Below are 55,465 nucleotides of genomic sequence, written 5' to 3'. Positions count from 1 at the left end.
TGAAGACGACGAAATCGTTCATGCCCTGGACGCGGCCCTGCTCCTGCGGGCTGTGGGCGCGGGTCAGCATGGCCGTCGCGCCGATATAGCCGAAGTTCCAGCCCACCCCCAGCAGGATCAGCGACAGGTAGAACTGGCCCAGATCCACGCCGGTCAGCGCCACCGCCCCGGCCAGCCCCAGGATGGTCAGCCCCGCCCCCACGATCCGCGGCGCGCCGAAGCGCGCGATCAGGTGCCCGGTGACGAAGCTGGGCGCGAACATGGCCAGTACATGCGCGCTGACGATATTGGCCGCGTCCGAGGTCGCATATCCGCAGCCCACCACCGCCAGAGGCGTCGAGGTCATCACCAAGTTCATCAGCGCATAGGAGACCATGCCGCAGATCATCGCGACCAGGATCGTGGGCTCGCGCAGGATCCAGCCCATCGGCCGTCCGCCATCCCCGTCGGCCGAGACGGCGGGCGGGCGCGGGATGTCCAGGAAGGCGAAGAGGAACGGCCCCGCCAGGTTCAGCCCGATCACCGCCAGATAGGTCGCAAGGAAGGGCACCGCGGTCAGGTCGCTGGTCATGCGCACGATGGCCGGACCGATGATCGCCGCCGCCAGCCCGCCCGCCATCACCCAGGATATCGCCTTGGGCGCGTAATCCGCGGGTGCCACATCCGTCGCCGCGAAACGATAGAACCCCTGCGCGGCCATATAGACCCCGGTCAGCGCCGATCCGGCCATGTACAGCCAGAAGGACCCGATCCACAGCCCCGAGGCCGAGACCGCCGCCCCCAGCCCCCCAGCCAGCACCGCCAGCAGGAACCCCGCCTGCCGGCCCGCGCCTGCATGAACCGGGCCAAGGGCCGCGCCGACAGGGCCGATCCCAGGATGATCATCGACAGGGGCAGCGTCACCAGGCAGGGATGCGGCGACAGCACCTGGCCCGCCAGCGCCCCGATGATGAAGATGATCGACATCTGCGCGCCCAGCACGGCCTGGGCCAGGACCAGGACGGTGACGTTGCGCCGCGCGCGGGCCAGATCGGTCATGCCAGTTCGGTCATGCCAGGGCGGAGGCCTGACGCGCGCGATCCTCGATGGCCTGCCAGTTGCCGGAGGCCATGTCGGCATCCGTGACGATCCAGCTGCCGCCGACGCAGACGACGTTGGGCAGGGACAGATAGCTGCCCGCGTTCTGCGGGGTCACCCCGCCCGTCGGGCAGAAGCTGACGCGGGGCAGGGGGCCCGCCAGCGATTTCAGCGCGAGCGCGCCGCCCACGGCCTCGGCCGGAAAGAATTTCAGCATGTCAAAGCCCGCGTCGGAGGCCCGCATCACCTCGGACGCGGTGACGGCGCCGGGCAGCAGGGGCAGGCCGATCTCCTCGCAGGCGGCAATCAGGCGGTCGGTCAGACCGGGCGAGACGGCGAAGGTCGCCCCCGCATCGCGCGCGCGTTTCGCGTCGTCGGGCGTCAGGACGGTCCCCGCGCCGACATGGCCGCCCTCGACCCGCGACATCGCGCGGATCGCGTCCAGCGCCGCATCGGATCGCAGCGTCACCTCAAGGACCGGCAGCCCGCCCGCGACCAGGCTGCGCGCCAGATCCGCGCCATGGGCCGCGTCCTTGATGACGATGACCGGGATGACCGGGGCCAGCCGGCACAGGGCTTTGGTCTTCTGGGACTGGGCAGCGGGGGTCATGGCACACCTTCGGGCAGGGGATTTCACCCCCGACCTGACCGCAAAGCCCCGCGCGATGCAAGCCCAACCAAACCCCCGGCAGGGCTGATGTTATCGCTATCCCGCCCCGTGTCGCGGCCTTTCCCCTTGCGCGCGGCGGAAACTGGCGCTATGGCGCACGGACTTCACAGGCAGGGGCGGGCCCTTGCGGGAGACATCCGCAAAAGGTCCACCGGTTGGGGCATCCGCCCTGAGATCCCCTGCCAAGGCGCAAACCGGAAAGGAACACGTTATGGCGCTTCCCGAATTCTCGCTGCGTCAGCTCTTGGAAGCTGGCGTTCACTATGGCCACCAGACGCAGCGCTGGAACCCCCGCATGGGCGAGTTCATCTATGGCGACCGCAACGGCATCCACATCCTGGACCTGACCCAGACCGTGCCGATGCTGGACCAGGCGCTGACCGTCATCCGCGACACCGTCGCCAAGGGCGGCCGCGTGCTGTTCGTCGGCACCAAGCGCCAGGCCCAGAAGGCCGTGGCCGAGGCCGCCGAGAAATCCGCGCAGTTCTACATGAACCACCGTTGGCTGGGCGGCACGCTGACCAACTGGAAGACCGTCAGCCAGTCGATCAACCGCCTGAAGGCGATCGACGAGACCATGGCCGGCGGCGCCGAAGGCCTGACCAAGAAGGAGCGTCTGCAGCTGGAGCGCGAGCAGACCAAACTGCAGGCCTCGCTGGGCGGCATCCGCGACATGGGCGGCCTTCCCGACCTGCTGTTCGTCATCGACGTGAACAAGGAAGACCTGGCCATCCTGGAAGCCAAGAAGCTGGGCATCCCGGTCGTGGCCGTGGTCGACACCAACTGCTCGCCCGATGGCGTGGACTACATCATCCCGGGCAACGATGACGCGGCGCGCGCCATCGCGCTCTATTGCGACCTGGCCAGCCGTGCCGCGCTGGACGGCATGTCCGCGCAGATGGGCGCCGCCGGCGTCGACTTGGGCTCGCTGTCGGATGCCCCCGAAGAGCTGCTGGACGAGCCCGCGACCGAGGAAAAGGCCGAGGCCTGATCCCCGCCGCCCAAGGCTTTCACGGAATTGTCGTCAGGCGGGGATAAGCCCCGCCTGACGCGTTGACATCAGAGGAGACGGATATGGCAATCACCGCAGCGATGGTGAAGGAACTGCGCGAGACCACCGGCGCAGGCATGATGGACGCCAAGAAGGCCCTGACCGAAACCGACGGCGACATGGAAGCGGCCATCGACTGGCTGCGCACCAAGGGTCTGGCCAAGGCCGCCAAGAAATCCGGCCGCGTGGCCGCCGAAGGCCTGGTGGCCGTCGCCGTCAAGCCCGGCAAGGGCGTCGCGGTCGAGGTGAACTCGGAAACCGACTTCGTCGGCAAGAACGAGGAATTCCAGGCCATGGTCCGCAAGATCGCGCAGGCCGCGCTGAACGTGGACGATGTCGAGGCGCTGAAGAACGAACAGATCGACGGCAAGCCGGTCTCGGAGATCCTGACCGACGCCATCGCCAAGATCGGCGAGAACATGTCGCTGCGCCGCATGGTCGTCGTGACCGCGCCGACCGTGGTGCATTACGTCCACAACGCGGCCGCCGACGGCATGGGCAAGATCGGCGTGCTGGTCGGCCTGGACGGCGGCAACGAGGAAATCGGCCGCCAGATCGCGATGCATGTCGCCGCGACCTCGCCCGCCTCGCTGGACGAGAACGACCTGGACCAGGCCCTGGTCGAGCGCGAGAAGCAGGTCCTGACCGAGCAGGCCCGCGAATCGGGCAAGCCCGAGGCCGTCATCGAGAAGATGATCGAGGGCCGGATGAAGAAGTTCTTCGAGGAGGTCACGCTGACCGGCCAGAAGTTCGTCATCAACCCCGACCTGACCGTGGCCGAGGCCGCCAAGGAGCAGGGCGCGACGATCAAAGGCTTTGCCCGCGTCGCCGTCGGCGAAGGCATCGAGAAGAAGGAAGAGGATTTCGCAGCCGAGGTCGCCAAGACCCTGTCCGGCGCCTGATCCCAGCCTCTGCCAAAGACGAATGCCGGTCCGAAAGGGCCGGCATTTTTCGTGGCGGGACCCTTTGGGGGCGGTACCTGCCAAGGCAACAAGGCAGGCACCGCCTGTTCCTGACACTTGCGTGTCACCACTCACGGAACGGGGTGATGTGACGCAGGTTGGGGTCCGAGCGAAACGGAGGAAAACCCTACCCTTGCAGCTTGAAGGGCATGCTGGGCATGCGCGACGCAAAGAGTTGATCGGTCACATGCGCCTTCAGCACGGCCTGGGACGTGGTCTCGACCCCCAAGGCCTCGCGCGCCAGGCGCATGTGCTTTTCGACCGTGGCGGGGGTGATGCCCAGGATCATCGCGATCTCGCCCACGGTCTTGCCGGCGGAGCGCCAGCCCAGGACCTCGCGCTGGCGGGGGGTCAGGGTGGCGGGGGGCGGGGTGCGCTGCATCGTGGCGATGCGCATGTGCATCACCCAGGACAGGACCCGCGCCTCGCGCCCCTTGGTGGCCCAGAGCCGGTCATGGGCGCAGGGCCCGGTGCCGCGGCCGGGAAACAGGATCACCGCGCCCACGCTGTGCAGCACCTTGTCGCGCAGGCTGATGATCTGGGCCTGGCCCAGCCCCGCCTGCGTGGCCAGCGCCAGCGAGGGCGAGGCCTGGCCCATCCGCGCCTGCAGGTCGCGCGCGCTGATGTCGCCGTCATTCTGCAGCACCCACGTGACCCAGGGGTCGTTGTCCAGATCATCCAGTTGCTGGGCACGCGCGATCAGGTCGTCCGACAGGGTGGTGAAGACGACGGGATTGTCGCGCAGCAGCCCCCGCGGCACGCTGAGCATGAAGCGCGCCGCGTAAAGGGCATGGTCGAAGCCCATCGCGGCGACGGCATCCAGATAGATCTGGCGGATTTCGGGGACGGTCGCGGCATCCAGAAGGCGTTCGATGAAACCTGACAACATAGAAGTAAGCGCTCAAATACACGTCATAAAGATGTATAGGATGACGGCCCGCGGGATTTGCCAAGGGGGAAAGTGCCGAAACTGCTGTGGAATGGGGGCGGGCATCTGGACCTGGGCTGCCCGGTCATGCCAAGGACGGGGCGTCGGATTCACCGGAAAGCAGGGGTGCCATGGCCTTCATCATCGCCATCGACGGACCGGCCGCATCGGGCAAGGGCACCATCGCCCGCGCCTTGGCCGGACATTTCGGGTTTCATCATCTGGATACCGGGATGCTCTATCGTGCGACGGGGGCCAAGGGGGGCGACCCGGTCGCGGCGGCGCGCGGCCTGACCCCGGCCGATCTGGCGCGCGACGACTTGCGCAGCGCCGAGGCGGGCCAGGCCGCCAGCCGCATCGCCGCGATCCCCGAGGTGCGCGCGGCCTTGGTCGATTTTCAGCGCCGCTTTGCGGAGCAGGCGCCGGGCGCGGTCCTGGACGGGCGCGACATCGGCACGGTCATTTGCCCGGGGGCTGCGGTGAAGCTCTATGTCGTGGCATCCGACGAAGTACGGGCGGCGCGGCGCGCGGCCGAGCTGGGCGCCGATCCGGACGAGATGCTGGCCCAGCTGCGCGAGCGCGACCTGCGCGACAGCCAGCGCGCCGCGGCGCCGCTGCGTCCGGCGGATGATGCGGTGGTTCTGGATACCAGCGCGCTGAGCATCGAGGATGCCGTGGCCCGGGCCATCGCGCTGGTCGAGCGGGCGCGGTAAGGGGGCTGCCGCCCCCTCCGGGCCGTGCCGGCCCGTCACCCCCGCGGGTATTTGGGCAACGGAGAAGGGCTCAGGGGGCGATGATCTCGAACCGGGTCACGTCGACCATGCCGCGATCGGTGATCTTCAGCGCGGGGATCACGGGGAGGGCCAGGAAGGCCAGTTGCAGGAACGGCTCCTCCAGCGGGGTGTCGAGGCTGGCTGCGGCCTGGCGCAGGCGGATCAGGTCGTCGCGGACCTGTTCGAAGGGCGCGAGGCTCATGAGGCCCGCGACGGGAAGGGGCAGTTCGGCCAGGATGCGGCCCTCGCAGGCGACGACGAAGCCGCCCTCGAGCGCAGTGAGGCGGTTCGCGGCCAAGGCCATGTCGTCGTAATCCACGCCCACGACCGCGATGTTGTGATGGTCATGGCAGAAGGTCGAGGCGATCGCCCCGCGCGAAAGCCCGAAGCCGCGCACGAAGCCCGTGGCGATGTTGCCGTTCTTGCCGTGGCGTTCGATCACCGCGATGCGGCCCAGGTCGCGGGTCGGTTCGGGGCGCTTGTCGCCGTCTTGGGGGGCGATCTCGACCGTGAGGTGTTCGGTGATGATCTTGCCGTCGAGGATGCCGATGACCGGTGTCTCGGTGCGGTTGCCGGGGCTGCGGAAGTCCTGCGCGGTGACCTGGGGGGCGCGGACCGAGGCGCGGCCAACCGGGGCAAGGGGGGGGCGTGCCGCGAAGGCTGCGTCATCGACCACGCGCCCGCCGGCCAGGACCAGTTTCGCGTGGCACCCCTGCAGGCTGTCGATGGCCACGATGTCGGCGCGCAGGCCGGGGGCGATCAGCCCGCGATCCTTGAGGCCGAAGGCCTCGGCCGCGGAGAGGGATGCCGCGCGATAGGCCGCCAGCGGTGATGTGCCGAGCGCGATCAGGCGGCGAATCATATAGTCGAGGTGCCCGTGTTCGGCGATGTCCAGCGGGTTGCGGTCATCGGTGCAGAGGCAGAGATAGGGGCTGGTCACGTCGGTCAGGATGGGCGCCAGCGCGTCCAGGTCCTTGCTGACCGAGCCTTCGCGGATCAGCACGCGCATCCCCTTGCGCAGCTTTTCCAGCGCCTCGGCTGCGGTGGTGGCCTCGTGTTCGGTGCGGATGCCGGCGGCGATATAGGCGTCGAGATCGGCGCCGGTCAGTTGCGGGCAGTGGCCGTCGACATGGCCGCCGGCGAAGAGGCGCAGCTTGGCCATGGCGACGGGGTCGCGGTGGATCACGGCGGGATAGTTCATGAACTCGGCCAGGCCGATGGCCGAGGGGTGGTTCATCACCTGGGCCAGGTCCTGGGCCTCGATCCGGGCGCCCGAGGTCTCCATGTCGGTGGAGGGGACGCAGGAGGAGAGCTGGACGCGCAGGTCCATCAGCAGATGCTCCGAGGCCTGCTGGAACCAGCGGATGCCATCGAGGCCGATGACGTTCGCGATCTCGTGCGGGTCGCAGATGGCGGTGGTGATGCCGCGGGGCGTCACGCAGCGGTCGAATTCATGCGGGGTGACGAGGCTGCTTTCGACATGCAGATGCGTGTCGATGAAACCGGGGACCAGGGTCAGGCCGGTCACGTCGATGATGCGCGCACCGTCATGGCTGCCGATGCCCGCGATGCGGTCGCCGCAGATGGCGACGTCGCCCGTGATCATCGTGCCGGTGATCAGGTCGAAGATCTGGCCGCCGCGCAGGACGATGTCTGCGGGTGCGTCGCCGCGGGCGGTGGCGATGCGGCGTTCGAGGTCGTCCATGGGTGCCTCCGGCGGATGGGTGGGGAAGGGGGCTTCCGCCCCCTCTGGGCCGGTGGCCCATTCACCCCCGAGGGTATTTGCGCAACGGAGAGGCCGCTAGGGGGTCCAGCGCAGGAAGTTCGAGATCAGGCGCAGGCCGACGGCCTGGGATTTCTCCGGGTGGAACTGGGTGCCCAGGATGTTGTCGCGCCCGACCACGGCGGTGACCGGGCCACCATAGTCGACATGGGCTAGAAGATGCGCGGGATCATCGACCTGGAATTGCCAGCTGTGGACGAAATAGGCGTGATCGCCGGTCGCGATGCCGTCGAGGACCGGGTGCGGCCGGTCGATCACCAAGTCGTTCCAGCCCATATGCGGGACCTTGAGGCCAGGCGCCGCGATGGCCTGGATCTGGCCGCCGATCCAGTCGAGGCCGGGGGTCTCGCGGTATTCATGGCCTGTGGTGGCCAGCATCTGCATGCCGACGCAGATCCCCAGGAAGGGGACGCCGCGGGTCAGCACGGCCTCGCGCAGGGCCTCGGCCATGCCGTCGACCTGGCCCAGGGCCGTGCGGCAGGCCGGAAAGGCCCCGTCGCCGGGCAGCACGATGCGGTCGGCGCGTGCCGCCACATCGGGGTCCGAGGTGACCACCACCTGGGCATCCGCGTCGCGGCCCATCAGCTGGAAGGCCTTTTCGGCGGAATGGAGGTTGCCGCTGTCATAGTCGATCAGGGCGACGCGCATCACAGCGCCCCCTTGGTCGAGGGCAGGACGCCCGCCATGCGGGGGTCGGGCTCGACCGCCTCGCGCAGGGCGCGGGCGACGGATTTGAAGGCGGCCTCGGCGATGTGGTGGCTGTTCAGCCCGTGGATGCGGTCGACATGCAGCGTGATGCCGCCATGGGTGGACAGGGCTTGGAAGAATTCGCGCACCAGTTCGGTGTCGAAGCTGCCGATCTTTTCGGACGGGAAATCGACGTTCCAGACCAGGAAGGGCCGTGCCGACAGATCCAGCGCGCAGCGGATCAGCGAATCGTCCATCGCCAGAAGGAAGCTGCCATAACGACGGATGCCGGTCTTGTCGCCCAGTGCCGCGACCAGGGCCTGGCCGATGGCGATGCCCGTATCCTCGACCGTGTGGTGATCGTCGATATGCAGATCGCCCGTTGCCCGGATGGTCATGTCGATCAGAGAATGGCGCGACAGCTGGTCCAGCATGTGATCGAAGAACCCGACCCCCGTGCGGTTGTCATAGACCCCCGTGCCGTCGAGGTTCAGCGTGACCTCGATCGCGGTCTCGGCGGTCTTGCGGGTGATCGTGGCCTTGCGCATGGGATGTCCTTTCCGTCGGGCTGCCTTATTGGGGCCGCCTCACAGGGCCGCCTTATAGGGCCGCCCGACCGCGCAGCCAAGCGGATGCGGCGCGGGCGGGGCAGGGAACTTTCGGCGCCCCGGTGGCCTTTCTGACGAATTCGTGAGAGAACAGTCAACCCGGCCGCAGGATGGCCGGGACTGCACCCCGAACCGGACATAATCTGAAAGGGACAGATGTCACAGCCACCCAAGGACCGACCCGCCCGCGATCCCGCCCGCGATCCCGCCCGCGACCGCGCGCGCGAGGAAGACGCGCTGCGTGGACGCATTCCGCCCGGAAAGGCCGCGAAGGCGCCGCCTCCACCCCCGCCGCTGCCCGTCGAGGAGGAGGGGGTCGAGCCGCTGCCGGAGCCGGAGGGCCCGACCGAGATCATCGACACCGAATACACCATCGGTCAGGACAATATCGAGGGCACCGGACGCGTGCCCTATGACATCCACAACCCGGTCTTCGGGATATCGGCCGCTGCGGTGGTGATCTTCACCATCGTCACGCTGATGTTCCCGGGCCAGCTGGAGCCCGCCTTCTCCGGGCTGCGCGACGCGCTGACGGGGAACCTGGACTGGTTCTTCATGCTGGCGGGCAACGTCTTCGTGCTGCTCTGCCTGGGGCTGATCGTCTCGCCCCTGGGCTCGGTGCGCCTGGGCGGGCCGGATGCCACGCCGGACTTCAACCTGACGGGCTGGTTCGCGATGCTTTTTGCCGCGGGCATGGGGATCGGGCTGATGTTCTATGGCGTCAGCGAGCCGCTGGGCCATTTCGAGGCCGCGATGGGCGGCACCGTCACCGAAGGCGGGCTGCGCACCGACTGGGCCCCCCTGGGCGGCGCCGAGGGCAATGCCGAGGAGGCCCGCCGCCTGGGCATGGCCGCCACGATCTTTCACTGGGGCCTGCACCCTTGGGCGATCTATGCGGTGGTCGCGCTGGCGCTGGCGCTGTTCGCCTATAACAAGGGGCTGCCGCTGACCCTGCGCAGCGTCTTCTATCCGATCTTCGGGGAACGGATCTGGGGCTGGCCGGGCCATGTCATCGACATCCTGGCGGTGCTGGCCACGACCTTTGGCCTCGCGACCTCGCTGGGGCTGGGGGCGGAACAGGCGACGGCCGGGCTGGCCTTCCTGTTCGGGCTGGGCGACGGCAATGTCACAAAGGTCGTGCTGATCGTGGCGATCACGCTGGTCGCGGCCGTGTCGGTCGTCGTCGGCGTGGAAAAGGGCGTCAAGCGCCTGTCCGAGCTGAACATGGGGCTGGCCGTCCTGCTGCTGATCTTCGTGATCGTGGTGGGGCCGACCATGGCAATCCTGACCGGCTTCTTTGCCAATCTGGGCGCCTATGCGACCGAGCTGCTGCCGCTGTCCAACCCCTTCGGGCGCGATGACGACAATTTCCGCCAAGGCTGGACGGCGTTCTATTGGGCATGGTGGATCAGCTGGTCGCCCTTCGTGGGCATGTTCATCGCCCGCGTGTCGCGCGGCCGCACCGTGCGCCAGTTCCTGACGGCGGTGCTGATCGTGCCCTCGCTGATCTCGGTCCTGTGGATGACGGCGCTTGGCGGCACGGCCATCGACATCACCCTGGGCGGCTATACCGGCATCCTGGACGCCCCGCTGGAGCTGGAGCTGTTCCAGATGCTGAACCAGCTGCCCTTGGCCGCGATCACCAGCTTTGTGGGGATCGTGCTGGTGGTGGTGTTCTTCATCACCTCCTCGGACAGCGGATCGCTGGTGATCGACACGATCGCGGCGGGCGGCAAGATCAACGCGCCCGTGCCGCAGCGCATCTTCTGGGTGGGGATCGAGGGCGCCGTGGCCATCGCCCTGCTGCTGGGCGGCGGGCTGATCGCGCTGCAGGCGATGGCGGTCTCGACCGGGCTGCCCTTCACCGTGGTGCTGCTGGGGGCCTGCTATGCGCTGGTCAAGGGCCTGATCGCGGAACGGCGCGAACTGGCCTGACCGGCCCTTGGGTGCGGGCGGTTTCGCCGCCCGCGCCCGTCCCTGCGCTTGTCATGGGGGCCCACGGGTGCGAAAACCGTCAAAACCGCCACCGAAGGACCCCGCAGATGAGCGACATCACCGCCAGCGAACGCCGGCTCAGCGCCGCTCTGGACCGTCTGGACCAGCTGCTGGACCGGCCCGCGCCGCAACCGGACCATGCCCCCGGCCTGGACAACCTGCAGGCGCGGCTGGACGCCGCGACCGAACAGGCCGCCCGCCTGTCCGCCGCGAACGAGGATCTGATCGCCGCCAATCGCGACCTGCTGGAGGCCCAGCAGACCGGCGGCATCGGCCCCGACGAGGCCCGCGCCGCGCTGGAGGCTGAACTGTCGGCCCTGCGCGCCGCCCGCGCCGCCGAGATGACCCAGATGAGCGAGATCATGGCCGAGCTGGAGCGTCTGCTGGCCGAGGATCCCCCCGCCATCGATGCCGAACCCGATGCCGCGATGGCGCAGGAATTGCAGGGCGATGCGGGCGGTCTGCCCGATGACGGCGACACCCCCCGGACCGAGGAACGCTGACATGGCCGAAGTCGAGTTCACCATCGGACACAAGGAATACCGCGTCGGCGCTGCCGATGGCGAGGAACGCCTGCTGGAACGGGCCGCCCAGATCCTGGATGCCGAGGCGCGCCAGATCCTGGAACAGGCGGGCCGTGTCCCCGAGCCGCGCCTGCTGCTGCTGGCGGGGCTGATGCTGGCCGACCGCTTCGCCACGCTGGAGGAACGCGCCGACCGGGCCGAACGCCAGGTCACGCGCCTGCAGCAGAACCCGCCCCGGGTCGAGGTGCCGGTGATCCCGCCGGACCTGCGCGAGGCGATGGCCGAGCTGGCCGCCCGCGCCGAATCGCTGGCCGACCGGCTGGAGGAGCAGCGCGGCGCCTAGGCCTCGCCCAGAAAGGCGGCCAAGGTCTCGGCCACGGCCTCGGGGGCGTCGGCATGCAGCCAATGCCCCGCATCTTTCAGCGTGACGATGCGCGCTTGGGGAAAGACGGCGCGCAGCGCGGCCTCGCCATCCGGGCCGACATAATCGGACCGCGCGCCGCGCAGCGCCATGACCGGGCCGTCGAAGGTCCCCTGCGGCAGGTCGTCGGGCCAGCCCACGATTGCGGGCATGGCCGCGCGCAGGGCCCCCAGGTTCAGCCGCCAGACCGGCGGATCGGCCTTCAGGTCCAGGTTCTGCAGCAGGAAGGCGCGCGTCCCCGCATCGGGCACCGCATCGGCCAGCGCGGCATCGGCCTGGCTGCGGCGGGTGATGGCGGTCGTGTCCAGCGCCTCCATCGCGTCGATATAGCGGGTCTGGTCATGGGCATAGGCGATGGGCGCGATATCCATGACGACCAGCCGCCGCACCGCCTGCGGGCGCGTCAGGGCCAGGGCCATCGCGGCCTTGCCGCCCATGGAATGGCCGACCAGGTCCACCCGCCCGCCCAGATCGTCGATCAGCCCGCCCAGGTCATCGGCCAGCGCCCGATAGTCGGCGCGGTCGTCATGCGGGCTGTCGCCGTGATTGCGCAGGTCCACCGTCACGACGCGGCGCGTCTGCGACAGGCGGCGGGCCTGGGCGCCCAGGTTGCGGCCTTGGCCATAGAGGCCGTGGACCAGCAGGATCGGCAGGCCGTCCTGCGGCCCGGTCTGGATGTGATGCAGCTTCATGGCGGCCAGCTTACGGCGTCTGGCGCGGCGGTTCCATCCCGACTATCCTGCCCCGATGACGCGCCGAAAGCCCTGCTTTTCCGACATTCCCGCCATGGCCCAGGAGGTCGCGGAGCTGATCGCATCGCGCATGGGCGGCGTCGCGCGGGGCGAATCGCCGGACCTGTCGGTGATGCTGCAACGACGGGGCGCGGCGCTGCCCGCCCGGCTGCGCCGCCGCGCCGCGCGGCTGGCCCGGGCCCAGCAATGGGCGCATCAGCCCCGCATCGCGCGCCAGCTGCCCGCGGCGGCCTTGGCGCGCGATCACGCCGCGCTGGTCGCGCATCTGCGGCCGATGGGGGCGCTGACCCGCTGGCAGGGCCGCGCGACCGGGCTGGCGGCGCGGCTGATGCTGGCGATGCTGCTGCTGGGGGCGGGCGCGGTCTGGATCGCGCTGCAGCGGGGCTGGCTGTAACGCCTTGCAGATGATGCAAGGCAGGCTTGCCCGCCCAGGCCTTGCCAAGCCGCGGTCAAGCTGATGTGAGGGCTAACATGCCCCTTCCGCAAGGACCGATCCGATGACCCGAGCCGCCGATCACCGCACCGCCATCCTGGCCTTGGCCTTGGGGGCCTTTGCGATCGGCACGTCGGAATTCGCGGCGATGGGGCTGCTGCCCTTCTTTGCCGCCGATCTGGGCCTGACCGAGCCGCAGGCGGGCCATGTCATCAGCGCCTATGCCTTGGGCGTCGTGGTCGGCGCGCCGCTGACCACGATCATGGGCGCGAGGCTGCCGCGCAGGCGGTTCCTGGCGGCGCTGATGGCGTTCTACGGCATCGTGAACCTGGCGGCGGCGGCGATGCCGGGGCTGGCCTCGCTGACGGGGATGCGGTTCCTGGCCGGGCTGCCGCATGGCGGGTTTCTGGGGGTCGCGATGCTCTATGCGGCGGATGCGCTGCCTGCGGGGCAGCGGGCGCGGGGGGCGGCGCGGGTGATGCTGGGGCTGACGGTGGCCAATATCTTCGGCGTGCCGCTGGCGGGCTGGATGGGGCAGGCGATCGGCTGGCGGTGGGGCTTCGCCCTGCCCGGGGTGATCGCGCTGGTCTCGGCCTGGCTGATCCTGCGATGGGCGCCGCGGGTCGGCGGCAATCCCCATGCGCGGCCTTGGGACGAGCTGGCCGCGCTGCGCAATCCGCGCGTGCTGTGGGTGCTGGCGGTGGGGGCGATCGGCTTCGGCGGGCTGTTCGCGGTCTATGCCTTCCTGACGGCGGCGATCCTGGCCACGACGGATGCGCCGGGCTGGGTCGTGCCCGCGACGCTGGCGGTCTTCGGGATCGGCGGCACCTTGGGCACCTGGGGGGCGGGCCGCCTGACCGAGGTGCTGGGCGTGGATCGCGCGGCCTTTGCCAGCCTGGCCGCGATGGCCGCGACGCAGGGCTTCGCGGCTTGGGCGGTGGGCGACTGGCCGATGATGGTGCTGTCATCCTTTCTGATCGCGGCGGGGGCGGGGCTGGTCATCCCGCTGCAGACGCGGCTGATGGATGTGGCGGGCCGCGCGCAGAACATGGCCGCCGCGATGAACCACGCGGCCTTCAACGCGGCCAATGCGCTTGGCCCGTTCCTGGCGGGGCTGGCCTTGGCGGCGGGCTGGGGCTGGCGGGCGCCGGGGCTGGTGGGCGTCGCGCTTACGGCCCTGGGTGCGGTCGTTCTGGCGCTGGCCGTCCGACAGGAACAGAGATCGACGGCGGCGGCAGCGACCGCAGGATGACCTGGCGCGAGGTCGAGGCGAATTCGCGCCTCAGCGTCACGAACAGCACCACCCCCGTCCCCGCGACCAGCCCCCAAGGTCCGGCCAGCCAGGTCAGCGACCCAAGCGCGAAATAGACGCTGCGCAGCCCCGCATTGAAGTTCCGCGCCGCGGTGATGTTCAGATCCGCCGCCTGCATGGCGCGCTGCATCGCCACCGGATCGTCGGGCAGGTTCGGCACCGATGCCATCGTCACCGCGCAATAGCCGAACAGCCGATGCGCCCAGACAAATTTCAGGAAGGCATTGACCACGAAGAACATCGTGACCAGCAGGCGCATCTCGTATCCGGTGCCCGCGATGCCGTCGATGTCCAGGTCGCGCACGATGCCGCGCAGCCTTTCTCCATTGCCGATCAGCGCCAGCAGGCCGCCCGTCGCGATCATGCAGGCGCTGGCGAAGAAGGCCGTCCCCTCGCGCAGGCTGGCCAGGATGTTGCCGTCGAAGATGCGGTTGTCGCGCCCCACGAACTGCCGCATCCATTCGCGCCGGAACCGCGTCATCAGCACCGAGACCGAGGGCCGCCCCGCAGGCGGGCTTTCCGTCAGCCAGCCGACCAGCAGCCAGGCCGCGAAAAGCAGCCCCACCGCGATCAGGTCGGTCAGGGCCAGGCGGGCGTTCCAGAGCATCTCCAGCGTCATCGGTCTCTCTCTGCGGCGGCGGAACGCCTTGTAAAGGGGGGCGTCCGCGCCTAGGGTCGGGAAGGCGCGGGGGGATGCGCCGTCACAAAGGGGGAGGATGCCATGATCCAGCTGCCTCAGCCAGATGCGGCCGTTCTGGCCCGGCGCGGCGCCATCGTCGAGGCCCTGCGCGCGGCGCTGCCCGGCGCGGTGATCGACGACCCGGCCGAGACGCGGGCCTATGAATGCGACGCGCTGTCGGCCTATCGCTGCGCGCCGCTGGCCGTGGTGCTGCCCCGATCGACCGAGGAGGTCGCGCGCCTCTTGCGCCTGTGCCACGACCTGCGCGTGCCGGTCGTGCCGCGCGGCGCGGGCACCAGCCTGGCGGGCGGGTCGATGCCCACCCAGGACGCGGTCGTGATCGGCCTGTCGCGCATGACCGAGGTGCTGGAGATCGCGCCCGAGGATCGGCTGATCCGCGTCCAGGCGGGGCGCACGAACCTGTCGGTCTCGGGCGCGGTGGACGGGCTGGGCTTCTTCTATGCGCCCGATCCGTCCAGCCAGCTGGCCTGCGCCATCGGCGGCAATATCGCGATGAATTCGGGCGGGGCGCATTGTCTGAAATACGGGGTCACCACCAACAACCTGCTGGGCGCGCGGGTCGTGCTGATGGACGGGTCCGTCGTCGATCTGGGCGGCCCGATGGGCGAGGGGCCGGGGCTGGACCTGCTGGGCGTCATCTGCGGCTCCGAGGGCCAGCTGGGCATCGTGACCGAAGCGACGCTGCGCATCCTGCCCAAGCCCGCGGGCGCGCGCCCCGCGCTGATCGGGTTCGACGCGGCCGAAACGGCGGGCGCCTGCGTGGCCGCCATCATCCGCGCCGGCATCATCCCCGTCGCGATCGAGTTCATGGACGCACCTTGCATCAAGGCCACCGAGGAATTCTCGGGCGCCGGCTATCCCGATTGTCAGGCGCTGCTGATCGTCGAGGTCGAGGGCACCCCCCCCGAGATCGACGAACAGCTGGCCCTGATCCGCGACATCGCCATGACCTTCGACCCGGTCGCGTTCCGCGAGAGCCGTTCGGCCGACGAATCCGCCCGCATCTGGAAGGGACGGAAATCCGCCTTCGGCGCGATGGGCAGCATGGGCGACTATATCTGCCTGGACGGCACGATCCCCGTCACCGCCCTGCCCACGGTGCTGTCGGGCATCGGCGATCTGTCGCGGCAATACGGGCTGGCCGTGTCGAACGTCTTCCATGCGGGCGACGGCAACATGCACCCGCTGATCATCTATGACGCCAACACCCCCGGCGATCTGGACCGGGCCGAGGCGCTCGGCGCTGACATCCTGCGCCTCTGCGTCCAGGTCGGCGGCTGCCTGACCGGCGAACATGGCGTCGGCATCGAAAAGCGCGACCTGATGGCCGAACAGTTCGCCCCCGCCGATCTGGAGGCGCAGATGCTGGTCAAGGACGCTTTCGATCCGCATTGGCTGCTGAATGCGGCCAAGGTGTTCCCGCTGGATGTCAGCGCCCCGCGCCGCGACCGCCGCCTGAACCGGCCCGCCGATGCGGCCTGAGACCGAGGCGCAGCTGGCGCAGATCATCCGCGACGCGACCGGCCCCCTGTCGATCACCGGCGGCGCCACGCGCCTCTGGCCGGGCGAGGGGCAGGCCGCGCGGCTGGACATGACCGCCCTGACCGGCGTGACCCTCTACGAGCCCGAGGCGCTGACCTTGGTCGTCCGCGCCGGCACCCCGCTGGAGGAGGTCCGCCAGACCCTCGCCGCCGAGGGCCAGATGCTGGGGTTCGAACCGATGGGCGCCCCCGGATCGACCATCGGCGGCGTGGCCGCGACCAATGCCAGTGGCCCGCGCCGGGTGCAGGCGGGCGCGGCCCGCGATGCCATGCTGGGCCTGCGCTTCGTGGACGGGCAGGGTCAGGTCATCAGCAATGGCGGCCGGGTGATGAAGAACGTCACAGGCTATGACCTGGTCAAGCTGTTGGCCGGCAGCCGCGGGACCCTGGGCACGCTGACCCAGATCAGCCTCCGCACCGCCCCCATCCCCCCCGCGACCGTGACGCTGGCCCTGCCGGATCTCGACGCCGCTTCGTCCATCCCGGCCCTGACCACGGCCCTCGGCGGCCCCTTCGACGTCTCGGGCGCGGCCTGGCTGCCCGGCCACGGCGCACTGATCCGGCTGGAGGGGTTGGCCGCCTCGGTCAAGGCCCGCGCCGCCGACCTGACCGCGCGCCTGCAATCCTTCGGCACCGTCCGGGACGGCGATCCCGAGGCATGGCTTCTCTGTTGCCCAAATACCCATGATCCCGACCGCGACACCTGGCGCATCATCTGCCGCCCAAGCGAGGCGCCCGCGCTGCTCACCCACCTGCCCGCACCGCACTCGCTGGATTGGGGCGGCGCGCTGATCCATGTCGCCCTGCCGCAGGGCCAAACCCCGGACCTGCCCGCCTTCTCGGGCCATGCCCGCCGGATCACCAGCGCGCCCGCGATCCTGCCCGCCCCCGACCCCCTGACCGCCCGGTTGGAGCGTGACCTCCGCGACCGCTTCGACCCGCGCGGCCTCTTTGGAAGCCCCGCCTGATGCAGACCCATTTCTCGCCCGAACAGCTGTCCGACCCGATGACCGCGCGGTCGAACAAGGTGCTGCGGACCTGTGTTCATTGCGGCTTCTGCACGGCGACATGTCCGACCTATCAGGTGCTGGGGGACGAGCTGGACAGCCCCCGCGGCCGCATCTACCTGATCAAGGAGATGCTGGAATCCGGCCGTCCCGCGGACGCAAAGACCGTCACCCATATCGACCGCTGCCTGGGGTGCCTGGCCTGCATGACGACCTGCCCCTCGGGCGTGCATTACGCGCATCTGCTGGAACATGCGCGCGAGCATATCGAGCAGACCTATCGCCGCCCCGCCATGGACCGGATACTGCGATGGGTCCTGAAATTCGTGCTGCCGCATCCGGGGCGGTTCCGGCTGGCGCTGATGGGGGCGCGGATCGCGCGGCCCTTCAAGGCGCTGATGCCGGACCGGCGCCTGAGGGCCATGCTGGAGATGGCACCCAAGGCGATCCCCCCGGTCAGCCGCAATGATGACGGCCAGACCTTCCCGGCTGAGGGCACCCGCCGGGCGCGGGTCGCGCTGATGATCGGCTGCGCGCAGCGGGCGCTGAACACCGACATCAATGACGCCACCATCCGCCTGCTGCAGCGTGCAGGGGTCGAGGTCGTCATTCCGCGTGATTTCGGCTGCTGCGGCGCGCTGACCCTGCATATGGGGCAGGAGGGTGACGGCAAGGCCCGCGCCCGCGACAGCATCCGCCGCCTGCTGGCGGCCGAGCGGGACGGGCCGCTGGATGCGGTGATCATCAACACCTCGGGCTGCGGGACGACGATCAAGGATTACGGGCATCTGTTCAAGGGCGACGCGATCGAGGCCGATGCGCGCCGCGTGGCGGGGCTGGCGCGTGACGTGACCGAGTTCCTGGTCGGGCTGGGCCTGCCCGCCCGGACGGGCGATCAGGGGCTGGGGATGCGGGTCGCCTATCACTCGGCCTGTTCGCTGCAGCATGGCCAGCAGGTGCGCGCCGCGCCCAAGGACCTGCTGGCGGCGATGGGGTTTGCGGTGGTCGAGCCCGCCGACCCGCATCTGTGCTGCGGATCGGCGGGGACCTACAACCTGCTGCAGCCCGCGCTGTCATCCGAGCTGAAGGCCCGCAAGGTCGCCACGCTGGAGGCGGTCGCGCCCGAGGTGATCGCCGCCGGCAATATCGGCTGCATGATGCAGATCGGCGGCGGAACGGCGGTGCCGGTGGTCCATATGGTCGAGCTGCTGGACTGGGCCACGGGCGGGCCCAAACCGCCTGCCTTGGGGTCTTGAAACCGGATTTCGGCGATCTAGATTCAGGGAACCGGCGGCCATGATGGCGTCGGTTTCCTGCCCGCCCGGTTCCGGGGGGCGACCCTGAACATCGCTTGAAACAGGATGTGAGACATGCGCAATTTCGATCTGACCCCGCTCTATCGTGCCTCGGTCGGCTTTGACCGGCTGGCTGATGTCATGGACCGCGCCATGACCGCCGATGTGGCGACGACGACCTATCCCCCCTACAACATCGAGAAGACCGGCGAGGATGCCTATCGCATCTCGATCGCGGTGGCGGGCTTTGCCGCCGACGACCTGAATGTCGAGATGCGCGACGGCGCTGTCATCGTCTCGGCCCGCAAGGCGGACGAGGACGAGGGCCGGACTTTCCTGCATCGCGGCATCGCCACCCGCGCCTTCGAGCGCAAGTTCACCTTGGCCGACCATGTTCGGGTGGAGGGCGCGAGCCATGTGGACGGCATGCTGCATATCGACCTGATCCGCGAGATCCCCGAGGCCCTGAAGCCCCGCCGGATCGAGATCGCGAAGGCCACGCCGAAGGTCGAGAAACTGGACGCCTGATTGCGTCCCGCGACGGCCGGGGGGCAGGCCCCCCGGACCCCCCGAGGCCGCGCCCCGTCACGCGGCCTTTTTCCGTCAAAGGCGGCGGCGGGCGCGCAGGGCGGCGGTGATCGTGCCGTCGTCGAGATAGTCCAGCTCGCCCCCGATGGGCACGCCCTGGGCGAGGCCTGTCACTGTGACGTTCGTCCCCTCCAGCGCATCGGCGATGTAATGGGCGGTGGTCTGGCCGTCCACGGTCGCGTTCAGCGCCAGGATCACCTCGGAGATGCGATCCTCGTGGATGCGGGCCAAGAGGGCGGGGATGCCCAGATCGTCGGGCCCGACCTCGTCCAGCGCCGAGAGGGTGCCGCCCAGGACGTGATAGCGGCCGCGGAAGGCCCGGCCCCGTTCCAGCGCCCAGAGATCGGCCACGTCCTGGACCACGCAGATCTCGCCCGTGGCGCGGGCGGGATCGGTGCAGATCGCGCATTCGTCGCGATCGGTGATATTGCCGCAGACGATGCATTCGCGCGAGTTCCGCGCCACCCGGTCCAGCAGCTGGGACAGCTGGGCCATCTGCTGGCTGCGGCGCTGGACCAGTTGCAGCACGATGCGGCGCGCGGAACGCGGCCCGAGGCCCGGCAGCCGGGCCATCAGCGCGATCAGCGCCTGGATGTCGTCGCCGCCTTGGTCCATCGGCGTCAGAAGGGCAGCTTCATGCCGGGCGGCAGGCCCAACCCCTCGGTCATGCGCGACATCTCGGACTGCATCTTCTCCTCGGCGGCGCGTTGGGCATCCTTGATGGCGGCCAGGATCAGGTCCTCGACCACCTCCTTTTCCGACGGCACGAAGATCGAGGGGTCGATCTCCAGCGCGGTCAGCTCGCCCTTGGCGGTGCAGGTCGCGCGAACCAGGCCCGCGCCGGATTCGCCGGTCACCGTCATGCGGGCCAGGTCTTCTTCCATCTGGCCCATCTTGTCCTGCATGTCCTTGGCGGCCTTCATCATCTTGGCCATGTCGCCAAGACCGCCCAATCCCTTGATCATCGTTCAGTCCTCATCCTCGAAGGGGTCCCATTCCTCAACCTCGGCCACCGGGCCTTCGGTTCCGTCATGGGGGTTCTGCGCGCCCTCGGCCTCGATCCGGGGTTCGGGGGGCGGGGCGGCGCGGGTGACGCCGGTCAGCGTGGCGTCGGGGAATGCCGCCAGCACCTGCTGCACGATGGGCAGGGCCAGGGCGCGGTCGCGGGCGGCGCGGGCCGCGGCCTCGCGCGTCTCGGCGATGGTGGGGGCGCCGTCCTCGTTGGTGACGGTCACCGCCCAACGCTGGCCGTTCGTCCAGCCGCGCAGCCGTTCGGCCAGGCGCTGCGCCAGATCGGCGGGCGGGTTGTCGCGGGGCTGGAACTCGATCCGGCCGGGGCTGTAGCGGACCAGCGCGACATGGCGTTCGACCAGCACCAACAGCGTCATGTCCCGCATCCGCGCGATCAGGTCCACGACCGAGGCGAAGTCGGGAAAGCCCTCGACCACCTCGGGGGCCGCGGCCAGCGCGGCGGCGGTCCCGGCCTGGGCCTGCACCGCCGGTGCCGGGCGGGCGCGGCGCGACGCCTGCGGCTGCGACGAGGTCTGCGCGCCCGCCACCGCGGGGCCGCGGGCGAATTCGCCTGCCGTCTGCGCCTGCTGGACGCGGCGGATCAGCGCCTCGGGGTCGGGCAGGTCGGCGACATGGGTCAGCCGGATCACCGCCATCTCGGCCGCCATCATCGCGTTGGGCGCGGCGGACACCTCCTCCAGCGCCTTCAGCAGCAGCTGCCACATCCGCGACATGACCCGCATCGGCAGCCGGTCGGCCAGGTCCCGCCCGCGCGCGCGTTCGTCGGGCGAGATCGTCGGATCCTCCAGCGCGTCCGGCGTGATCTTGACGACCGAGATCCAATGCGTGACCTCGGCCAGGTCGCGCAGCACGGCCACGGGATCGGCCCCGTCGGCATATTGGGATTGCAGTTCGGCCAAGGCGCTGGCGGCGTCGCCGCGCATGATCATCTCGAACAGGTCCAGCACCCGGCCCCGATCCGCCAGGCCCAGCATGGCGCGGACCTGATCGGCGGTGGTCTCGCCCGCGCCATGGCTGATCGACTGGTCCAGCAGGCTGGTCGCGTCGCGGGCCGACCCTTCGGCCGCCCGCGTGATCAGCGCCAGCGCATCATCGGTGATGGTCGCGCCCTCGGCCGCGGCGATCCGCTGCAGCAGGGCGATCATCACCTCGGGCTCGATCCGGCGCAGGTCGAACCGCTGGCAGCGCGACAGGACGGTAACGGGAACCTTGCGGATCTCGGTCGTGGCGAAGATGAATTTCACATGCGGAGGCGGCTCCTCCAGCGTCTTCAGCAGCGCGTTGAACGCGCTGGTCGACAGCATGTGGACCTCGTCGATGATGTAGATCTTGTAGCGCGCCGATGCCGCCCGGTAATGCACCGATTCGATGATCTCGCGGATGTCGCCCACGCCGGTGCGCGATGCGGCGTCCATCTCCATCACATCGACATGGCGGCCCTCGGCGATGGCCAAGCAATGCTCGCAGATGCCGCAGGGTTCGGTGGTGGGGCCGCCCTGGCCGTCGGGGCCGATGCAGTTCATGCCCTTGGCGATGATGCGCGCGGTGGTCGTCTTGCCGGTGCCGCGGATGCCCGTCATGATGAAGGCCTGGGCGATGCGGTCGGCGGCGAAGGCGTTCTTCAGCGTGCGGACCATCGCATCCTGGCCCACCAGGTCGGCGAAGGTCTCGGGCCGGTATTTCCGGGCCAGAACCTGATATGCGGAAGTGGTGTCGGTCATCGGTCCCTCGGGCGTCGCGCCACCTTAGCGGGGCCGCGCAGGGGCCACAACCGGATCAGGCCGCCAGCAGCCCGATGCCCCGCGCCCCCGCGATCAGGTCGGGGGCCAGGTAATCGGCATGCTCGCCCGACAGGGGCACCATGTCGGGCACCTGCACCACCGTCATGCCCGCCGCGCGGGCGGCGATGGCGCCCACATCGCTATCCTCGAAGGCCAGGCAGCGGTCGGGCGCCAGCCCGAGCCGCTCGGCCGCCAGCAGATAGACGTCGGGCGCGGGCTTGGGGCTGGGCACGTCGCTGCGGGTGACGACGATGGTGAAGCTGTCGGTCAGCCCCGCCGCGGCCAGCTTTTCGCGCGCCTGGTCGCGGGTGCTGGATGTGGCGATGGCGAAGGGGATGGATGCCTCGCGCAGCGCCCGCAGCATCGGCTCCACCTGGGGGCGCAGCGGGATGCCGTCGCGGTCGCGGCGTTCGATCAGCGCCTCGGCCCACATCCGGTCCAGATGGGCGAAGTCGAAATCGTCGCCCAGATGGCGGCGCAGGATCCCGCGCGAGGTCGGCTCGTCAAAGCCCACCAGCGATTCCAGCAGGCCCGGCGGCACCTGGCGGCCCATGCGCGACAGCGCGGCCTCGCCCGTCTCAATGGTCATCTGTTCCGTCGCAAGCAGCGTCCCGTCGAGGTCGAAGATCACGGCGTCGAAACGGGGCAGCGGCATGGCGGGTCCTTTCCAAGATTGCCCCACCGACATGGACCGCCATGCGGGCCGGGGCAAGGCCCCCGGGCTGCATGGCGGCCTTGCGGGCGGGTCAGTCCAGCGCCCGCGCGATCGCGTCGAAGACGATCATCGGGTCCACCGGCTCGCGGTCCAGCGGCTTGGGCTGGGCCATATGCGCGGCGATCACCACCCCGCGCGCGGGGTTGATATAGATGTTCTGGCCCTGGATCCCGACCGCGGCGAAGGCGCCGTCGTTGATCGCATCCTCGGTCCAGCCGGGCCACCACATGTAGCCGTAATCGAGGGGCGTTCCGTCCGACAGGGTCTGGGGCGCGCCCGCGACCGTGGTCCAGTCCTCGGGCAGGACCGCGCGGCCGTCGATCACGCCGCCCTCCAGGAAGAACTGGCCGAAGCGGGCAAAGTCGCGCAGCGTCGCGGCCAGGCCCGATCCGGCGATCTCGGTCCCGTCGGGGCTGTCCAGCCACCATGTCGCGTCCGATTCCATCCCCGCGGGCACCCAGATCCGTTCGGACAGGTAGTCGGACAGGGTCATGCCGGTCGCACCGCGGATGATCTCGGCCAGGACCTGCGTCTCGCCGGTGGAATAGGTGTGGTGGCTGCCCGGCGGATGGGCGCGGGGCAGAGCGGCCATCACCTCCATCGCGGCGCCGGGGCGCTGTTCGATCTGGGCGCGCAGCAAGTCGCGGCGGTCGGACGAGGGGTCGGTATAGGTCTCGTTCCAGGCCACGCCCGACGCCATCAGCAGGATGTCATGCAGGGTCACGCCGTCATAGGCGCTGCCCTCCAGCGCGGGGACATGGGTGGTGACCAGATCGTCCAGCCCCCCAACATGGCCGTCCACGATCGCCGCCCCCAGCAGGGTCGAGGCGATGGATTTCGCCACCGACATGGACATCCAGCGCGTGTCGGGCCTGTTGCCGCGCTGATAGGTCTCATAGGCGATCCGGCCGTCCTTCAGCACGATCAGCCCGGTCACGTTGTCCAGCGCCAGGAAATCGTAGAGGTCCCATTCCGCGCCGTCGACCTCGAAGCGCAGCGTCGCCTCCAGGTCGACCGGCGCCTCGGGCAGGGGGCGCGGGTCGTCGCCCGCGCGGATGGTGCGCGAGGGGAACAGCCGGTCGATGTTGCGGAACGTGCTGACCGCCAGGTCCGGCGTCAGATGCCCGTCATAGACCTGTTCGATCGTGCCGATGGGTTCGTCCGCATGCGGGTTCTGGGCCAGGGCCGCGGCGGGTGCCAGCATCAGGGCCAGCAGAGAGGGGATGGTTCGTGTCATGGGGCCTCCTTCCGTGAGAATGGAGACAGGGATTTGCACGGAATGCAAGTCAGTCGGGGATGACCAGGATCGCGCGGAAGTCGTTCACATTGGTCAGGGTCGGCCCGGTGCGCAGCAGATCACCGGTCGCGTCGAACAGGGTATGGCTGTCGTGATCATCGAGCGCGCGGCGCGGCGTCAGGCCCTGGGCCGCGGCGCGGGCCAGAAAGTCGGGGCCGATCAGGGCGCCCGCGGCATCCTCGGTCCCGTCGATGCCGTCGGTATCGGCGGCCAGGGCGTGAATGCCCGGATGGCCGCGCAGCGACAGCGCCAGGGACAGCAGGAATTCCGTGTTGCGCCCGCCGCGCCCGGCGCGGTCGCGGATGGTGACGGTCGTCTCGCCCCCCGAAAGCAGGACGGCGGGGGCCGGGGCGGGGGTGCCGTGGGCGGCGACGGCGCGGGCGATGCCGGCCATGGCGATGCCCAGCTCGCGCGCCTCGCCCTCCAGCGCGTCGCCCAGCAGGATAGGGGTGACGCCGGCGGCGCGGGCGATGCGGGCCGCGGCCTCCAGCGACATCTGGGGGGTGGCGATCAGGCGGTAATCGGGGTCGGCCAGCGGGCGCGGGTCGGGCGTCTCGGCCAGCAGGCGCGCGGCGGCGGGCGGCAGGTCGGGGCCGAGCCGGGCGACCAGATGCGACAGATCCTCGGCGGCCGAGGGGTCGGGCACCGTCGGCCCCGACGCGATGGCCGCCGGATCGTCGCCCGGCACGTCCGATATGGCCAGCGTCACCACCCGCGCGGGCGCGGCCGCATGGGCCAGCCCGCCGCCCTTGATGCAGGACAGGCGGCGGCGGACCCGGTTCATGTCCTCGATCGTCAGGCCCGATCGCAGCAGCAGCCGGTTCACCGCCTGCTTGTCCTGCAGCGTCAGCGGCGGGCGCGGGGCGGCCATCAGCGCCGAGCCCCCGCCCGAGATCAGCACCAGCACCAGGTCATCCGGCCCCGCCGCGCGGGCCAAGGCCAGGATCTCGGTCGCGGCAGCCTCGGATGCGGCGTCGGGGACGGGATGGGCGGCCTCGCGCACGGTGATGCGGCGGGTGGGGGTGGCATGGCCGTGGCGGGTGACGACGGTGCCCTGCAGATCGACATCGGGCCAAGCGGCCTCGACCGCGGCGGCCATGGCGGCGGCGGATTTCCCGGCCCCCAGCACGATGCAGCGCCCGCGCGGCGGGTCGGGCAGGTGCCCCGCCAGCACCGAGGCGGGATCGGCGGCATCCACCGCGGCATCGAACATGCGGCGCAGCAGCGCGCGGGCGTCGTCATCGGTCATGGGACCCTCCTGCCCGGCAGTCTGGGCCGGGGGCAGGCGGGGTGCAAGCATGCGAAAGGGGCCGACAGCGAACTGTCGGCCCCCATCGATCAGGTCATGCGCGGATCAGTGCTTGTGTTCCGGCATTTCCTTCAGGCTGTCCTTGGTCCAGGACGTGACGGCGTGGACGGTGCCGCTTTCGTCGCGCATCAGGTCCAGCTGCTGCACGGGGACCAGCACGGATTTCGCGCCGATGCCCAGAAAGCCGCCGACCTCGACCACGACCTGGGCGGCGTCGCCCGTGCCATGGGTGTGCGAGATGGTGCCGACCTTCTCATCGCCGGGGCCATAGACGGTTGCGCCGTTCAGGACGGCCTCGGTATATTCGGTCGAATTCAGGCGCTGGTGGTTCGCATGATCCATGACATGCTCCTCTGTTGCGGTTCTGCCTATCAACGTGGCGGCGCGATGCGCGTTCCATGGGCAGGCCCGCCTCGGAAGGCAGAGCCAAGGGGCTTGTGGGGAATTATCCAGCGCGATCAGGGGCGGCGGGCCGCCCCGTCACGATGTCGTGTGGGGGCGGTAGGGTCAGACCACCACGCCCGCGCCCTCGGTCGCGGGACCGGCCACGGCGCGGAAGGCGGCGAAGAGCTCGCGCCCCAGCCCCTCCTGGCTGTCGCCGCCGTCGAAGGGGACGGGGTCGCGATCGTCGAAATCGGGGGCCAGGCATTCCAGGCGGCCGGTCTCGGCATCCAGGCGCAGCAGGTCGCCGTCGCGCAGCCGGGCCAGGGGGCCGCCGCTGGCGGCCTCCGGGGCGATGTGGATGGCGGCGGGCACCTTGCCCGATGCGCCCGACATGCGCCCGTCGGTCACCAGCGCGACCTTCAGGCCCCGGTCCTGCAGCACGGCCAGGGTGGGGGTCAGGGAATGCAGCTCCGGCATGCCGTTGGCGCGCGGCCCCTGGAAGCGGACGACGACGATCGTGTCGCCGGTGAATTCGCCCGCGCGGAAGGCCGTCTTGACCGATTCCTGGTCGTGGAAGATGCGGACCGGCGCCTCGATCACCCGGCGTTCGGGGGCGACGGCGCTGACCTTGATGACGCCGCGACCCAGATTGCCCTGCAGCTGCTTCAGCCCGCCCGTGGCTGCGAAGGGATCGCCGGCGGGGCGCAGGATGCGGTCGTTCAGCGTGGCGCGCGCGCCGTCCTCCCACCGGATCGCGTCGCCGTCCAGCTTGGGTTCGCGGACATAGCTGTCCAGCCCGCCGCCGGTGATCGTCTTGACATCCGGGTGCAGCAGCCCCGCATCAAGCAGCTGGCCCAGCATGTAGCCCAAGCCCCCGGCGGCGTGGAAATGGTTCACGTCGGCCAGCCCGTTGGGATAGACCCGCGCCATCAGCGGCACGGCCTCGGACAGGTCGTGGAAATCCTCGATGTCCAGCAGCACGCCCGCCGCCCGCGCCATGGCGGGCAGATGCAGGACCAGATTCGTCGATCCGCCCGTGGCCATCAGCCCGACGATGCCGTTCACGAAGGCGCGTTCGTCCAGCACATGGCCCGCCGGGGTGTATTCGTTGCCCAGATTGGTGATCGCGGCGGCGCGCTGGACGGCGGCGACGGTCAGCGCCTCGCGCAGGGGCGTGTTCGGGTTCACGAAGCTGGATCCGGGCAGGTGCAGGCCCATGAACTCCATCAGCATCTGGTTGGTGTTCGCGGTGCCGTAGAAGGTGCAGGTGCCTGCGGAATGATAGCTGGCCATCTCGGCCGCCATCAGCGCGTCGCGGCCGACCTCGCCCGTGGCGAATTGCTGGCGGACCTTGGATTTCTCGTCATTAGGCAGGCCCGAGGGCATGGGCCCCGCCGGCACGAAGACCGCCGGGATATGCCCGAAGGTCGCCGCCGCCATGATCAGCCCCGGCACGATCTTGTCGCAGACGCCCAGATACATCGCCGAATCGAAGCAGTCATGCGACAGCGCCACCCCCGCCGACAGGGCGATCACATCGCGCGAGAACAGCGACAGCTCCATCCCCGGGCGGCCTTGGGTCACGCCGTCGCACATGGCGGGCACGCCGCCCGCGACCTGGACCGTCGCCCCCGCCGCGCGCCCCGCCGCCCGGATCAGGTCGGGATAGCGTTCATAGGGCTGATGCGCCGACAGCATGTCGTTATAGGCGGTGACGATGCCGATATTGGGTTTGCGCGTCTCGGCCATGTCGGCCTTGTCGTCCATCGCGGCATAGGCATGGGCCTGGTTGCCGCAGGACAGATGCGCGCGGGCCGGGCCGTCCTGCGCGGCGCGCGCGATCTTGGCAAGATAGGCGCCGCGGCTGTCGCGGGACCGTTCGCGGATGCGGTCCGTCACTCGGTCGATGCTGGCATGAAGGGTCATCGGGGCCTCCTCTGGCTTTGCCCGACTATATGCCGTTAGCGATAACGGTTCAACGGGTCGCTTGTATGGCGGGGGCCGGCATGTCAGATCGGCGGCAAAAGGAATGTTGCCATGACCGAACGCCCCGTCATCCGCCTGCGCCCGAAATCCAAGCCGCAGGCGATCCGCCACGGCTTCCCTTGGGTCTTTGCCGACGAGGCGGTGCTGGACCGGCGCACCAAGGCGCTGCCCCCCGGCGGGCTGGCCGTGCTGGAGGATGCCGAACGCCAGCCCCTGGCTCTGGTGACGGTGAACCCGGTCAGCAAGATCATCGCGCGGGTCATGGATGCGGACCCCGCCGCCCGGATCGACGGCGACTGGCTGCGCGCGCGGCTGACCCGCGCGCTGCAGATGCGGGCGCGGATCTATGACGAGCCCTTCTATCGTCTGGTCCATGCCGAGGCCGACGGACTGCCCGGCCTGGTCATCGACCGTTTCGGCGACGCGGCCGTGATCCAGCCCAACGCCGCCTGGGCCGACGGCATGGCGGAACAGATCGCCGATGCGCTGATCGATGTCGCGGGCGTCTCCACGGTCGTGCTGAACGGGCAGGGCCGGTCGCGCGGGCTGGAGGGTCTGGAGGAACGGCTGGAGGTCATCCGCGGCACCGCCCCCGAGGCCCCCGTGCAGGTGCGCATGAACGGCGCGACCTATCTGGCCGATCTGATGGGCGGGCAGAAGACCGGGCTGTTCTTCGACCAGCGTCCGAACCACGCCTTCATGCAGCGGCTGGTCGATGGCGGCTCGGTGCTGGACGTGTTCAGCCATGTGGGCGGCTTCGGCCTGGCGGGGCTGGCGGCAGGGGCCGACAGCGCGCTTTGCATCGACGGCAGCGCGCCCGCGCTGGAGCTGGCGCGCGGCGGGGCTGTGGCCATGGGCGCCGCGGACCGGCTGCAGATCCGCCAATCCGATGCCTTCGACGCGCTGGAGGCCTTGGCCGAGGAGGGCCGGACCTTCGACGTGGTCGTCTGCGACCCGCCGGCCTTTGCGCCGTCCAAACCGGCGCTGGAAAAGGGCCTGCGCGCCTATGAACGGGTGGCCAAGATGGCCGCGCCGCTGGTCGCGCCGGGCGGATATCTGGTGCTCTGCAGCTGCTCGCATGCGGCCGACCTGACCGCCTTTCGCAATGTCAGCGCGCGCGGCATCGGGCGCGGCGGGCGGCGCGGGGTGCTGATCCATACCGGCCAGGCGGGTCCCGACCATCCGACCCTGCCGCAGTTGGCCGAGACGGGATACCTCAAGGCGCTGTTCTTCCGGCTGGACTGATGCGCGCCGTCCTGGACGCCAATGTGCTGTTCCCCACCATCCTGCGCGAGATCCTGACCGATCTGGCGCAGGCGGGCCTTTATGAAGCGCGCTGGTCCGACCGGATCCTGGGGGAATGGACCCGCGCCGCCGCGCGTCTCGGCCCCGAGGCGCAGCAGGTCGCGGGGGCCGAGGTCGCGCTGCTGCGGTTGCGCTTTCCCGATGCGCTGGTGCCGGGCGACGGGGTGGCCGCGATCGACCTGGACTTTCCCGACCCCGCCGACCGCCATGTGGTCGAGGCCGCGCTGGCCTGCCGGGCGCGGATCGTGGTCACCGCCAATCTGCGCGACTTTCCGCAGCGGCTGATGGCGGGGCTGGGCCTGCGGGCCGTCCATCCCGACGCCTTCCTGCTGGACCTGCATGGCGACCGCCCCGATGCGGTCCTGGCCGCGATCGAACGGGCCCGTGCGCGTGCGGCGGCCGCAGGCGGCGCCATGACCCTGCCCGAGATGCTGAAACGCTGTCGCCTGCCCCGGCTGGCCCGCGACCTGGCCCGCGCAGTGAAAGGTTGAACCGCATTGCTGTTATCGCTAACAAGAGATAAGGCGGACGCCACCCAACAGGAGGACGGCATGGTCTCTCGCGTCATTCCGGTCGATGACTTCGACCTCGTGATCTTTGGTGCAACGGGCGATCTGGCGCATCGCAAGATCCTGCCGGGCCTGTTCCGGCGTTTCACCGCCGGACAGATCCCGGCCAGCAGCCAGATCATCGGCGCCGCCCGGACCGATCAGGACGACGACGCCTTCCGCGCCGAGGCCGCCAAGGCGATCCGCGAATATGCCGGCGCCGCCGAGGATGACCCGCAGCTGGCCGAGTTCCTGGCCCTGCTGGGCTATGTCCCCATCGACGCCAAGGGCGAGGGCGGCTGGCAGGAGCTGAAATCCCGCATGCGTCCGGGCGCGGTCCATGCCTTCTATTTCTCGGTCGCGCCGTCGCTGTTCGGCGACATCGCCGAACGTCTGGCGGGCCATGGCATCGCCGATGACGACAGCCGCATCGTGGTCGAAAAGCCTTTCGGCCGCGATCTGGCCAGCGCGCGCGCATTGAACGCCACGCTGGCGCAGCATTTCACCGAACAGCAGATTTATCGCATCGACCATTATCTGGGCAAGGAGACCGTCCAGAACCTGATGGCCGTACGTTTTGCCAATGTCCTGTTCGAGCCGCTGTGGAACGCGCAATACGTGGACCACGTCCAGATCACCGTGGCCGAGACCGTGGGCGTGGCCGGGCGCGGCAGCTATTACGACAAGTCCGGCGCGATCCGCGACATGGTCCAGAACCACATGATGCAGCTTCTGTGCCTGATCGCGATGGAGCCGCCCTATCACTTCGACCCCGACGCGGTGCGCGACGAGAAACTGAAGGTGATCCGCGCGCTGGAGCCGCTGGAGCCCGCCGATATCGTCCGCGGCCAGTATCAGGGCGAGGGCAGCGATTATCTGACCGATGCGGGCGATGCGGATTCGCGCACCGAAAGCTATGTCGCGATGAAGGTCCGCATCTCGAACTGGCGCTGGCAGGGCACGCCCTTCTACTTGCGCACTGGCAAGAAGCTGCGCGCGCGGACCAGCGAGATCGCGATCACCTTCAAGGAGCCGCCGCATTCCATCTTCGACGACAGCGGCCATCCCAAGGCCAACGAACTGGTGATCCGCCTGCAGCCCAATGAGGGCATGAACCTCAAGGTGATGATCAAGGAGCCGGGGCCGGGCGGCATGCGCCTGGTGCAGGTGCCCTTGGACATGTCCTTCGCCGATGCCTTGGGCCCGGAGGGCGCGGACATGCCCGACGCCTATGAACGCCTGATCATGGATGTCATCCGCGGCAACCAGACGCTCTTCATGCGCGGCGACGAGGTCGAGGCGGCCTGGGCCTGGACCGACCCCATCATCAAGTCCTGGGAGGAGGGCAAGCGCCGTCCCGAACCCTATGACAGCGGATCCTCGGGCCCCGAGGAGGCGTTGCGCCTGATGCATCGCGACAATCGCCGTTGGAGGGAGATCAGGGCATGACCATGGAATTCAAGGAATACCCCGACCGCGAGATGCTGGCCTTGTCGCTGGCCGACCGCATCGCGTCCCAGCTGGCCCAGCATCTGCGCGGCAATGACCGTGCGACGCTGTGCGTGCCGGGGGGGACATCGCCCGTGCAGGTCTTCGAGACGCTGTCGGGCGCCGATCTGGAATGGGACCGCATCACCGTCGTGCTGGGCGACGAACGGTGGGTGGACGGCGATCACAAGCGGTCGAACAGCCGCCTGCTGCGCCGCCATCTGCTGCGCGACCGGGCGGCGGCGGCCAGCTATATCGACCTCTATACCGGGGATGCCACGCCCGACGACGCGACCGCCGCGCTGTCGGAGCGGCTGGCCCCGCTGACGCCGCTGACGGTGGTGCTGCTGGGGATGGGCAACGACATGCACACGGCCAGCCTGTTCCCCGGCGCCGATCACCTGCAGGCCGCGATGGCCGCGGACGCGCCCCCCGTCATGGCCATCCGGGCCGATGGCGCCGAGGAGCCGCGCATCACCCTGACGCGGCCGGTGCTGGCCGATGCGCTGAACATCCATGTCCTGATCATGGGCCCGGAAAAGCGCGAGGCCTTGGACCGCGCGCAGAAATCCGACCCGATGGAAGCGCCGATCCGGGCCTTTCTAGACGACGCCACCGTGCATTGGGCCGAATGAGGGACTGACATGACCCAGATCTGGAACCGCCTGCAGGATCACCGCAAGGCGCAGGGCGACCGGCGGATCGAATCACTGTTCGACGCCGACCGCGCCACCGATTACCGGGTGCAGGCGGACGGGCTGACCTTCGACTATTCCAAGACCATGATCGACGCGGATGCGCGCAACCTGCTGCTGGACCTGGTCGGTCCCGTCGCCGCCCGCCGCGATGCCATGTTCGCGGGAGAGAGGATCAACGAGACCGAGGGCCGCGCCGTCCTGCACACCGCGCTGCGCAACCTCTCGGGCAGCGTCACGGTCGACGGCCAGGATGTGATGCCCGCCGTGCGCGACACCCATGCCCGGATGTCCGATTTCGCGCGCCGGGTCCGTGATGGCGGGTTTTCGGGGCAGGGCGGGCGCATCACCGATGTGGTCAATATCGGCATCGGCGGGTCCGACCTCGGCCCGGCCATGGCGGTGCTGGCGCTGGCGCCCTTCCATGACGGGCCGCGCACGCATTTCGTCAGCAATGTGGACGGCGCTGACATCGCCGATACGCTCAAGGGGCTGGACCCGGCGACGACGCTGGTGATCGTCGCCTCCAAGACCTTCACCACCATCGAGACGATGACCAACGCCCAAACCGCCCGCGACTGGATGGCCAAGGCTGTCGCCGATCCGGGCGCGCAATTCGTGGCGCTGTCCTCGGCCAAGGGCAAGGCGGCGGAATTCGGCATCGACGAGGCCCGCGTCTTCGGCTTCGAGGATTGGGTCGGTGGGCGCTATTCGGTCTGGGGCCCGATCGGGCTGTCGCTGATGCTGGCCGTGGGGCCCGATGCCTTCGACGAGTTCCTGGCGGGTGGCGCCGCGATGGACGCGCATTTCCGCACGGCCGAACCGGCGCAGAACCTGGCCGTCATGCTGGCCCTGACCGGCATCTGGCACCACCAGATCTGCGGCTATCCGACCCGTGCGGTGCTGCCCTATGACAACCGCCTGATGCGCCTGCCCGCCTATCTGCAGCAGCTGGAGATGGAATCGAACGGCAAGCGCGTGGCGATGGACGGCAGCGACCTGCCGGTCGTCTCCGGACCCGTGGTCTGGGGCGAGCCGGGCACCAACGGCCAGCACGCCTTCTATCAGCTGATCCATCAGGGCACGATGCCGGTGCCCTGCGAATTCATCCTGGCCGCGCGCGGGCATGAAGCGGACCTGGCCCATCACCATATCCTGCTGGCCGCCAATTGCCTGGCGCAATCCGAGGCGCTGATGCGCGGCCGGTCCCTGGACGAGGCCCGCGCCCTGATGGCCGACAAGGGCCTGACCGGGGCCGAGCTGGAACGCCAAGCCCGCCACCGGGTCTTTCCGGGCAACCGCCCCTCGACCACGCTGCTGATCGACCAACTGACCCCCTTCACCCTGGGGCAGATCGTGGCGCTTTATGAACACCGTGTCTTCGTCGAGGGGGTGATCCTGGGGATCAACAGCTTCGACCAATGGGGGGTGGAGCTGGGCAAGGAACTGGCGCTGCAGGTCGAACCCCTGCTGAAGGGCGAGGACGCGCCCGGCCATGATGCATCGACCGAGGCGCTGGCCGCGCTGATCCGGGGGATGCGCGGCTGAAACAGGGGCGGGCCGTCCCTGACGGGGCGGCTTTTCCTTGCCCGCGCTTGGCTGTAGGGTCCGGCCGACACGGAAAGGTCTGATCATGGCATTCTTCTCGAAACTGCGCGAGCGGCTGACGCGGTCGTCCTCCAAGATCGGCTCGGGGCTGGACGATATCGTGGGCGATGCCGCCGCCGAACACGCCCCCCCCGCGGGAGGAGATGCCCGCCCCCGCAGCGACCCCCGCGCCCCAGCCTGTCCAGCCGGGCCTGGTCGGCCGCCTCTTCGGTCGCGGCGCCGCCGCCCGCCCGGAGGAGCCGCGCCGCGCCTTGGACGACGACATGCTGGAGGAGCTGGAGGACATGCTGGTCCAGGCCGATCTGGGCGTGGAGACCGCGCTGCGCGTCACCGCCAATATCGCCGAGGGTCGGATGGGGCGGCGCGTCTCGTCATCGGAACTCAAGACCCTGCTGGCGGATGAGATCGCGCGCATCATGGCCCCGGTCGCCCGCCCCCTGCCGATCTATCCGAAAAAGCCGCAGGTCGTGCTTGTCGTGGGCGTCAACGGCGCGGGCAAGACCACCACCATCGGCAAGCTGGCCAGCCAGTTCCGCGCCGCGGGGAAATCGGTGGTGATCGCGGCGGGCGACACCTTCCGCGCGGCGGCGGTCGAACAGCTGCAGGTCTGGGGCCAGCGCGCGGGCGTGCCGGTGATGGTCGCGCCGCAGGGCAGCGACCCCGCCAGCCTCGCCTGGGACGCGATGGTGCGGGCCGAGGCCGAGGGCGCGGACCTCTTGATGATCGACACGGCGGGCCGGCTGCAGAACCGCCAGGACCTGATGGAGGAGCTGGCCAAGATCGTCCGCGTCATCCGCAAGAAGGACCCCGAGGCGCCGCACAACACCCTGCTGGTCCTGGACGCCACCACCGGCCAGAACGCGCTGAGCCAGGTCGTGACCTTCCGCAAGCTGGCCGATATCTCGGGGCTGGTGATGACCAAGCTGGACGGCACGGCGCGGGGCGGGGTGCTGGTCGCCTTGGCCGACCGCTTCGGCCTGCCGATCCATGCGATCGGGGTGGGCGAACAGATCGACGATCTGGACGCCTTCGATGCCGGTGACTTCGCCCGCGCGCTGGTCGGGCTGGACGCGGCGGGCTAGGCCTCGACCGGCTGGCGGCGGGGATTGGCCGCCCGCCGATCCACCAGCCGGCGCAGCGCATGTCCGCGCGGCAGGGGCCGGGCGGGCGGCATCCGCGCCGGATCGACCAGCGCCAGCACCGCCGCCCGGTTCACGGGCCCGAGCGCCCGCAGCGCCATCGGTCCGGGCAGCAGGCTTTCCGTCCAGGCACCTTCGGACCGGATCAGGTGATGCTTATCCAGCAGCAGGTGGCGATAGGTGACGCAGGCTGTATCGCGCAGCACCGTGACGCCGGGCAGGCCGACCAGCAGGCGCGCGGGGCGGTGGTTTGGCGTCAGGTCCAGATCGGCGGCCGAAAGGTGCCGCCCCCCGACCCAGATCAGCGGCTGGAACCCCGCATCGCGGGCCAGGACCAGATCGCCGGGACGCAGCGCCTCGACCGGGCGCAGCCCCCGATCGTTGTGGATCAGCGTGCCATGGGCAAAGCACCACGGGCCGTCATCGGCCGCGCTTGGCTGCATCGTGACCGAGAGGGTCGTGCCCCCGACACTGAAATCACCCGCATAGTTGAAGCGCTTGGCAGGGTCGAAGACCGGAAAGACCCCATCCTCGCGCGCGACGGGCAGGACCAGGACGGCGGTCCGGTCCGCGATCAGGGGCGTGCCCTCCCATGGCAGGCGGGTCGGGTCGAAGGCATAGGGGAAGATGACAATGAAGCTGTCCCCGTCCTCGTCCTGCAACACCGATCCGCTGACCAGGTCGATCCGGGTTCCCGCCGCGATGGTGGTCTGGCCGATCTGCAGGTCCTGATGGACATGCTGGCCGGTCGCGTCCGGAAAGGGCAGGCTGCCGCGCAGCTGATCGTCGTCATTGGCGATGATCAGCTGCGAGACCTGCGGATCGTCGAAGAAGACCTCGCCGAACCGGCGGACGAAGAAGGCCATGTCGGCGCTGTTGGGATGACCGTTGATGGGGCTTGCGACCGACAGGACGGTGATGGTGAACAGCATTCTTCCCCCTGGTGACACGCCGCAACACCCGCGGCCCCATCCCAGCTAAGGCGAAATGGTTAACCTGCCGTTAACACAGCTTAAGATTCCGTGATCGACGCCCCGCCCGAGACCCCGCGCTCGCGATAAGGGGTGCTGCCATATTGCGCGCGGTAGCATTTCGAGAAATGCGACGGGCTGGAAAACCCCGATGCCAAGGCGATCTCGATGATCGGCAGCTCGGTCTGCATCAGCAGGTTGCGCGCCCGTGCCAGGCGCGTCTCCATGTAATATCGCTTCGGGCTGCGGTTCAGATAACGGCGGAACAGCCGCTCCAGCTGGCGGGTGGACATGCCCGCATCCAGCGCCAGCTGCGCGGGGCTGATCGGATCCTCCAGATTGGCCTCCATCCGGGCGATCACGGCGGCCAAGCGCGGGTGGCGCACGCCGATGCGGGTCGGGATGGACAGGCGCTGGCGGTCCTGGTCGGTGCGGATCGCGGTATGCAGCATCTGGTCGGCCACATCGGCGGCCAAGGCATCGCCATGCCCCTCGGCGATCAGATGCAGCATCAGGTCGATGGAACTGGTCCCCCCCGCCGCCGTCAGCCGGTTGCCGTCATGGACAAAGACCGACCGGAACAGGTCGACCTTGGGAAAGGCCTCGGCGAAGCCGTCATGGTTCTCCCAGTGGATGGTGGCCTTGCGCCCGTCCAGCAGGCCCGCCTCGGCCAGGACCCATGCGCCGGTGCAGACCGCCCCCATCGCGGCCCCGCCCCGCGCCTGGCGCCGCAGCCAGGCCAGGCTGGCCCGCGTCGCCTCGCGCGCGATCTCGGTGCCGCCGCAGACGATCACCACGTCGTCGCGCCCCGCGGCCTCGGCATCCAGCCCCGCATCGACCAGCACCCGGCTGCCGTTGGAACAGATCGCCATGTCGCCCCGCGGCCCCACCAGCCGCCAGTCGTAGAGCGCCCGCCCCGATGCGCGATTGGCCAGGCGCAGCGGCTCGATCGCCGCGGTGAAGGGCAGCATCGTGAAGCGGTCCAGCAGCAGGAAGGTGAAACGGCGGGGGCGGTCAGCGGCCATGATGCGGTCTTTGCAAGGGTGTCCGCCCGGCACCCAAACAGGGAATCGCGCGCGCGGCAAGGGGCCGCGTCAGACCCTTTCCCTGCGCGATGTTAGCGTTTATACCGGCCCGACCATTTTCCGAGGGAGCATCAGGACATGACGCAGGAGAACCGCAAGACCGCCTCCACCCAAAGCTGGGACAAGGCCGGCTGGCGCGCCTATCCGCGCGTCCAGATGCCGGATTATACAGACCCCGCCGCGCTGGCCGCGGTCGAGGATCAGCTGCGCCGCTATCCGCCCCTGGTATTCGCGGGCGAGGCGCGACGCCTGCGCGCCCAGCTGGCCGATGCGGCGGCGGGCCGGGCCTTCCTGCTGCAGGGGGGCGACTGCGCCGAAAGCTTCAGCGAATTCAGCGCCGACAACATCCGCGACACGTTCAAGGTGCTGCTGCAGATGGCGGTCGTGCTGACCTGGGGCGCGCAGATGCCGGTGGTCAAGGTCGGCCGCATGGCGGGCCAGTTCGCCAAGCCGCGCAGCGCGCCCACCGAGGTCATCGGCGGGGTCGAGCTGCCCTCCTATCGCGGCGACATCATCAACGGCTTCGATTTCACCGCGGATGCGCGCATCCCCGATCCGCAGCGGATGCTGGCGGCCTATACGCAGGCGGCGGCGTCGCTGAACCTGCTGCGCGCGTTTTCGACCGGCGGTTTCGCCGACATGCACCGCGTCCAGAGCTGGATCGCCGATTTCGTGGGCGGCCCCGAGGCCGCGAAATACCGCGACATCGCGGGCCGGATCAGCGATGCGATGGCCTTCATGCAGGCGGCGGGCGTCAATTCCGATACCGCGCATCAGCTCTCCAAGGTCGATTTCTACACCAGCCACGAGGCGCTGCTGCTGGAATACGAAGAGGCGCTGGCCCGCATTGATTCGACCACCGGCCTGCCGGTGGCCGGCTCGGGCCACATGATCTGGATCGGCGACCGCACGCGCCAGCCCGACGGGGCGCATGTCGAATTCTGCCGCGGCGTCCAGAACCCGATCGGCCTGAAATGCGGCCCCACCACCACGGCCGACGACCTCAAGGTCCTGATGGAAAAGCTGAACCCCGAGAACGAGGCGGGTCGTCTGACCCTGATCGCGCGCTTCGGCGCGGGCAAGGTCGGCGATCACCTGCCGCGCCTGATCGAGGCGGTGCGGGCCGAAGGCGCGAATGTCGTCTGGTCCTGCGACCCGATGCACGGCAACGTCATCAAATCCTCGACCGGCTACAAGACGCGGGCCTTCGATTCGATCCTGCGCGAGGTCCGGGAATTCTTCGCCATCCACAAGGCCGAGGGCACCATCCCCGGCGGCGTCCATTTTGAGATGACCGGCAAGGACGTGACCGAATGCACCGGCGGCGTGCGCGCGGTCACGGACGAGGATCTGTCCGACCGCTACCACACCGCCTGCGATCCGCGGCTGAATGCCAGCCAGTCGCTGGAACTGGCCTTCCTGGTGGCCGAGGAGTTGCGCGACCGGCGCGAGAACGCGGCCCCCGCCCTGTCGCAGGCGATCTGAACGGAAACGGGCCCCAAAGCGGGGCCCGTTTCATTTCCAGCGGCGGTGGATCCAGAACCACTGGTCCATGTGGCGCCTGACCAGCATCTCCAGATCGTCGTTCAGCGCCTGCATCATGGCGCGCGGCTCGTCATGGGCGATGGGCGCGCCGACATGGACGCGAAAGCGCAGCCCGTCGGGCTGGCGGATCCCGGCGATGGGGACCAAGGCCGCGTCATAGCGGCGGGCCAGCTCGGCCGGGGTCAGCACGGTGCGGGTGGGCAGGTCGAAGAACCGCAGCTCGACCCCGTCATGGTCATATTGGTCAAAGCCGAGCGCCAGCCAGCCGCCGCCCTTCAGAAAGCGCAGCATCGCGGCCAGCCCGGACCGGCCGCGCGGGAACAGGGGTTCCGCGATGGCGGTGATGGCGGGGACGTAATGGCGGTTGAACGCCTCGTTGTTCATCGGACGATAGAGCGCGCCGACCGGCCAGCCGCGCCCCGCCAAGGCCGCCCGCATCGCGTCGTAATTGCCGAAATGCGCGCAGGCCAGGATGACCGGGCGCCCGGCCTCCAGCGCGGCCTCCAGCGCGGGCAGGCCCGGCCCCTCCAGCGGGTCCGAGGCATGGATGCGGGCGGTGAATTCATCGCCGGCATAGATCTCGGCCAAGGACCGGCCGGCATTGTCGGGAATGGCCAGGACGAGGGCCTCGGCCTCCTCCCCGGTCAGGTCGGGACGGGCCAGGGACAGGTTCTCGCGGATGCGGCGGCGCCAGCCCGCGACGGGGGCGATGACGCGCGAAAAGACCCAGCCCATGGCCGGGATGCGCCGGTCATAGGGCAGCAGCCGCGCCAGGCCCATCACCGCCAGAAAGGCGCCATTGGCCAGGCGGTCGGTCAGGCTGGGTCGGTCTTCGGCCATGATCCCCCTTCAGGCGGCGCGGGCTTCGCGCGACCAGACATACAATCCGGCGCCCACGATAATCGCCGCGCCCCAGATGGTCCACCAATCGGGCAGCTGGCCGAAGAACAGCCAGCCCCAGACCCCCGCCCAGAGCAGCCCCGTATAGCCGAAGGGCGCCAGCGCCCCGGCCTCGGCCGCACTGAAGGCCCGGACCAGCAGGTATTGGCTGGCCGTCCCGAACCCCGCCAGGGCCGCAAAGGCCCAGAGGTCGCCCAAGGCGATCGGCTGCCAGACGAAAGGCAGGACCAGGGTCGATGCGACGCTGCCCACCACGGCGGACCACATGACCGAGGTCGCCACCGAATCGCTGCGCACGATCCGGGTCAGCAGGGCGCCCGCCGCATAGGTGAAGGCCCCGGCCAAGGGCAGCAGGGCGGCGGGCTGGAACACCCCCATGCCGGGGCGGATGATCAGCATCGCGCCGACCAGCGCCGCCAGGATCCCGGCGATGCGGCGCGGCCCGATCCGTTCGCCCAGAAACAGCGCCGCGCCAAGCGTGATCAGGACCGGGTTCAGGTCCATGATCGCCGTCGCCTCGGCCAGCCCGATATATTGCAGCGAGGTGAAGAACAGCGCCACCGATCCCAGCTGCATCAGCGCACGGGCGAATTGCGTCCCCGGCTGGCGGGTGCGCAGCAAGGGCAGCATCGCCGCGCGAAAGATCACCGCAAAGATCAGCAGGTTGCCGATGAAGCGCGCCCAGATCACCTGACCCGGGTGATAGGTCTGGGTCAGGTGCTTGGCGGTCGCATCCATCAGCGTGAAGCCCAGGATCGCGCCCAGCAGCAGCGCGATGCCGCGCGCCTGGTCGGAGCCGGGACGGCGCAACCCGTCCCGTTCGCGCCCCATCAGGGCAAAGGCCCGTGCCAGAACCCTCATGGGCGGGCAGGGGCGATCACGCGCCGAAGGCCGGCATCACAGCAGGGCTTTGGCGCGTTCGGTCACGGCCTCGGCGGTGATGCCGAAATCGCGGTAAAGCTCGGGCGCGGGGCCGGAGGCGCCGAAGCCCTCCATCCCGATGAAGGCCGAACGGTCCTCGGTCCCGCGTTCCCCCAGCAGCAGCCAGTCCCAGGGCTGGCGCACGGCCGCCTCGATGGCAATGCGGACGGTGCCTGCGGGCAGGACCTCCTCGCGGTAGGATTTCGGCTGGTCGCGGAACAGCTCCATCGACGGGACCGAGACGACGCGGGTGGGGATGCCGTCCGCCTCCAGCGCGTCGCGGGCGGCGACGGCGATCTCGACCTCGGACCCGGTGGCCATCAGCACGACCTTGGCATCCGCCGTCGCCTCGCGCAGGACATAGGCGCCCTTGGCGGTCAGGTTCTCGCCCGAATCCTGGCGCAGCAGCGGCAGGTTCTGGCGCGACAGGGCCAGGACCGAGGGCGTGGCGTCCTGGGACAGCGCGATTTCCCATGCCTCGGCGGTCTCGATCTGGTCGCAGGGGCGCAGGGTCAGGGTGTTGGGCGTCGCGCGGCAGATGGCCAGATGTTCCACCGGCTGGTGGGTCGGGCCGTCCTCGCCCAGACCGATGCTGTCATGGGTCATGACATAGACGACCGGCACCCCCATCAGCGCCGACAGGCGCATCGCGCCGCGGGCGTAATCGGTGAAGGTCAGGAAGGTCCCGCCATAGGGGCGAAAGCCGCCATGCAGCCAGATGCCGTTCATCGCGGCGGCCATGCCATGTTCGCGGATGCCGTAATGCAGATAGCGGCCCTTGCGGTTATCGGCGTCGAAGATGCCCTGACCGCCGGTCTTGGTGTTGTTCGACCCGGTCAGGTCGGCCGATCCGCCGAAGTTTTCCGGCATGACGGCGTTCAGCGCCTCCAGCACGTTCTCGGAGGCCTTGCGGGTTGCGACCTTGGGCTTGTCCTGCAGGGTCCGGCCCTTGAAGTCGCGGATCGCGCCTTCCAGCGCGGGGCTGACCTCGTTGCCGATGCGGCGGGCGAAATCGTCGCGGTGATCGCCGGTCAGGGCGTCCACGCGTTCGTTCCATTCCGCGCGGGCCTGGGCGCCGCGCTGGCCGATCCGGCGCCATTCGGCCAGGATCTCCTCGGGGATCATGAAGGGCTCGTGGCTCCAGCCATAGGCCTCGCGGGTGGCCGCGATCTCGTCCTTGCCAAGGGGGGACCCGTGGACCTTGCTGCTGTCGGCCTTGTTGGGCGCGCCAAAGCCGATGATGGTCTTGCAGTCCACCAAGGTCGGGCGGCCGTCATCCTGCGCGGCCTCGGTCAAGGCGCGGTCGATATCGGCGGCGTCATGGCCGTCGCAGGACAGCACGCGCCAGCCCGCGGCGGCAAAGCGCGCATGCTGGTCGGTGGCGTCCGACAGGCTGACGCGGCCGTCGATGGTGATGTCGTTATTGTCCCACAGCACAACCAGACGGCTCAGCTTCTGATGGCCGGCCAGGGCGATGGCCTCGTGGCTGATGCCCTCCATCAGGCAGCCGTCGCCAGCGATGACCCAGGTGCGGTGATCGCACAGGGCTTGGCCGTATTCGGCGCGCAGCGCCTCCTCGGCGATGGCGAAGCCCACGGCGGTGGCGATGCCCTGACCCAGGGGGCCGGTGGTGGTCTCGACCCCCTCGACATGGCCGTATTCGGGATGGCCCGCGGTGATCGCGCCAAGCTGGCGGAAGTTGCGGACCTGATCCAGGGTCATCTGCTCGTACCCGGTCAGGTGCAGCAGCGAATAGATCAGCATGGAGCCGTGGCCCGCCGACAGGATGAAGCGGTCGCGGTCGAACCAATGCGGCGCGCTGGCGTCGAATTTCAGGTGGTTGCGGAACAGGACGGTCGCCACGTCGGCCATGCCCATCGGCATGCCGGGATGGCCGGAATTGGCGGCCTCGACCGCGTCCATGGACAGCACGCGGATCGCGCTGGCCAGGTTCCAGTGGTCGGGGTTGGCGGTGCGGCGGGCGGCGATATCCATGACGGCCTCCTGGGCATGGGGATTTGGGCGAACTGTTAGGGGGTCGGGGCCGTGGTTGCAAGCCGCCCGGTCGTCAGCCCGCGGCGTCGCGCGGGGCCAGGGGGCGCACGCGCAGCCGGGTGATGCGGTTCTCGCGCCGGGTCACCACCTCGAAGCGGTAGCCGTGAAAGCTGAAGACCTGGCCCTGGTCGGGGATCGACTGCGCCATGTGGATGACCAGGCCCGCGACGGTGTTGGCCTCCTCGTCGGGCAGGGTCCAGTCCAGCTGGCGGTTCAGATCGCGGATGGTCATGCCGCCCTCGACCAGGTAATCGCCCTGGGCGTTCGGGCGCAGGGTCTGGTCCTCCTCGGTGTCGTGCTCGTCGGCGATCTCGCCCACGATCTCCTCCAGGATGTCCTCCAGGGTGATCAGGCCGCGCAAGGACCCGTATTCGTCGACGACCAGGGCGAAATGGGTGCGGCGCTTGAGGAACTCGCGCATCTGTTCGTCCAGGGCGCTGGTCTCGGGGACGAAATAGGGCGGCATGACCACCGCCATCACGTCGAAGCGCCGCGCCGCCGCCGCGTCGCCCGCATCGCGCACCGCCCGGTTCATCGCCCGCAGCAGGTCCTTGGCATGGATCACGCCCACGACATTCTCGCGTTCGCCGCGATAGACGGGCAGGCGGGTATGGGGGCTGGCCAGCACCGTCTCCAGGATCTTTTCGGCAGGCAGGTCGGCATCGATCATCTGGATCTCGGAGCGGTGGCGCATGATCTCCTCGACCATGCGGTTGCCCAGGTCCAGCGCGCCCAGCAGGCGGTCGCGATCCTCCTTCTGCACCGCACCCGAGGCATGTCCGATCGACAGCGCGCCCTGGATCTCCTCCTCGACCGAGAACATGTGCGAATCGGGATCGGTCTTCAGGCCGAAGACCGACAGGATGCCGCGCACGATCAGCCGCACGACGGTGACGACGGGCGACAGGATCACGGTGACGATGCGGATCGGGCGCGCGACCAGGCTGGCCACCCGTTCGGGGGCCGATATGGCATAGGTCTTGGGCATCACCTCGGCGAAGATCAGGACCAGCAGCGTCATCACCAGCGTGGCCATCGCCACCCCCGACGCGCCGAACAGCCGCGTGAACAGCGCCGTCGCCAGGCTGGCCGACAGGATGTTGACCACGTTATTGCCCAGCAGGATGCCCCCGATCAGCCTTTCGCTGTCGGCGGTGACGTTCAGCGCCGCCTGCGCGCCCGGATCGCCCTTGTCGGCGCGCGACCGCAGCTTGGCGCGGCTGGCCGCCGTCAGCGCGGTCTCGGACCCCGAAAAGAACCCCGACAGCAGCAAAAGCACGAAGATCGCGCCGATGGTCAGCCAGGCGGCGGCGTCGAAGGTGGCAGAGGCGTCCATGGTTCTTCCGGTTCGTCCTGTTCAGGGGGTTCGGCTGCGCGAACGCGCGCCAAGGGATGATGGTTCAGCACCAGGTCGCGCAGCCGGGCATCCATCACATGGGTATAGATCTCGGTCGTGCCCAGATCGGCATGGCCCAGCAGGATCTGGATGCTGCGCAGATCGGCCCCGCCCTCCAGCAGATGGGTCGCGAAGGCGTGGCGGATGACATGGGGCGTCACCGTGCCGGGATCGATCCCGGCCCGCAGCGCGATCTGGCCCAGGATGCGCGAGAAACTGGTCCGCGGCAGATGTCCCGCAGCCCCCGGCCCGGGAAAGAGCCACCGCCCCCGCGCCCCGCCACCAGACGGCCGAGCGGGCTGGCCTCGGGCGCCCCGTCGCGCAGGACCAGCCAATCGGCCAGCGCCCGCCGCGCCGGGCCGCCCAAGGGCACCATGCGGTCCTTGCCCCCCTTGCCGCGCACCACCAGCACCGCCGGATCGCCCCGGCAGCCCGAGACGGGCAGGCCGACCAGCTCGCTGACGCGCATCCCGGTGGCATAGAGCAGCTCCATCAGGCAGCGGTTGCGCGCGCGATCGGCCTCGGTCCGGCCGACCAAGGGCGCGGCGGTCAGCAGCGCCTCGATCTGGGGGCGTTCCAGCGTGCGGGGCAGGCGCTTGGCGCGGCCCGGCCCCGCGATGCGGATGGCAGGGTCGTCGCCGCGCCACCCCTCCTCCAGCGCGAAGCGGGTGAATTGCCGGATCGAGGACAGCCGCCGCGCCCGCGTCGCGCGCGACAGGCCTTGGGCGTCGCAATGGGACAGGTAATCCTCGACCATCTCGCGCGTCAGGGCGGGCAGGGCCAGGCCGCGCCGGGCCAGCCAGTCCGACAGGTCGCGCAGGTCGCGGCCATAGGCCAGCACGGTGTTGCGCGCGGCCCCCGATTCGGCGACCTGCGCCTCCAGAAACGCCGAGATGGCGGCGTGATCGGTCGTCATGGCTGGGCGGTCATCTGCGACAGCAGCGCGATCTGGGTCTGGGTGCGGTCGGCATCCTGGCCCAGGCCCAGGGCGCGCAGCATCGCCACGCCCCGGCCCGCGCGGGCCAGATCGCCCTCCAGCGCGGCGTCGATATCGGCCATGGCGGCCAGCATCGCCTCGCCGCGCTGCGTGGCGGGGGCGTGGGGACGGGGGCCTCCATCTCGGGGGGATGGCGGGGGGATCGCCCGCGACGGGCAGGCCCTGCCATGCGCGCAGCAGATCCGCGATGCGCGCGACCTCCGGGTCGGTGGCGGTCTGGGGCAGGTCGGCGGCGACCATCCCGGCCAGCAGGTCGGCCATGCCCGCGCCGCGGAATTCGGCAAAGGCGCGGGGCAGGGCCTGGGCCAGGTCGCCGCCCGCCAAGGCGGCCTCCAGCGTGCGCATCACGCCCGCGCGTTCCCAGACCCCGCCCGATGCGGCGGGGCGCTGTTCGCCATAGATCTGGCGCAGCTGCTGGGGGGGCAGGGCGCCGGCACGGGCCAGACGCTCGGCCGCCTCCAGCCGGGCCTTGAAGCCGCTGTTCAGCCGCAGGTCCGATTGCGCGAAGGCCACGGGCAGGGTCAGGGTGGGCATGGGCTGGCCCACGGCCTCGTGGATGCGGAATTCCAGGGGCGTCATGCGCTCGGCGGGTTCCAAGAGCTCGGTCCCGTCCACGAAGGCGTCGTCCAGAAAATGGGTCAGCAGGATCGCTTGGCGTTCGTCGATCAGGCCCAAGGCCTCGGCCCCGTGCAGGCTGACGGCGGCGGCGGCCCAATCGCCGGTCTGGGCCAGACAGAAGATCCGCGCGGCAAAGCTGGGGGCGATGCCGGGGGTGCCGTTCATGATGGCGCAGGCGCGGCCCTCGTCGCCCTCCAGCAGGGCGATGTCGAACATGCGGCGGAAGATCTCGGGCTCGCCCGGACCGGCTGCGACCAGCAGGGCCTGGGCATCCGACAGCGCGCCCATGTCCAGCAGGCGGTCGGCGCGGGCCAGGAACAGCTGGCCCCGCCGCCCGTCGGGCTTGGAAGGCGGGGTCAGCTGGGCGGTCAGCACGCGGCGCATCAGGTCCTGCATCGCGGTCAGCCGGGCGGGTGTGGCCAGGACCAGGCGCGACAGCTCCTCCGGGTCGCTGCCCTGCCACAGGTCCACCGGCAGGCCCGCACGGCGCGGGCTCTGGGTGCCGGTATGGTCGGGATCGCCTTGGTCCAGCCGCGTCACCTGGACGCGCCCGACCTCGCCGCTTTCGGCGACGGGCTGGGGGCGGGCCGGGGGCGGCCGGGGGCGGCTGGTCGCCGGGCCGCCAGGCCGAGCTTTCGCGCTGCGGGCCGCGCACGCTGCCCGACAGCCAGTCGCTGGCCGACAGGGGCTGCTGCGCGGCGCCGGGCGCGGCGGCCAAGGCCGCGATCACGGCCAGGATCGGTCCCAGGGGCCGGTCAATCCGCATCGGGCACATCGTCGCCCGCAGGGGCGGTGACGGGTTCGGGTGCCGCGGCGTTCAGGTCCAGCGGGCGCCGGACCTCCTGGCGGTCGGGGGTCATGTCGCCGAAGAAGGCATACCCCGCCAGGCCGATCAGCCCGATCAGAATCAGCGCCACCAGCAGTTTCAACTTCCGCATGCTTTTTGCCTTTGCTCGACAGTCGTTCTTGTCCTCGGGTGCCGGTCTGGGGCCGGCTCGGGGCGAATATATATGGCAATTTCCGAAAGATCACGTCATTCAGTCACCCGACCGTGCGGGCCGCATGCGACGGGCCGGACCAGATCGGGGGATGACGGGGATCATGAAGCGCCTGACGCGCCATGTCGTGCTGATCGGGATGATGGGCGCCGGGAAGACGGCGCTCGGGTCGGAACTGGCCCGGCGGCTGCGCGTGCCCTTCCGCGATTCCGATGCCGAGATCGAGGCCGCCGCCGCCATGACCATCAGCGAGATCTTCGCCCGCGACGGCGAGGCCTTCTTTCGCGCCCGCGAGGAACAGGTGATCGCGCGGCTGCTGGCCGGACCGGTGGGGGTCATCTCGACCGGCGGCGGGGCGTGGATGCGCGCCGAGACCCGCGCGCTGATCGAGGGGCGCGCCCTGTCCGTCTGGCTGAACTGCGACCCGGAGGTGCTGTGGGCGCGGGTGCGCCAGCGCCCGACGCGTCCGCTGCTGCAGACCGCCGACCCCAAGGGCACGCTGCTGCGCCTGCTGGCGGAACGCGCGCCGGTCTATGCCAAGGCCGACCTGGAATTCCTGTCGCGCGGCCATGACAGCATCGAGGCATCCGCCGGGCGGCTGCTGGCGGCCCTGCGCCGCGCCGATCCCGACCTGATCGAGGAGACATCATGACCGACCCCGTCACCGTCCATGTTCCCTTGGGCGCGCGCGCCTATGACGTGCGGATCGGCCGCGGCCTGCTGGCGGATGCGGGGGCGCAGGTGGCGCCGCTGCTGTCGCGCCCGCGCGTGGCCATCGTCACCGATGCCAATGTCGCGGCCCTGCACCTGGCGCCGCTGCGCGCCGCCCTGCGCGCCGCCGGCATCGAGAGCGAGGCGCTGACCCTGCCCGCGGGCGAGGGGACCAAATCCTGGCCGCATCTGACCGCCTGCGTCGACTGGCTGCTGGACCGCCAGGTCGAGCGTCGCGACGTGGTCCTGGCCTTGGGCGGCGGCGTGATCGGTGATCTGGTGGGACTCGCGGCGGCGATCCTGCGGCGCGGGGTGCGGTTCGTGCAGATGCCCACGACGCTGCTGGCGCAGGTGGACAGCAGCGTGGGCGGCAAGACCGGCATCAACAGCAGCCATGGCAAGAACCTGATCGGCGCGTTCCACCAGCCCGCGCTGGTCCTGGCCGATATCGACCTGCTGGACAGCCTGTCCGAACGCGATTTCCGCGCGGGCTATGGCGAGGTGGTGAAATACGGGCTGCTGGGGGATGCGGATTTCTTCGCCTGGCTGGAACGCCACGGCCCGGCGCTGCGCGACGATCCGACGCTGCGCCAGCATGCGGTGGCCCATTCCGTGGCGATGAAGGCGGGCATCGTGACCCGCGACGAGACCGAGCAGGGCGAACGCGCGCTGCTGAACCTGGGCCATACCTTCGGCCATGCGCTGGAGGCCGCGACGGGCTATGGCGATCGCCTGCTGCATGGCGAGGGGGTGGCGATCGGCTGCGCGCTGGCCTTCGATCTGTCGGCGCGGATGGGCCTTTGCGCCCAGGAGGAGCCGGGGCGCGTGCTGGAGCATCTGCGCGCCATGGGCATGCCCGCCCGCCTGTCCGAGATCCCGGGCGATCTGCCCGACGATGCCGGGCTGATCGCGCTGATGGGGCAGGACAAGAAGGTCGTGGACGGCCGGCTGCGCTTTGTCCTGGCGCGGGCGATCGGGGATGCCTTCGTCAGCGACGCGGTCCAAGGGCCGGTCCTAGAACAGGTCCTGCGCGACGCCCGCTGAGTTGGGGGCCCGCTGAGGGAAGGGGCAAGCGCCGCGACCCCCCATTGAGGGGGGCCGCGGCGCTGGCTGTCGCCGGCGCAAGGCCCTCAGGCGGCGCGGGGGGCGGCCAGCATCTCCTCGACCATCCGGTCGGCGACCTGCGCGGGCAGCGCGTCGGTCTGGCGCGCCTGGTGCAGCATCCGCGCCACCCGGTCGGCGATGGCCCCGAGGCGGTCCAGCCGCCAGGCGTCGGACTGGCCGTGGATCTCGCTGGCGACGCTGATGATGCCTCCGGCATTGACCACGTAATCGGGCAAATAGGTCACCCCCCGCGCGGCCAGCGCCGCCGCCACGTCCTCGTCGGCCAGCTGGTTGTTCGCCGCCCCGCAGACCAGCCGCGCGCCCAGCATCGCCGCCGTCCGCTGCGTCAGCACTCCGCCCAGGGCGCAAGGCGCGAAGATGTCCATCGGCTGGTCGAAGACCGCCTCGGGCGCGCAGACCTGCGCGCCGAGCCGGTCGCGGGCGTCCTGCAGCGCGGCCTCGTTGATGTCGGTCACGATCAGGCGCGCCCCCGCCGCGGCCAGCTTTTCGGCAAGCGACAGGCCGACATGGCCCAGGCCCTGGACCAGCACGCGGCGCTCGGACAGGTCCTCGGTGCCGAAGGCATGGGCCGCGCCCACGCGCAGGCAGCGGAACACCCCCTCGGCCGTCCAGGGCGAGGGATCGCCCGAGGCCCCCGACAGCCCCACCGCAAAACCGGTCCGGGTCGCCGCATGGGCCATGTCGGCGGGCGAGATGCCCACATCCTCGGCCGTCCAGTAGGTCCCGCCAAGCGCATCGACCGCAGCCCCGAAGGCCTGCATCATGCGCGGGGTCTTGTCACGGCGCGCATCGCCGATGATCACGGCCTTGCCGCCGCCCAGGCCCAGATCGGCCATCGCGTTCTTGTAGGTCATGCCCCGCGCCAGCCGGGTCACGTCATGGATCGCCGCCCGGTCGTCGTCATAGGCCCACATCCGGCATCCCCCCGCCGCCGGCCCCAGCCTGGTCGAATGCAGGCAGATCAGCGCGCGCAGCCCCGCCTCGGGGTCCTGGGCCAGGACCAGGCGTTCGAAGCCCGGCGGAGGGGTCAGATCGGTGATGTCGAGAGCCATGGGCGAAACCTTCCTGCGGTCTGTCATTGCCCCCAGAAAGCGCCGGCCTGCGCGCGAATCAAGCACAGGATCATTCGCAAAGCCCGGCCCGCCTTGGCGCAACGGATGGCACGTCCCGGCCCCCCGGCGGGACATTTCGAAACGCTGCGTCGCAGAAACGCACAAGGCGGCCCGAAGGCCGCCCTGCCGGTGATTCGCCCATGGCCCCCGCGGGGATCAGAACGGGATCTCGTCGTCGTAATCGGCCCGGCCCGCGGGTGCCCCGCCGCCGCGCGACGACGAACCGCCGCCGCCTTGGTTGTAATCGTCATAGCCGCCGTCACGGCCGCCGCCCATGCCGCCACCCTGACCGCCGCTGCGGCCGTCCAGCAGGGTCAGTTCGCTGCGGAAGGGGCGCAGCACGACCTCGGTGCTGTAGCGGTCGGCGCCGGACTGGTCCTGCCACTTGCGGGTCTCCAGCTGGCCCTCGATATAGACCTTGCTGCCCTTCTTCAGATACTGCTCGGCGACCTTGCCGAGAGGCTCGGAGAAGATCGCGACCGTGTGCCACTGGGTCCGCTCCTGCCGTTCGCCGGTATTGCGGTCCTTCCAGGTCTCGGAGGTGGCGATGCGCAGGTTCACCACCTTGCCGCCGTTCTGAAAGCTGCGCACCTCCGGGTCCTGGCCCAGGTTGCCGATCAGGATGACCTTGTTGACGCTGCCCGCCATGATCCCATTTCCTTCCATGTTCGTTGGCCCCGGGTGTATCGCAGCGCGCGGGCGCAGGCAACATCGCGCCCATCGCCCCCCGCTCGGCGCCCCGCCCTGCGCCGCCGCGCTGGCAGAGGGGCGATTTTGATGTATAGTCCCTGACAAAAGAAGGCCCGCAAGCGGCCTAGGCACAAGAACGAGGGCGGACAACATGCGGATCGGTCAAACCCTGACGGCATCTTTTTGCGCGGCGATGATGCTGAGCTTCACGCTGCCCGACCCCGCCGACGCCCAGGGGCTGCGCCTGTCGGGCAGCTCGTCCAAATCCCGCGCCGAACAGTTCGCCCGCCAGACCCGCCTGATGGATTCGCGCCTGTCCACGCAATACCAGTCATCGGCCCGCCTGCAGCCCGGCGGCCGCGAGGAGACCGTGGCGCTGGAGCCCGCGCCGAACATCCCCCGTTATACCGGACGGCGCAGCGAATACCTGCCGGTCGCGCGCCAAGCGGCGCAGCGCCACGGCATCCCCGAGGATCTGTTCCTGCGCCTGGTCCAGCAGGAATCCGGCTGGAACCCCAATGCGCGCAGCCACAAGGGCGCGATGGGGCTGGCGCAGCTGATGCCGGGCACGGCGGCCAAACTGGGCGTCAATCCCAACGATCCGGTCCAGAACCTGAACGGCGGGGCGCGCTATCTGCGGATGATGTACAACCAGTTCGGCAACTGGACCCTGGCATTGGCCGCCTATAATGCCGGGCCGGGCGCGGTGCAGAAATATGGCGGCATCCCGCCCTATCGCGAGACGCGCAACTATGTCCGGATCGTCGCCGGGGGCTGACCCCCGGCGCGCTCGTCAGGACCGAAGGCCGGTGACGCGCAGCAGGCCCCGCCGCCGCGCCTCGTAGTAATAGCCCCGCGAATACCAGCTGATCGCCCCGTCCGGATCGCCATCGGCCACGATATAGGCGCCGCGCAGGTATTTCACGCCATAGCGCAGGTTCGTATCCGCATCCAGCAGCTGGGATGCCGGGCCGCGATGGCCCATGGTCCGCGCGGTGGTCGGGTTGATCTGCATCAGCCCGTAATAGGGACCGTTGCGGGCATCCGGCCGGTGGCTGGATTCCCGCACGATCACCCGCTGGACCAGGCTGTTGGGGACCTGGTAATGCCGCGACCAGTAATTGATGCGCTGGCGCAGCTCGGGCGTCTCGTTGGGATAAAGGCCCGCCTGTCCGACCGAACCGCCGCCGCGCGCGCCGCCGCCCGACCGCCCGCAGGCGGCCAAGGCCAGCGCGCCCAGCAGCAATCCGCGCCGGGCGAAGGTGGCGGGGGTGCCCGCCACGCCGGGCAGGGCGCCCTCACGCATGGATGGCGCCGCCGCCGCAGGCCAGCGCGGCCTCGCGCACGGCCTCGGACACGGTCGGATGCGCGTGGCAGGTCAGCGCCAGATCCTCCGCCGAGGCGCCGAACTCCATCGCCACGCAGACCTCGTGGATCAGATCGCCCGCCGACGGCCCGATGATGTGGCAGCCGAGGATCCGGTCGGTTTCCGCATCGGCGATCAGCTTGACGAAGCCCTCGCCCAGGAACTGCGCCTTGGCGCGGGCATTGCCCATGAAGGGGAACTTGCCGATCTTGACCTTGTGGCCGGCCTCTTTGGCCTGTTCCTCGGTCAGGCCGACATTGGCCACCTCGGGGGTGGTGTAGATGACGCCGGGGATGACGTTGTAGTTCACATGGCCATGCTTGCCCGCGATGACCTCGGCCACCGCCATGCCCTCATCCTCGGCCTTGTGGGCCAGCATCGGGCCGGGCACCGCGTCGCCGATCGCATAGACGCCCTTGACGCTGGTCGCCCAGTGATCGTCCACCTGCACGAAACCACGATCGGTCATCTTGACGCCAAGCGCGTCGAGGCCCAGGCCTTCGACATGCGGACGGCGGCCGGTGGCGACCAGCACCACATCCGCGGTGATCTGCTGGCTGCTGTCGTCCTTTTTCAGCGCGTAGTCGACGGTGACCTGATCGCCCGAGACCTCGGCCGATTTCACCGCGGCGCCCAGGGTGAATTTCAGGCCCTGCTTGGCCAGCATCTTCTGGAACTGCTTCTGGACCTCGCCATCCATGCCCGGGGTGATGACGTCCAGATATTCCAGCACCGTGACCTCAGCGCCGAGGCGCGCATAGACCGAGCCCAGCTCCAGCCCGATGACGCCCGCGCCGATCACGACCATGGATTTCGGGATGCGCTTCAGCGCCAGCGCGCCGGTCGAATCGACGATGCGGCCGGCCTCGTTATCGACCTCGACGCCCTTCAGCGGCGCGGGGGTCGAGCCGGTGGCGATGACGATGGCCTTGGCCTCATGCACCTGATCGCCGACCTTGACCTTGCCCGCCTCGGGGATCGAGGCCCAGCCTTTCAGCCAGTCGATCTTGTTCTTCTTGAACAGGAATTCGATGCCCTTGGTGTTGCCGGTCACCGTCTCGGCCTTGTAGCCCTGCATCTTGTCCCAATCGACCGTCACCTCGGGGGCGATCAGGCCCATCTTGGCAAAGTTCTCATGCGCCTCATGCAGCATGTGGGTGCCGTGCAGCAGCGCCTTGGAGGGGATGCAGCCCACGTTCAGGCAGGTGCCGCCGAGCGTCTCGCGGCCCTCGACGCAGGCGACCTTGAGGCCAAGCTGGGCGGCGCGGATGGCGCAGACATAGCCGCCGGGGCCGGCGCCGATCACGATCAGGTCATACATGGGTGGTCCTTTCGTCTGGCCGCGGACCGGGGGCTTCGCGCCCCCGGACCCCCGCGGGGTATTTTCACAATGAAGAAGCCAAAGCGGCGAGGATCATCAGCACGGTCGCGCCGAAGCCGATGATCCAGATGATCGAGCGACCCGGCACCCAGCCCAGCACATAGGCGGGCACATAGAGGATGCGCACGGCCAGATAGATCCAGGCGCAGGTCGCGGTGAAGGCGGAACCGGCATTGCCCAAGGTCACCACCACCACCGCCAGGGTGAACATGATCAGCCCTTCGAAATGGTTGTCGAAGGCGCGCTGGAACCGGCCCGCCCGGCCCGAGAGCGCGGTCGAGACATTGTCGCGCGGGCCCATGGCGGTGCGGCGGCCGACCTGCTTCTGGGCCAGCACCGAGAAGATGCCGAACTGCACGGTCTGCAGCAGGCCCGCCAGCGCGAGCACGGTGAGTTCCGCGCCCATCCTAGGCGGTTTCCAGGAAATGCGCATCGGCGGCGGTGACGCCCGCCTGCGCGTTGAAGGTCGCGGCCGCCCCCGACAGGTAGTTGCGCGCCGATTTGGGGTTCGAGACCTGGAACAGCGCCCAGCTATGGCCCGCATCCTCGTGCCACAGCTGCAGCAGGGTCATGCCGTTGCGGCCGCGATCCTCGGCATCGGCATCGAAGGCCGTGCGGAAGGCCGCGCGGTCGGCATGGGCATAGCGGATGATCAGCTGCATCGGTCAGGCTCCGGTTCGTGACGGCCCAGCTTTGTGCCTGCGCGGCGGCCATTGCAAGCCCGTGTGGTGGCAGGGGCCCCGAAGGGCCCCGGCAGGATCAGAGATCCATCAGCAGGCGGCGCGGATCCTCCAGCGCCTCCTTGACGCGGACGAGGAAGGTCACGGCGCCCTTGCCGTCGACGATGCGGTGATCATAGGACAGCGCCAGATACATCATCGGGCGGATCACGATCTGGCCGCCGACGACCACGGGACGTTCCTGGATCTTGTGCATGCCCAGAATGCCCGATTGCGGGGGGTTCAGGATCGGGGACGACATCAGCGAGCCGTAGACCCCGCCGTTCGAGATGGTGAAGGTGCCGCCCTGCATCTCGGCCATGGACAGCTTGCCGTCGCGGCCCTTCAGGCCCAGCTCGCCGATCTCCTTCTCGATCGCGGCAAAGCCCTTCTGGTCGGCGTCGCGCACGACCGGCACGACCAGGCCCGATGGCGTGCCCACCGCGACGCCCATGTTGACGTAGTTCTTGTAGACCACGTCGGTGCCGTCGATCTCGGCATTGACCTCGGGGACCTCCTTCAGCGCGTGGCAGCAGGCCTTCACGAAGAAGGACATGAAGCCCAGCTTGACCTTGTGCTTCTTCTCGAAGGCGTCCTTGTACTCGTTGCGCAGGCCCATGATCGCGGACATGTCGACCTCGTTATAGGTCGTCAGCATCGCAGCGGTGTTCTGCGCGTCCTTCAGGCGGCGGGCGATGGTCTGGCGCAGGCGGGTCATCTTGACCCGCTCCTCACGCGCGGCATCCTCGGCCGGGCGGGGGGCGGCGGGGGCCTTCGCGGCGGGCGAGGGGGCCGCCTTGGCCTTGGCCACGTCCTCCTTCATCACGCGGCCGTCGCGGCCCGAACCGTGGACCTGGTCGCGGCTGACGCCCTTTTCGGCCATGGCCTTCTTGGCCGAGGGTGCATCCTCGACGTCGCGCGGCTTGGTCTCCTCGGGGCCGGCATTCGGCAGGACGGTCTCCTGCGCATCCGACGCCTTGGGCGCGGCGGTGCCGGCGGCACCCTCGGTGATGATCGCCAGGCGCGCCTTGGCATCGACGGTCGCGCCTTCCTCGGCCAGGATCTCGGCCAGGACGCCCGCGGCGGGGGCCGGGACCTCGACCGAGACCTTGTCGGTCTCCAGCTCGCACAGCATCTCGTCGGCCTCGACGCGGTCGCCCGGCTTCTTGAACCAGGTGGCGACGGTCGCCTCGGTCACGCTTTCGCCCAGGGACGGGACCATCACGTCCACGGAATTGCCGCTCATTGTCTTCTGTTCCTCGGTCTTTTCGGCCGGTGCTTCGGCCTTGGCAGGTTTCGGGGCGGGGGCGGCGGCTTCGCCACCCTCGCTGATCTGGGCCAGCAGCGCGTCGGGCCCGACCGTCTCGCCCTCGGCGGCGACGATCTCGGCCAGGGTGCCTGCGGCGGGGCTGGGCACCTCGACGGTGACCTTGTCGGTCTCCAGTTCGCACAGCATCTCGTCGATCTCGACGCGGTCGCCGGGCTTCTTGAACCAGGTGGCGATCGTGGCCTCGGTGACGGATTCGCCCAGGGTGGGTACGCGGACTTCGGTGGTCATCGGATCATCCTTCGAGGTTCAGGGCATTGGCGACCAGCGCCTCTTGTTCGGCCTTGTGGCGCGAGGCCAGGCCCGTGGCCACCGATGCGGCGGCGCTGCGGCCCGCATAGCGCGCGCGGGTATGCTTGGCGCCGATCCGTTCCAGGACCCATTCCAGGTTGGGATCGACGAAGGTCCATCCGCCCTGGTTCTTGGGCTCCTCCTGGCACCAGACGACCTCGGCCTGCTTGAAGCGGCCCAGCTCCTTGACCATCGCCTGCGCGGGGAAGGGATAGAACTGTTCCAGGCGCAGCAGATAGGTGTCGGTCAGCCCGGCCTCGTCACGGGCCTTCAGCAGGTCGTAATAGACCTTGCCCGAACAGACGACGACGCGCTTGATCTGGTCATCCGCAACCAGCTGGGTCTGCGAGGTGCCGCGCTCCGCATCGTCCCACAGCACCCGGTGGAAGGTGCTGCCGGTCTGGAACTCCTCGGCGGTGCTGATCGCCTGCGGATGGCGCAGCAGCGATTTCGGCGTCATCAGGACCAGCGGCTTGCGGAACTGGCGCTTCAGCTGGCGGCGCAGGATGTGGAAATAGTTCGCCGGCGTCGTGCAGTTCGCGACGATCCAGTTATCCTCGGCGCAGCCCTGCAGGAAGCGTTCCAGACGGGCCGAGCTGTGCTCGGGGCCCTGACCTTCGAAGCCGTGCGGCAGCAGCATCACCAGGCCCGACATGCGCAGCCATTTCTTCTCGCCGGAGGAGATGAACTGGTCGAACATGATCTGCGCGCCGTTTGCGAAATCGCCGAACTGCGCCTCCCACAGGGTCAGGGTGTTGGGCTCGGCCAGCGAATAGCCGTATTCGAAGCCCAGCACCGCGTATTCCGACAGCATGCTGTCGATGACCTCATAGCGGGCCTGACCCTCGGCGATGTTGTTCAGC

The 55,465-nt window shown here is 69.6% G+C and carries 51 protein-coding genes and 3 pseudogenes (2 of these 54 cut by a window edge); 22 read left to right on the top strand and 32 right to left on the bottom strand.

Annotated elements, in window-relative coordinates; genetic code table 11:
* Both JHW48_RS11305 and eda read right to left on the bottom strand, forming a co-directional pair.
* Positions 1-1,038, bottom strand: a pseudogene (locus tag JHW48_RS11305) (MFS transporter); it reaches 161 nt to the left of the window's first position.
* Positions 1,039-1,048: 10 nt separating this feature from the next.
* A complete protein-coding gene (eda, locus tag JHW48_RS11300; protein ID WP_119885695.1) occupies positions 1,049-1,687 on the bottom strand; it encodes a bifunctional 4-hydroxy-2-oxoglutarate aldolase/2-dehydro-3-deoxy-phosphogluconate aldolase in 639 nt (212 codons plus the stop codon).
* A gap of 271 nt (positions 1,688-1,958) precedes the next feature.
* On the opposite strand from eda, the gene rpsB reads away from it, so the two are divergent.
* Complete coding sequence (rpsB, locus tag JHW48_RS11295) at positions 1,959-2,738, top strand: 30S ribosomal protein S2 (protein ID WP_119885696.1); 780 nt, start codon at positions 1,959-1,961, stop codon at positions 2,736-2,738.
* Positions 2,739-2,821: 83 nt separating this feature from the next.
* Complete coding sequence (gene tsf / locus JHW48_RS11290; RefSeq protein ID WP_119885697.1) at positions 2,822-3,700, top strand: translation elongation factor Ts; 879 nt, start codon at positions 2,822-2,824, stop codon at positions 3,698-3,700.
* 187 nt (positions 3,701-3,887) lie between these two features.
* Here the strand turns inward: tsf and JHW48_RS11285 are convergent, their stop codons facing one another.
* Positions 3,888-4,646, bottom strand: coding sequence for a helix-turn-helix transcriptional regulator (locus JHW48_RS11285; RefSeq protein ID WP_170152255.1), 759 nt, complete (start codon positions 4,644-4,646; stop codon positions 3,888-3,890).
* Between the two features lie 173 nt (positions 4,647-4,819).
* On the opposite strand from JHW48_RS11285, the gene JHW48_RS11280 reads away from it, so the two are divergent.
* Complete coding sequence (locus tag JHW48_RS11280) at positions 4,820-5,401, top strand: (d)CMP kinase (RefSeq protein ID WP_119885699.1); 582 nt, start codon at positions 4,820-4,822, stop codon at positions 5,399-5,401.
* 70 nt (positions 5,402-5,471) lie between these two features.
* Here the strand turns inward: JHW48_RS11280 and ade are convergent, their stop codons facing one another.
* The 3 genes from ade to hisB all read right to left on the bottom strand — a co-directional run bounded on the left by ade (position 5,472) and on the right by hisB (position 8,479).
* Positions 5,472-7,166, bottom strand: a complete 1,695-nt coding sequence (ade, locus tag JHW48_RS11275; RefSeq protein ID WP_119885700.1) for an adenine deaminase — start codon at positions 7,164-7,166, stop codon at positions 5,472-5,474.
* A 96-nt stretch (positions 7,167-7,262) separates the two neighbouring features.
* Positions 7,263-7,892, bottom strand: a complete 630-nt coding sequence (hisH, locus tag JHW48_RS11270; RefSeq protein WP_119885701.1) for an imidazole glycerol phosphate synthase subunit HisH — start codon at positions 7,890-7,892, stop codon at positions 7,263-7,265.
* Complete coding sequence (gene hisB / locus JHW48_RS11265) at positions 7,892-8,479, bottom strand: imidazoleglycerol-phosphate dehydratase HisB (protein WP_119885702.1); 588 nt, start codon at positions 8,477-8,479, stop codon at positions 7,892-7,894. The genes hisH and hisB overlap by 1 nt, the downstream gene beginning before the upstream one ends.
* A gap of 216 nt (positions 8,480-8,695) precedes the next feature.
* Between hisB and JHW48_RS11260 the strand changes: the two genes are divergently transcribed.
* From JHW48_RS11260 to JHW48_RS11250, 3 genes are all read left to right on the top strand, one after another.
* Positions 8,696-10,474, top strand: coding sequence for a BCCT family transporter (locus JHW48_RS11260; RefSeq protein ID WP_119885703.1), 1,779 nt, complete (start codon positions 8,696-8,698; stop codon positions 10,472-10,474).
* A 107-nt stretch (positions 10,475-10,581) separates the two neighbouring features.
* Positions 10,582-11,037, top strand: a complete 456-nt coding sequence (locus tag JHW48_RS11255; RefSeq protein WP_119885704.1) for a hypothetical protein — start codon at positions 10,582-10,584, stop codon at positions 11,035-11,037.
* A gap of 1 nt (position 11,038) precedes the next feature.
* Positions 11,039-11,401, top strand: a complete 363-nt coding sequence (locus JHW48_RS11250) for a cell division protein ZapA (protein ID WP_119885705.1) — start codon at positions 11,039-11,041, stop codon at positions 11,399-11,401.
* Here the strand turns inward: JHW48_RS11250 and JHW48_RS11245 are convergent.
* Complete coding sequence (locus tag JHW48_RS11245) at positions 11,398-12,171, bottom strand: alpha/beta fold hydrolase (RefSeq protein ID WP_119885706.1); 774 nt, start codon at positions 12,169-12,171, stop codon at positions 11,398-11,400. The two genes, JHW48_RS11250 and JHW48_RS11245, sit on opposite strands and share 4 nt — an antisense overlap.
* A 55-nt stretch (positions 12,172-12,226) precedes the next feature.
* Here JHW48_RS11245 and JHW48_RS11240 point away from each other — a divergent pair, with 55 nt between their 5' ends.
* The gene (locus JHW48_RS11240; protein WP_119885731.1) at positions 12,227-12,625 is read left to right on the top strand and encodes a hypothetical protein; all 399 of its coding nucleotides are present in this window, start codon (positions 12,227-12,229) and stop codon (positions 12,623-12,625) included.
* Between the two features lie 103 nt (positions 12,626-12,728).
* On the top strand, positions 12,729-13,916 hold the full coding sequence (locus JHW48_RS11235; RefSeq protein ID WP_119885707.1) for an MFS transporter: 1,188 nt from the start codon (positions 12,729-12,731) through the stop codon (positions 13,914-13,916).
* Here JHW48_RS11235 and JHW48_RS11230 read toward each other — a convergent pair.
* A complete protein-coding gene (locus JHW48_RS11230; protein WP_240637789.1) occupies positions 13,834-14,595 on the bottom strand; it encodes a DUF599 domain-containing protein in 762 nt (253 codons plus the stop codon). The genes JHW48_RS11235 and JHW48_RS11230 overlap by 83 nt on opposite strands.
* Before the next feature lie 102 nt (positions 14,596-14,697).
* Between JHW48_RS11230 and JHW48_RS11225 the strand changes: the two genes are divergently transcribed.
* The 4 genes from JHW48_RS11225 (at position 14,698) to JHW48_RS11210 (ending at position 19,047) form a co-directional block, all read left to right on the top strand.
* Positions 14,698-16,158 carry an FAD-linked oxidase C-terminal domain-containing protein gene (locus JHW48_RS11225; RefSeq protein WP_419182385.1) on the top strand — a complete coding sequence of 487 codons (1,461 nt, stop codon included), beginning with the start codon at positions 14,698-14,700 and terminating at the stop codon, positions 16,156-16,158.
* A complete protein-coding gene (locus JHW48_RS11220) occupies positions 16,148-17,185 on the top strand; it encodes an FAD-binding protein (protein ID WP_119885708.1) in 1,038 nt (345 codons plus the stop codon). The genes JHW48_RS11225 and JHW48_RS11220 overlap by 11 nt, the downstream gene beginning before the upstream one ends.
* On the top strand, positions 17,185-18,480 hold the full coding sequence (gene glcF / locus JHW48_RS11215) for a glycolate oxidase subunit GlcF (protein WP_119885709.1): 1,296 nt from the start codon (positions 17,185-17,187) through the stop codon (positions 18,478-18,480). The genes JHW48_RS11220 and glcF overlap by 1 nt, the downstream gene beginning before the upstream one ends.
* Positions 18,481-18,594: 114 nt before the next feature.
* Positions 18,595-19,047 carry an Hsp20 family protein gene (locus JHW48_RS11210; RefSeq protein ID WP_119885710.1) on the top strand — a complete coding sequence of 151 codons (453 nt, stop codon included), beginning with the start codon at positions 18,595-18,597 and terminating at the stop codon, positions 19,045-19,047.
* A 75-nt stretch (positions 19,048-19,122) separates the two neighbouring features.
* On the opposite strand, the gene recR is transcribed toward JHW48_RS11210, so the two are convergent.
* The 8 genes from recR to edd all read right to left on the bottom strand — a co-directional run bounded on the left by recR (position 19,123) and on the right by edd (position 27,551).
* Positions 19,123-19,722, bottom strand: a complete 600-nt coding sequence (gene recR, locus JHW48_RS11205; protein WP_119885711.1) for a recombination mediator RecR — start codon at positions 19,720-19,722, stop codon at positions 19,123-19,125.
* 5 nt (positions 19,723-19,727) lie between these two features.
* Positions 19,728-20,072, bottom strand: a complete 345-nt coding sequence (locus JHW48_RS11200; protein WP_119885712.1) for a YbaB/EbfC family nucleoid-associated protein — start codon at positions 20,070-20,072, stop codon at positions 19,728-19,730.
* Positions 20,073-20,075: 3 nt separating this feature from the next.
* On the bottom strand, positions 20,076-21,860 hold the full coding sequence (locus tag JHW48_RS11195; protein WP_119885713.1) for a DNA polymerase III subunit gamma/tau: 1,785 nt from the start codon (positions 21,858-21,860) through the stop codon (positions 20,076-20,078).
* A gap of 55 nt (positions 21,861-21,915) precedes the next feature.
* On the bottom strand, positions 21,916-22,575 hold the full coding sequence (locus JHW48_RS11190; protein ID WP_170152256.1) for an HAD family hydrolase: 660 nt from the start codon (positions 22,573-22,575) through the stop codon (positions 21,916-21,918).
* A 91-nt stretch (positions 22,576-22,666) separates the two neighbouring features.
* Complete coding sequence (locus JHW48_RS11185) at positions 22,667-23,872, bottom strand: serine hydrolase domain-containing protein (protein WP_119885715.1); 1,206 nt, start codon at positions 23,870-23,872, stop codon at positions 22,667-22,669.
* A gap of 49 nt (positions 23,873-23,921) precedes the next feature.
* Positions 23,922-25,181, bottom strand: coding sequence for a glycerate kinase type-2 family protein (locus tag JHW48_RS11180; protein WP_119885716.1), 1,260 nt, complete (start codon positions 25,179-25,181; stop codon positions 23,922-23,924).
* 105 nt (positions 25,182-25,286) lie between these two features.
* Positions 25,287-25,583, bottom strand: coding sequence for a PRC-barrel domain-containing protein (locus JHW48_RS11175; RefSeq protein ID WP_119885717.1), 297 nt, complete (start codon positions 25,581-25,583; stop codon positions 25,287-25,289).
* A 165-nt stretch (positions 25,584-25,748) separates the two neighbouring features.
* Entirely contained in the window at positions 25,749-27,551 is a 1,803-nt protein-coding gene (edd, locus tag JHW48_RS11170; protein ID WP_119885718.1) for a phosphogluconate dehydratase, read from the bottom strand.
* 111 nt (positions 27,552-27,662) lie between these two features.
* Here edd and JHW48_RS11165 point away from each other — a divergent pair, with 111 nt between their 5' ends.
* The 6 genes and pseudogenes from JHW48_RS11165 to ftsY all read left to right on the top strand — a co-directional run bounded on the left by JHW48_RS11165 (position 27,663) and on the right by ftsY (position 34,337).
* Positions 27,663-28,856, top strand: a complete 1,194-nt coding sequence (locus JHW48_RS11165; protein WP_119885719.1) for an RSP_2647 family RNA methyltransferase — start codon at positions 27,663-27,665, stop codon at positions 28,854-28,856.
* Positions 28,856-29,407, top strand: coding sequence for an RSP_2648 family PIN domain-containing protein (locus tag JHW48_RS11160; protein ID WP_119885720.1), 552 nt, complete (start codon positions 28,856-28,858; stop codon positions 29,405-29,407). Before JHW48_RS11165 ends, JHW48_RS11160 begins: the two co-directional genes overlap by 1 nt.
* Positions 29,408-29,467: 60 nt before the next feature.
* Positions 29,468-30,913, top strand: a complete 1,446-nt coding sequence (gene zwf, locus JHW48_RS11155; protein ID WP_119885721.1) for a glucose-6-phosphate dehydrogenase — start codon at positions 29,468-29,470, stop codon at positions 30,911-30,913.
* 2 nt (positions 30,914-30,915) lie between these two features.
* Entirely contained in the window at positions 30,916-31,587 is a 672-nt protein-coding gene (gene pgl / locus JHW48_RS11150; protein WP_205961878.1) for a 6-phosphogluconolactonase, read from the top strand.
* Positions 31,588-31,596: 9 nt separating this feature from the next.
* Positions 31,597-33,195, top strand: a complete 1,599-nt coding sequence (pgi, locus tag JHW48_RS11145; protein WP_119885723.1) for a glucose-6-phosphate isomerase — start codon at positions 31,597-31,599, stop codon at positions 33,193-33,195.
* Positions 33,196-33,280: 85 nt separating this feature from the next.
* Positions 33,281-34,337, top strand: a pseudogene (gene ftsY / locus JHW48_RS11140) (signal recognition particle-docking protein FtsY).
* On the opposite strand, the gene JHW48_RS11135 reads toward ftsY, so the two are convergent.
* Positions 34,334-35,326, bottom strand: coding sequence for a Hint domain-containing protein (locus JHW48_RS11135; RefSeq protein WP_205961877.1), 993 nt, complete (start codon positions 35,324-35,326; stop codon positions 34,334-34,336). The pseudogene ftsY and the gene JHW48_RS11135 sit on opposite strands and share 4 nt — an antisense overlap.
* An 80-nt stretch (positions 35,327-35,406) precedes the next feature.
* Positions 35,407-36,390, bottom strand: a complete 984-nt coding sequence (locus JHW48_RS11130) for a GlxA family transcriptional regulator (RefSeq protein ID WP_119885725.1) — start codon at positions 36,388-36,390, stop codon at positions 35,407-35,409.
* Between the two features lie 138 nt (positions 36,391-36,528).
* Between JHW48_RS11130 and JHW48_RS11125 the strand changes: the two genes are divergently transcribed.
* Complete coding sequence (locus JHW48_RS11125) at positions 36,529-37,935, top strand: class II 3-deoxy-7-phosphoheptulonate synthase (RefSeq protein ID WP_119885726.1); 1,407 nt, start codon at positions 36,529-36,531, stop codon at positions 37,933-37,935.
* A gap of 30 nt (positions 37,936-37,965) precedes the next feature.
* On the opposite strand, the gene JHW48_RS11120 is transcribed toward JHW48_RS11125, so the two are convergent.
* The 6 genes and pseudogenes from JHW48_RS11120 to JHW48_RS11095 form a co-directional block, all read right to left on the bottom strand.
* Positions 37,966-38,835: a lysophospholipid acyltransferase family protein gene (locus JHW48_RS11120; protein WP_119885727.1), complete on the bottom strand. Its 870-nt coding sequence runs from the start codon at positions 38,833-38,835 to the stop codon at positions 37,966-37,968.
* Positions 38,836-38,844: 9 nt separating this feature from the next.
* Positions 38,845-39,756, bottom strand: coding sequence for a DMT family transporter (locus tag JHW48_RS11115; protein WP_119885728.1), 912 nt, complete (start codon positions 39,754-39,756; stop codon positions 38,845-38,847).
* A 36-nt stretch (positions 39,757-39,792) separates the two neighbouring features.
* Positions 39,793-41,811, bottom strand: coding sequence for a transketolase (tkt, locus tag JHW48_RS11110; protein WP_119885729.1), 2,019 nt, complete (start codon positions 41,809-41,811; stop codon positions 39,793-39,795).
* A gap of 73 nt (positions 41,812-41,884) precedes the next feature.
* On the bottom strand, positions 41,885-43,207 hold the full coding sequence (locus tag JHW48_RS11105; RefSeq protein WP_119885730.1) for an HlyC/CorC family transporter: 1,323 nt from the start codon (positions 43,205-43,207) through the stop codon (positions 41,885-41,887).
* A pseudogene (locus JHW48_RS11100) lies at positions 43,168-44,183 on the bottom strand (site-specific tyrosine recombinase XerD). The gene JHW48_RS11105 and the pseudogene JHW48_RS11100 overlap by 40 nt, the downstream one beginning before the upstream one ends.
* A 1,454-nt stretch (positions 44,184-45,637) precedes the next feature.
* The gene (locus tag JHW48_RS11095) at positions 45,638-45,820 is read right to left on the bottom strand and encodes a hypothetical protein (RefSeq protein WP_119885531.1); all 183 of its coding nucleotides are present in this window, start codon (positions 45,818-45,820) and stop codon (positions 45,638-45,640) included.
* A 163-nt stretch (positions 45,821-45,983) separates the two neighbouring features.
* Here JHW48_RS11095 and JHW48_RS11090 point away from each other — a divergent pair, with 163 nt between their 5' ends.
* Both JHW48_RS11090 and aroB read left to right on the top strand, forming a co-directional pair.
* Positions 45,984-46,532 carry a shikimate kinase gene (locus JHW48_RS11090; protein ID WP_205961866.1) on the top strand — a complete coding sequence of 183 codons (549 nt, stop codon included), beginning with the start codon at positions 45,984-45,986 and terminating at the stop codon, positions 46,530-46,532.
* Positions 46,529-47,635 (top strand): 3-dehydroquinate synthase, encoded by a 1,107-nt coding sequence (gene aroB / locus JHW48_RS11085; RefSeq protein ID WP_119885532.1) that lies wholly within the window; start codon positions 46,529-46,531, stop codon positions 47,633-47,635. Before JHW48_RS11090 ends, aroB begins: the two co-directional genes overlap by 4 nt.
* Positions 47,636-47,721: 86 nt before the next feature.
* Here aroB and JHW48_RS11080 read toward each other — a convergent pair whose 3' ends face one another.
* Together JHW48_RS11080 and ssb are read right to left on the bottom strand one after the other, a co-directional pair.
* Positions 47,722-48,768, bottom strand: a complete 1,047-nt coding sequence (locus JHW48_RS11080) for a Leu/Phe/Val dehydrogenase (protein WP_119885533.1) — start codon at positions 48,766-48,768, stop codon at positions 47,722-47,724.
* Positions 48,769-48,984: 216 nt separating this feature from the next.
* Positions 48,985-49,476, bottom strand: coding sequence for a single-stranded DNA-binding protein (ssb, locus tag JHW48_RS11075; protein WP_119885534.1), 492 nt, complete (start codon positions 49,474-49,476; stop codon positions 48,985-48,987).
* Positions 49,477-49,714: 238 nt separating this feature from the next.
* Here ssb and JHW48_RS11070 point away from each other — a divergent pair, with 238 nt between their 5' ends.
* Positions 49,715-50,296: a lytic transglycosylase domain-containing protein gene (locus JHW48_RS11070; protein ID WP_240637773.1), complete on the top strand. Its 582-nt coding sequence runs from the start codon at positions 49,715-49,717 to the stop codon at positions 50,294-50,296.
* Positions 50,297-50,311: 15 nt separating this feature from the next.
* Here the strand turns inward: JHW48_RS11070 and JHW48_RS11065 are convergent, their stop codons facing one another.
* The 6 genes from JHW48_RS11065 to JHW48_RS11040 all read right to left on the bottom strand — a co-directional run.
* The gene (locus JHW48_RS11065) at positions 50,312-50,824 is read right to left on the bottom strand and encodes a lytic transglycosylase domain-containing protein (protein ID WP_119885536.1); all 513 of its coding nucleotides are present in this window, start codon (positions 50,822-50,824) and stop codon (positions 50,312-50,314) included.
* Positions 50,817-52,205, bottom strand: coding sequence for a dihydrolipoyl dehydrogenase (lpdA, locus tag JHW48_RS11060; protein ID WP_119885537.1), 1,389 nt, complete (start codon positions 52,203-52,205; stop codon positions 50,817-50,819). The genes JHW48_RS11065 and lpdA overlap by 8 nt, the downstream gene beginning before the upstream one ends.
* Positions 52,206-52,269: 64 nt before the next feature.
* Positions 52,270-52,671 carry an MAPEG family protein gene (locus JHW48_RS11055; RefSeq protein ID WP_119885538.1) on the bottom strand — a complete coding sequence of 134 codons (402 nt, stop codon included), beginning with the start codon at positions 52,669-52,671 and terminating at the stop codon, positions 52,270-52,272.
* Between the two features lies 1 nt (position 52,672).
* Positions 52,673-52,927, bottom strand: coding sequence for a hypothetical protein (locus JHW48_RS11050; protein ID WP_119885539.1), 255 nt, complete (start codon positions 52,925-52,927; stop codon positions 52,673-52,675).
* Between the two features lie 97 nt (positions 52,928-53,024).
* Entirely contained in the window at positions 53,025-54,542 is a 1,518-nt protein-coding gene (gene odhB, locus JHW48_RS11045) for a 2-oxoglutarate dehydrogenase complex dihydrolipoyllysine-residue succinyltransferase (RefSeq protein ID WP_119885540.1), read from the bottom strand.
* 4 nt (positions 54,543-54,546) lie between these two features.
* Positions 54,547-55,465: the final stretch of a 2-oxoglutarate dehydrogenase E1 component gene (locus tag JHW48_RS11040; RefSeq protein WP_119885541.1), read on the bottom strand. 2,048 nt of this gene lie beyond the right edge of the window; the window shows 919 of its 2,967 coding nt (coding positions 2,049-2,967); its start codon lies off the right edge, out of view; its stop codon occupies positions 54,547-54,549.

This window comes from Paracoccus aestuarii (assembly GCF_028553885.1).
In the GTDB taxonomy this organism is placed as follows: Bacteria; Pseudomonadota; Alphaproteobacteria; order Rhodobacterales; family Rhodobacteraceae; genus Paracoccus; species Paracoccus aestuarii.
Note: the sequence above shows the minus strand (reverse complement) of the source record. Positions and strands in the feature narration are given on the sequence as shown.

What these genes read in the sequence shown, in the direction of transcription:
- eda (WP_119885695.1), bottom strand. Translation starts at nt 1,687, where the DNA reads ATGACCCCCGCTGCCCAGTCCCAGAAGACCAAAGCCCTGTGCCGGCTG.
- rpsB (WP_119885696.1), top strand. Translation starts at nt 1,959, where the DNA reads ATGGCGCTTCCCGAATTCTCGCTGCGTCAGCTCTTGGAAGCTGGCGTT.
- tsf (WP_119885697.1), top strand. Translation starts at nt 2,822, where the DNA reads ATGGCAATCACCGCAGCGATGGTGAAGGAACTGCGCGAGACCACCGGC.
- JHW48_RS11280 (WP_119885699.1), top strand. Translation starts at nt 4,820, where the DNA reads ATGGCCTTCATCATCGCCATCGACGGACCGGCCGCATCGGGCAAGGGC.
- ade (WP_119885700.1), bottom strand. Translation starts at nt 7,166, where the DNA reads ATGGACGACCTCGAACGCCGCATCGCCACCGCCCGCGGCGACGCACCC.
- hisH (WP_119885701.1), bottom strand. Translation starts at nt 7,892, where the DNA reads ATGCGCGTCGCCCTGATCGACTATGACAGCGGCAACCTCCATTCCGCC.
- hisB (WP_119885702.1), bottom strand. Translation starts at nt 8,479, where the DNA reads ATGCGCAAGGCCACGATCACCCGCAAGACCGCCGAGACCGCGATCGAG.
- JHW48_RS11260 (WP_119885703.1), top strand. Translation starts at nt 8,696, where the DNA reads ATGTCACAGCCACCCAAGGACCGACCCGCCCGCGATCCCGCCCGCGAT.
- JHW48_RS11255 (WP_119885704.1), top strand. Translation starts at nt 10,582, where the DNA reads ATGAGCGACATCACCGCCAGCGAACGCCGGCTCAGCGCCGCTCTGGAC.
- JHW48_RS11250 (WP_119885705.1), top strand. Translation starts at nt 11,039, where the DNA reads ATGGCCGAAGTCGAGTTCACCATCGGACACAAGGAATACCGCGTCGGC.
- JHW48_RS11245 (WP_119885706.1), bottom strand. Translation starts at nt 12,171, where the DNA reads ATGAAGCTGCATCACATCCAGACCGGGCCGCAGGACGGCCTGCCGATC.
- JHW48_RS11240 (WP_119885731.1), top strand. Translation starts at nt 12,227, where the DNA reads ATGACGCGCCGAAAGCCCTGCTTTTCCGACATTCCCGCCATGGCCCAG.
- JHW48_RS11235 (WP_119885707.1), top strand. Translation starts at nt 12,729, where the DNA reads ATGACCCGAGCCGCCGATCACCGCACCGCCATCCTGGCCTTGGCCTTG.
- JHW48_RS11230 (WP_240637789.1), bottom strand. Translation starts at nt 14,595, where the DNA reads ATGACGCTGGAGATGCTCTGGAACGCCCGCCTGGCCCTGACCGACCTG.
- JHW48_RS11225 (WP_419182385.1), top strand. Translation starts at nt 14,698, where the DNA reads ATGATCCAGCTGCCTCAGCCAGATGCGGCCGTTCTGGCCCGGCGCGGC.
- JHW48_RS11220 (WP_119885708.1), top strand. Translation starts at nt 16,148, where the DNA reads ATGCGGCCTGAGACCGAGGCGCAGCTGGCGCAGATCATCCGCGACGCG.
- glcF (WP_119885709.1), top strand. Translation starts at nt 17,185, where the DNA reads ATGCAGACCCATTTCTCGCCCGAACAGCTGTCCGACCCGATGACCGCG.
- JHW48_RS11210 (WP_119885710.1), top strand. Translation starts at nt 18,595, where the DNA reads ATGCGCAATTTCGATCTGACCCCGCTCTATCGTGCCTCGGTCGGCTTT.
- recR (WP_119885711.1), bottom strand. Translation starts at nt 19,722, where the DNA reads ATGGACCAAGGCGGCGACGACATCCAGGCGCTGATCGCGCTGATGGCC.
- JHW48_RS11200 (WP_119885712.1), bottom strand. Translation starts at nt 20,072, where the DNA reads ATGATCAAGGGATTGGGCGGTCTTGGCGACATGGCCAAGATGATGAAG.
- JHW48_RS11195 (WP_119885713.1), bottom strand. Translation starts at nt 21,860, where the DNA reads ATGACCGACACCACTTCCGCATATCAGGTTCTGGCCCGGAAATACCGG.
- JHW48_RS11190 (WP_170152256.1), bottom strand. Translation starts at nt 22,575, where the DNA reads ATGCCGCTGCCCCGTTTCGACGCCGTGATCTTCGACCTCGACGGGACG.
- JHW48_RS11185 (WP_119885715.1), bottom strand. Translation starts at nt 23,872, where the DNA reads ATGACACGAACCATCCCCTCTCTGCTGGCCCTGATGCTGGCACCCGCC.
- JHW48_RS11180 (WP_119885716.1), bottom strand. Translation starts at nt 25,181, where the DNA reads ATGACCGATGACGACGCCCGCGCGCTGCTGCGCCGCATGTTCGATGCC.
- JHW48_RS11175 (WP_119885717.1), bottom strand. Translation starts at nt 25,583, where the DNA reads ATGGATCATGCGAACCACCAGCGCCTGAATTCGACCGAATATACCGAG.
- edd (WP_119885718.1), bottom strand. Translation starts at nt 27,551, where the DNA reads ATGACCCTTCATGCCAGCATCGACCGAGTGACGGACCGCATCCGCGAA.
- JHW48_RS11165 (WP_119885719.1), top strand. Translation starts at nt 27,663, where the DNA reads ATGACCGAACGCCCCGTCATCCGCCTGCGCCCGAAATCCAAGCCGCAG.
- JHW48_RS11160 (WP_119885720.1), top strand. Translation starts at nt 28,856, where the DNA reads ATGCGCGCCGTCCTGGACGCCAATGTGCTGTTCCCCACCATCCTGCGC.
- zwf (WP_119885721.1), top strand. Translation starts at nt 29,468, where the DNA reads ATGGTCTCTCGCGTCATTCCGGTCGATGACTTCGACCTCGTGATCTTT.
- pgl (WP_205961878.1), top strand. Translation starts at nt 30,916, where the DNA reads ATGGAATTCAAGGAATACCCCGACCGCGAGATGCTGGCCTTGTCGCTG.
- pgi (WP_119885723.1), top strand. Translation starts at nt 31,597, where the DNA reads ATGACCCAGATCTGGAACCGCCTGCAGGATCACCGCAAGGCGCAGGGC.
- JHW48_RS11135 (WP_205961877.1), bottom strand. Translation starts at nt 35,326, where the DNA reads ATGCTGTTCACCATCACCGTCCTGTCGGTCGCAAGCCCCATCAACGGT.
- JHW48_RS11130 (WP_119885725.1), bottom strand. Translation starts at nt 36,390, where the DNA reads ATGGCCGCTGACCGCCCCCGCCGTTTCACCTTCCTGCTGCTGGACCGC.
- JHW48_RS11125 (WP_119885726.1), top strand. Translation starts at nt 36,529, where the DNA reads ATGACGCAGGAGAACCGCAAGACCGCCTCCACCCAAAGCTGGGACAAG.
- JHW48_RS11120 (WP_119885727.1), bottom strand. Translation starts at nt 38,835, where the DNA reads ATGGCCGAAGACCGACCCAGCCTGACCGACCGCCTGGCCAATGGCGCC.
- JHW48_RS11115 (WP_119885728.1), bottom strand. Translation starts at nt 39,756, where the DNA reads ATGAGGGTTCTGGCACGGGCCTTTGCCCTGATGGGGCGCGAACGGGAC.
- tkt (WP_119885729.1), bottom strand. Translation starts at nt 41,811, where the DNA reads ATGGATATCGCCGCCCGCCGCACCGCCAACCCCGACCACTGGAACCTG.
- JHW48_RS11105 (WP_119885730.1), bottom strand. Translation starts at nt 43,207, where the DNA reads ATGGACGCCTCTGCCACCTTCGACGCCGCCGCCTGGCTGACCATCGGC.
- JHW48_RS11095 (WP_119885531.1), bottom strand. Translation starts at nt 45,820, where the DNA reads ATGCGGAAGTTGAAACTGCTGGTGGCGCTGATTCTGATCGGGCTGATC.
- JHW48_RS11090 (WP_205961866.1), top strand. Translation starts at nt 45,984, where the DNA reads ATGAAGCGCCTGACGCGCCATGTCGTGCTGATCGGGATGATGGGCGCC.
- aroB (WP_119885532.1), top strand. Translation starts at nt 46,529, where the DNA reads ATGACCGACCCCGTCACCGTCCATGTTCCCTTGGGCGCGCGCGCCTAT.
- JHW48_RS11080 (WP_119885533.1), bottom strand. Translation starts at nt 48,768, where the DNA reads ATGGCTCTCGACATCACCGATCTGACCCCTCCGCCGGGCTTCGAACGC.
- ssb (WP_119885534.1), bottom strand. Translation starts at nt 49,476, where the DNA reads ATGGCGGGCAGCGTCAACAAGGTCATCCTGATCGGCAACCTGGGCCAG.
- JHW48_RS11070 (WP_240637773.1), top strand. Translation starts at nt 49,715, where the DNA reads ATGCTGAGCTTCACGCTGCCCGACCCCGCCGACGCCCAGGGGCTGCGC.
- JHW48_RS11065 (WP_119885536.1), bottom strand. Translation starts at nt 50,824, where the DNA reads ATGCGTGAGGGCGCCCTGCCCGGCGTGGCGGGCACCCCCGCCACCTTC.
- lpdA (WP_119885537.1), bottom strand. Translation starts at nt 52,205, where the DNA reads ATGTATGACCTGATCGTGATCGGCGCCGGCCCCGGCGGCTATGTCTGC.
- JHW48_RS11055 (WP_119885538.1), bottom strand. Translation starts at nt 52,671, where the DNA reads ATGGGCGCGGAACTCACCGTGCTCGCGCTGGCGGGCCTGCTGCAGACC.
- JHW48_RS11050 (WP_119885539.1), bottom strand. Translation starts at nt 52,927, where the DNA reads ATGCAGCTGATCATCCGCTATGCCCATGCCGACCGCGCGGCCTTCCGC.
- odhB (WP_119885540.1), bottom strand. Translation starts at nt 54,542, where the DNA reads ATGACCACCGAAGTCCGCGTACCCACCCTGGGCGAATCCGTCACCGAG.